General features: G+C 36.9%; 57 protein-coding genes and 1 other annotated feature (2 of these 58 running past the window's edge). Of the genes, 51 read left to right on the forward strand and 6 right to left on the reverse strand.

Annotated features, from left to right (window positions below; genetic code table 11):
• Together ftsA and ftsZ are read left to right on the forward strand one after the other, a co-directional pair.
• Positions 1–556 carry the end of a cell division protein FtsA gene (ftsA, locus tag KDN24_RS09930; RefSeq protein ID WP_409974701.1) on the forward strand. Its footprint begins 734 nt before the window's first position, so the window shows 556 of its 1,290 coding nt (coding positions 735–1,290); its start codon lies off the left edge, out of view; the stop codon is at positions 554–556.
• Between the two features lie 79 nt (positions 557–635).
• Positions 636–1,775 (forward strand): cell division protein FtsZ, encoded by a 1,140-nt coding sequence (gene ftsZ / locus KDN24_RS09935; protein WP_409974702.1) that lies wholly within the window; start codon positions 636–638, stop codon positions 1,773–1,775.
• Between the two features lie 123 nt (positions 1,776–1,898).
• Here the strand turns inward: ftsZ and hmpA are convergent, their stop codons facing one another.
• A complete protein-coding gene (hmpA, locus tag KDN24_RS09940; protein ID WP_409974703.1) occupies positions 1,899–3,128 on the reverse strand; it encodes an NO-inducible flavohemoprotein in 1,230 nt (409 codons plus the stop codon).
• A 264-nt stretch (positions 3,129–3,392) separates the two neighbouring features.
• Here hmpA and spoIIGA point away from each other — a divergent pair, with 264 nt between their 5' ends.
• From spoIIGA to pyrE, 22 genes are all read left to right on the forward strand, one after another.
• Positions 3,393–4,322 (forward strand): sigma-E processing peptidase SpoIIGA, encoded by a 930-nt coding sequence (spoIIGA, locus tag KDN24_RS09945; protein WP_409974704.1) that lies wholly within the window; start codon positions 3,393–3,395, stop codon positions 4,320–4,322.
• A gap of 19 nt (positions 4,323–4,341) precedes the next feature.
• Positions 4,342–5,061: an RNA polymerase sporulation sigma factor SigE gene (gene sigE, locus KDN24_RS09950; protein WP_409974705.1), complete on the forward strand. Its 720-nt coding sequence runs from the start codon at positions 4,342–4,344 to the stop codon at positions 5,059–5,061.
• Positions 5,062–5,216: 155 nt separating this feature from the next.
• Complete coding sequence (sigG, locus tag KDN24_RS09955) at positions 5,217–5,996, forward strand: RNA polymerase sporulation sigma factor SigG (RefSeq protein ID WP_409974706.1); 780 nt, start codon at positions 5,217–5,219, stop codon at positions 5,994–5,996.
• A 184-nt stretch (positions 5,997–6,180) separates the two neighbouring features.
• Positions 6,181–6,450, forward strand: a complete 270-nt coding sequence (locus KDN24_RS09960) for a YlmC/YmxH family sporulation protein (RefSeq protein ID WP_409974707.1) — start codon at positions 6,181–6,183, stop codon at positions 6,448–6,450.
• 97 nt (positions 6,451–6,547) lie between these two features.
• Entirely contained in the window at positions 6,548–7,375 is an 828-nt protein-coding gene (gene pgeF / locus KDN24_RS09965; protein ID WP_409974708.1) for a peptidoglycan editing factor PgeF, read from the forward strand.
• A complete protein-coding gene (locus KDN24_RS09970; RefSeq protein ID WP_409974709.1) occupies positions 7,376–8,053 on the forward strand; it encodes a YggS family pyridoxal phosphate-dependent enzyme in 678 nt (225 codons plus the stop codon).
• 15 nt (positions 8,054–8,068) lie between these two features.
• Complete coding sequence (locus KDN24_RS09975; protein WP_409974710.1) at positions 8,069–8,512, forward strand: cell division protein SepF; 444 nt, start codon at positions 8,069–8,071, stop codon at positions 8,510–8,512.
• A gap of 6 nt (positions 8,513–8,518) precedes the next feature.
• Positions 8,519–8,782 (forward strand): YggT family protein, encoded by a 264-nt coding sequence (locus KDN24_RS09980; RefSeq protein WP_409974711.1) that lies wholly within the window; start codon positions 8,519–8,521, stop codon positions 8,780–8,782.
• A 64-nt stretch (positions 8,783–8,846) separates the two neighbouring features.
• Positions 8,847–9,620: a YlmH family RNA-binding protein gene (locus KDN24_RS09985; protein ID WP_409974712.1), complete on the forward strand. Its 774-nt coding sequence runs from the start codon at positions 8,847–8,849 to the stop codon at positions 9,618–9,620.
• Positions 9,621–9,757: 137 nt separating this feature from the next.
• A complete protein-coding gene (locus KDN24_RS09990; protein ID WP_409974713.1) occupies positions 9,758–10,273 on the forward strand; it encodes a DivIVA domain-containing protein in 516 nt (171 codons plus the stop codon).
• A gap of 44 nt (positions 10,274–10,317) precedes the next feature.
• Positions 10,318–10,555: a binding site (T-box leader), on the forward strand.
• Positions 10,556–10,647: 92 nt separating this feature from the next.
• Positions 10,648–13,419, forward strand: a complete 2,772-nt coding sequence (ileS, locus tag KDN24_RS09995; RefSeq protein ID WP_409974714.1) for an isoleucine--tRNA ligase — start codon at positions 10,648–10,650, stop codon at positions 13,417–13,419.
• A gap of 150 nt (positions 13,420–13,569) precedes the next feature.
• A complete protein-coding gene (locus KDN24_RS10000) occupies positions 13,570–13,854 on the forward strand; it encodes a hypothetical protein (protein ID WP_409974715.1) in 285 nt (94 codons plus the stop codon).
• 93 nt (positions 13,855–13,947) lie between these two features.
• A complete protein-coding gene (lspA, locus tag KDN24_RS10005) occupies positions 13,948–14,442 on the forward strand; it encodes a signal peptidase II (protein ID WP_409974716.1) in 495 nt (164 codons plus the stop codon).
• On the forward strand, positions 14,414–15,325 hold the full coding sequence (locus KDN24_RS10010) for an RluA family pseudouridine synthase (protein WP_409974717.1): 912 nt from the start codon (positions 14,414–14,416) through the stop codon (positions 15,323–15,325). The genes lspA and KDN24_RS10010 overlap by 29 nt, the downstream gene beginning before the upstream one ends.
• 362 nt (positions 15,326–15,687) lie before the next feature.
• Complete coding sequence (pyrR, locus tag KDN24_RS10015; protein WP_409974718.1) at positions 15,688–16,230, forward strand: bifunctional pyr operon transcriptional regulator/uracil phosphoribosyltransferase PyrR; 543 nt, start codon at positions 15,688–15,690, stop codon at positions 16,228–16,230.
• Between the two features lie 212 nt (positions 16,231–16,442).
• On the forward strand, positions 16,443–17,726 hold the full coding sequence (locus KDN24_RS10020; RefSeq protein ID WP_409974719.1) for a solute carrier family 23 protein: 1,284 nt from the start codon (positions 16,443–16,445) through the stop codon (positions 17,724–17,726).
• A gap of 156 nt (positions 17,727–17,882) precedes the next feature.
• On the forward strand, positions 17,883–18,821 hold the full coding sequence (locus KDN24_RS10025) for an aspartate carbamoyltransferase catalytic subunit (protein WP_409974720.1): 939 nt from the start codon (positions 17,883–17,885) through the stop codon (positions 18,819–18,821).
• Positions 18,784–20,070 carry a dihydroorotase gene (pyrC, locus tag KDN24_RS10030; RefSeq protein WP_409974721.1) on the forward strand — a complete coding sequence of 429 codons (1,287 nt, stop codon included), beginning with the start codon at positions 18,784–18,786 and terminating at the stop codon, positions 20,068–20,070. The genes KDN24_RS10025 and pyrC overlap by 38 nt, the downstream gene beginning before the upstream one ends.
• Positions 20,067–20,846 carry a dihydroorotate dehydrogenase electron transfer subunit gene (locus tag KDN24_RS10035; RefSeq protein WP_409974722.1) on the forward strand — a complete coding sequence of 260 codons (780 nt, stop codon included), beginning with the start codon at positions 20,067–20,069 and terminating at the stop codon, positions 20,844–20,846. The genes pyrC and KDN24_RS10035 overlap by 4 nt, the downstream gene beginning before the upstream one ends.
• On the forward strand, positions 20,843–21,760 hold the full coding sequence (locus tag KDN24_RS10040; protein ID WP_409974723.1) for a dihydroorotate dehydrogenase: 918 nt from the start codon (positions 20,843–20,845) through the stop codon (positions 21,758–21,760). The genes KDN24_RS10035 and KDN24_RS10040 overlap by 4 nt, the downstream gene beginning before the upstream one ends.
• The gene (gene pyrF, locus KDN24_RS10045) at positions 21,757–22,470 is read left to right on the forward strand and encodes an orotidine-5'-phosphate decarboxylase (protein ID WP_409974724.1); all 714 of its coding nucleotides are present in this window, start codon (positions 21,757–21,759) and stop codon (positions 22,468–22,470) included. Before KDN24_RS10040 ends, pyrF begins: the two co-directional genes overlap by 4 nt.
• A complete protein-coding gene (gene pyrE / locus KDN24_RS10050; RefSeq protein WP_409974895.1) occupies positions 22,470–23,093 on the forward strand; it encodes an orotate phosphoribosyltransferase in 624 nt (207 codons plus the stop codon). The genes pyrF and pyrE overlap by 1 nt, the downstream gene beginning before the upstream one ends.
• Before the next feature lie 177 nt (positions 23,094–23,270).
• Here pyrE and KDN24_RS10055 read toward each other — a convergent pair whose 3' ends face one another.
• The 4 genes from KDN24_RS10055 to KDN24_RS10070 all read right to left on the reverse strand — a co-directional run bounded on the left by KDN24_RS10055 (position 23,271) and on the right by KDN24_RS10070 (position 26,419).
• The gene (locus KDN24_RS10055) at positions 23,271–23,840 is read right to left on the reverse strand and encodes a manganese catalase family protein (protein ID WP_409974725.1); all 570 of its coding nucleotides are present in this window, start codon (positions 23,838–23,840) and stop codon (positions 23,271–23,273) included.
• Positions 23,841–23,883: 43 nt separating this feature from the next.
• Positions 23,884–24,144, reverse strand: a complete 261-nt coding sequence (locus KDN24_RS10060) for a spore coat protein CotJB (RefSeq protein ID WP_409974726.1) — start codon at positions 24,142–24,144, stop codon at positions 23,884–23,886.
• Entirely contained in the window at positions 24,141–24,371 is a 231-nt protein-coding gene (locus KDN24_RS10065) for a spore coat associated protein CotJA (RefSeq protein WP_409974727.1), read from the reverse strand. Before KDN24_RS10065 ends, KDN24_RS10060 begins: the two co-directional genes overlap by 4 nt.
• A 335-nt stretch (positions 24,372–24,706) precedes the next feature.
• Positions 24,707–26,419, reverse strand: coding sequence for an Rqc2 family fibronectin-binding protein (locus tag KDN24_RS10070; RefSeq protein WP_409974728.1), 1,713 nt, complete (start codon positions 26,417–26,419; stop codon positions 24,707–24,709).
• 419 nt (positions 26,420–26,838) lie between these two features.
• On the opposite strand from KDN24_RS10070, the gene KDN24_RS10075 reads away from it, so the two are divergent.
• The 16 genes from KDN24_RS10075 to spoVM all read left to right on the forward strand — a co-directional run bounded on the left by KDN24_RS10075 (position 26,839) and on the right by spoVM (position 43,692).
• On the forward strand, positions 26,839–29,517 hold the full coding sequence (locus tag KDN24_RS10075; protein ID WP_409974896.1) for a calcium-translocating P-type ATPase, SERCA-type: 2,679 nt from the start codon (positions 26,839–26,841) through the stop codon (positions 29,515–29,517).
• A gap of 162 nt (positions 29,518–29,679) precedes the next feature.
• Positions 29,680–29,943, forward strand: coding sequence for an extracellular matrix/biofilm regulator RemA (gene remA / locus KDN24_RS10080; RefSeq protein ID WP_409974729.1), 264 nt, complete (start codon positions 29,680–29,682; stop codon positions 29,941–29,943).
• Positions 29,944–29,952: 9 nt separating this feature from the next.
• Positions 29,953–30,567, forward strand: coding sequence for a guanylate kinase (gene gmk / locus KDN24_RS10085; protein ID WP_409974730.1), 615 nt, complete (start codon positions 29,953–29,955; stop codon positions 30,565–30,567).
• A 2-nt stretch (positions 30,568–30,569) separates the two neighbouring features.
• Positions 30,570–30,791: a DNA-directed RNA polymerase subunit omega gene (gene rpoZ / locus KDN24_RS10090; protein ID WP_409974731.1), complete on the forward strand. Its 222-nt coding sequence runs from the start codon at positions 30,570–30,572 to the stop codon at positions 30,789–30,791.
• A 206-nt stretch (positions 30,792–30,997) separates the two neighbouring features.
• On the forward strand, positions 30,998–32,206 hold the full coding sequence (gene coaBC, locus KDN24_RS10095) for a bifunctional phosphopantothenoylcysteine decarboxylase/phosphopantothenate--cysteine ligase CoaBC (protein ID WP_409974732.1): 1,209 nt from the start codon (positions 30,998–31,000) through the stop codon (positions 32,204–32,206).
• Positions 32,203–34,623, forward strand: a complete 2,421-nt coding sequence (gene priA / locus KDN24_RS10100) for a primosomal protein N' (protein ID WP_409974733.1) — start codon at positions 32,203–32,205, stop codon at positions 34,621–34,623. The genes coaBC and priA overlap by 4 nt, the downstream gene beginning before the upstream one ends.
• Before the next feature lie 68 nt (positions 34,624–34,691).
• Positions 34,692–35,177, forward strand: coding sequence for a peptide deformylase (gene def, locus KDN24_RS10105; protein WP_409974734.1), 486 nt, complete (start codon positions 34,692–34,694; stop codon positions 35,175–35,177).
• Positions 35,174–36,142, forward strand: coding sequence for a methionyl-tRNA formyltransferase (gene fmt, locus KDN24_RS10110; RefSeq protein ID WP_409974735.1), 969 nt, complete (start codon positions 35,174–35,176; stop codon positions 36,140–36,142). Before def ends, fmt begins: the two co-directional genes overlap by 4 nt.
• Positions 36,120–37,472 carry a 16S rRNA (cytosine(967)-C(5))-methyltransferase RsmB gene (rsmB, locus tag KDN24_RS10115; protein ID WP_409974736.1) on the forward strand — a complete coding sequence of 451 codons (1,353 nt, stop codon included), beginning with the start codon at positions 36,120–36,122 and terminating at the stop codon, positions 37,470–37,472. The genes fmt and rsmB overlap by 23 nt, the downstream gene beginning before the upstream one ends.
• Positions 37,473–37,475: 3 nt before the next feature.
• Positions 37,476–38,528: a dual-specificity RNA methyltransferase RlmN gene (rlmN, locus tag KDN24_RS10120; RefSeq protein WP_409974737.1), complete on the forward strand. Its 1,053-nt coding sequence runs from the start codon at positions 37,476–37,478 to the stop codon at positions 38,526–38,528.
• 4 nt (positions 38,529–38,532) lie between these two features.
• The gene (locus KDN24_RS10125) at positions 38,533–39,291 is read left to right on the forward strand and encodes a Stp1/IreP family PP2C-type Ser/Thr phosphatase (protein ID WP_409974738.1); all 759 of its coding nucleotides are present in this window, start codon (positions 38,533–38,535) and stop codon (positions 39,289–39,291) included.
• Positions 39,288–41,261 carry a Stk1 family PASTA domain-containing Ser/Thr kinase gene (pknB, locus tag KDN24_RS10130; protein WP_409974739.1) on the forward strand — a complete coding sequence of 658 codons (1,974 nt, stop codon included), beginning with the start codon at positions 39,288–39,290 and terminating at the stop codon, positions 41,259–41,261. The genes KDN24_RS10125 and pknB overlap by 4 nt, the downstream gene beginning before the upstream one ends.
• Positions 41,262–41,306: 45 nt before the next feature.
• Positions 41,307–42,188, forward strand: a complete 882-nt coding sequence (rsgA, locus tag KDN24_RS10135) for a ribosome small subunit-dependent GTPase A (protein WP_409974740.1) — start codon at positions 41,307–41,309, stop codon at positions 42,186–42,188.
• 2 nt (positions 42,189–42,190) lie between these two features.
• A complete protein-coding gene (rpe, locus tag KDN24_RS10140) occupies positions 42,191–42,844 on the forward strand; it encodes a ribulose-phosphate 3-epimerase (protein WP_409974741.1) in 654 nt (217 codons plus the stop codon).
• Positions 42,845–42,871: 27 nt separating this feature from the next.
• Positions 42,872–43,519: a thiamine diphosphokinase gene (locus KDN24_RS10145; RefSeq protein WP_409974742.1), complete on the forward strand. Its 648-nt coding sequence runs from the start codon at positions 42,872–42,874 to the stop codon at positions 43,517–43,519.
• Positions 43,520–43,611: 92 nt separating this feature from the next.
• Positions 43,612–43,692 carry a stage V sporulation protein SpoVM gene (gene spoVM / locus KDN24_RS10150; protein ID WP_409974897.1) on the forward strand — a complete coding sequence of 27 codons (81 nt, stop codon included), beginning with the start codon at positions 43,612–43,614 and terminating at the stop codon, positions 43,690–43,692.
• Between the two features lie 220 nt (positions 43,693–43,912).
• On the opposite strand, the gene rpmB is transcribed toward spoVM, so the two are convergent.
• Entirely contained in the window at positions 43,913–44,101 is a 189-nt protein-coding gene (gene rpmB, locus KDN24_RS10155) for a 50S ribosomal protein L28 (RefSeq protein ID WP_066393509.1), read from the reverse strand.
• A gap of 328 nt (positions 44,102–44,429) precedes the next feature.
• On the opposite strand from rpmB, the gene KDN24_RS10160 reads away from it, so the two are divergent.
• The 11 genes from KDN24_RS10160 to ftsY all read left to right on the forward strand — a co-directional run.
• The gene (locus tag KDN24_RS10160) at positions 44,430–44,792 is read left to right on the forward strand and encodes an Asp23/Gls24 family envelope stress response protein (RefSeq protein ID WP_409974743.1); all 363 of its coding nucleotides are present in this window, start codon (positions 44,430–44,432) and stop codon (positions 44,790–44,792) included.
• Positions 44,793–44,808: 16 nt separating this feature from the next.
• Positions 44,809–46,491 (forward strand): fatty acid kinase ATP-binding subunit FakA, encoded by a 1,683-nt coding sequence (fakA, locus tag KDN24_RS10165; RefSeq protein ID WP_409974744.1) that lies wholly within the window; start codon positions 44,809–44,811, stop codon positions 46,489–46,491.
• A 124-nt stretch (positions 46,492–46,615) separates the two neighbouring features.
• Positions 46,616–48,664, forward strand: coding sequence for an ATP-dependent DNA helicase RecG (recG, locus tag KDN24_RS10170; protein ID WP_409974745.1), 2,049 nt, complete (start codon positions 46,616–46,618; stop codon positions 48,662–48,664).
• Between the two features lie 62 nt (positions 48,665–48,726).
• Positions 48,727–49,296 (forward strand): transcription factor FapR, encoded by a 570-nt coding sequence (gene fapR / locus KDN24_RS10175; protein WP_409974746.1) that lies wholly within the window; start codon positions 48,727–48,729, stop codon positions 49,294–49,296.
• A 47-nt stretch (positions 49,297–49,343) separates the two neighbouring features.
• A complete protein-coding gene (gene plsX / locus KDN24_RS10180) occupies positions 49,344–50,336 on the forward strand; it encodes a phosphate acyltransferase PlsX (RefSeq protein WP_409974747.1) in 993 nt (330 codons plus the stop codon).
• A gap of 34 nt (positions 50,337–50,370) precedes the next feature.
• Positions 50,371–51,318 (forward strand): ACP S-malonyltransferase, encoded by a 948-nt coding sequence (fabD, locus tag KDN24_RS10185; RefSeq protein WP_409974748.1) that lies wholly within the window; start codon positions 50,371–50,373, stop codon positions 51,316–51,318.
• Positions 51,315–52,058, forward strand: coding sequence for a 3-oxoacyl-[acyl-carrier-protein] reductase (gene fabG / locus KDN24_RS10190; protein ID WP_409974749.1), 744 nt, complete (start codon positions 51,315–51,317; stop codon positions 52,056–52,058). Before fabD ends, fabG begins: the two co-directional genes overlap by 4 nt.
• A gap of 88 nt (positions 52,059–52,146) precedes the next feature.
• Positions 52,147–52,380 (forward strand): acyl carrier protein, encoded by a 234-nt coding sequence (locus KDN24_RS10195; protein WP_066393525.1) that lies wholly within the window; start codon positions 52,147–52,149, stop codon positions 52,378–52,380.
• Positions 52,381–52,783: 403 nt separating this feature from the next.
• On the forward strand, positions 52,784–53,518 hold the full coding sequence (rnc, locus tag KDN24_RS10200; RefSeq protein WP_409974750.1) for a ribonuclease III: 735 nt from the start codon (positions 52,784–52,786) through the stop codon (positions 53,516–53,518).
• 45 nt (positions 53,519–53,563) lie between these two features.
• A complete protein-coding gene (gene smc, locus KDN24_RS10205) occupies positions 53,564–57,130 on the forward strand; it encodes a chromosome segregation protein SMC (protein ID WP_491348404.1) in 3,567 nt (1,188 codons plus the stop codon).
• Between the two features lie 12 nt (positions 57,131–57,142).
• On the forward strand, positions 57,143–57,671 hold the 5' portion of the coding sequence (gene ftsY, locus KDN24_RS10210) for a signal recognition particle-docking protein FtsY (protein WP_409974752.1). 464 nt of this gene lie beyond the right edge of the window; only the first 529 of its 993 coding nucleotides appear in the window; it begins with the start codon at positions 57,143–57,145; its stop codon lies beyond the right edge, outside the window.

The following is a 57,671-nucleotide window of genomic DNA, read 5'->3' on the forward strand; positions in this document are numbered from 1 at the left end:
GCGTACTTCAACAGAAGATGCAGAAAAAATCAAAATGAAATATGGCTATGCTTTTTACGATCATGCTTCAGAAGATGAAGTATTTAGTGTACCTATAATCGGAAGTGACCAGCATCAGCAATTTAATCAACTAGAAATCTCCGATATTATTGAAGCGAGAATGGAAGAGATTTTTGAACTAATCCAAAATGAGATAAAACGTTTAGGTGTTCAAGATTTACCAGGTGGCTATGTCTTAACAGGTGGAGTCGCTAATACAGATGGAGTGCTTGAATTAGCTGAAGTGGTTTTTCAAAATAGTGTCCGTATTGCAGTTCCAGATTATATCGGTGTTAGGGAGCCGCAATACACGACTGCTGTAGGATTAATAAAATTTGCTTATAAAAATGCAAAAATTCAAGGCAGAAAAATAGGAGGAGGATCTCCTATTATGCCGCAGGAAAGTAAAGAAAAACGAGCTCCAAAACAAACACAACAAAAAGTAAAGCCGGAAAAACAGCCGGAAGAAAAAATCACATCAAGAGTTAAGAAGTTCCTCGGATACTTTTTTGAATAACTTTCACTCTTTGCCTCATGAAAGAGGGAAATAAGAAAATGGTGTTCATTGGAATATCGACGAATTAGGAGGATTTGTCATGTTGGAATTTGATACGAATTTAGATTCATTAGCAACGATAAAAGTCATCGGCGTAGGTGGCGGCGGTAATAATGCTGTTAACCGCATGATTGAGCACGGTGTACAAGGTGTTGAATTTATAGCCGTTAATACAGATGCGCAAGCATTAAATCTTTCTAAGGCAGAAGTGAAAATGCAAATCGGGGGAAAGCTTACTCGTGGACTTGGTGCGGGCGCTAATCCTGAAGTTGGTAAAAAAGCAGCTGAAGAGAGTAAAGAACAACTTGAAGAAGCTTTAAAAGGTGCAGATATGGTATTTGTCACTGCTGGTATGGGTGGTGGAACTGGGACAGGAGCAGCCCCAGTGATTGCTCAAATAGCTCGTGATTTAGGGGCATTAACAGTTGGGATTGTTACTAGACCATTTACTTTTGAAGGACGTAAACGTGCAACACAGGCTGCTGGAGGAATCGCTTCAATGAAAGAAGCGGTTGATACATTAATTGTGATTCCAAATGATAGGTTATTAGAAATTGTCGATAAGAGCACCCCAATGCTTGAAGCATTCCGTGAAGCTGATAATGTTCTCCGTCAAGGGGTACAAGGTATTTCAGAATTGATTGCTGTACCAGGGCTTATTAATCTTGATTTTGCAGATGTGAAAACGATTATGTCCAATAAAGGTTCAGCACTCATGGGAATTGGAGTTGCTACTGGTGAAAACCGTGCAGCGGAAGCAGCGAAAAAGGCGATCTCCTCACCGCTGTTAGAGACATCTATCGATGGGGCTCAAGGCGTTCTTATGAATATATCAGGTGGATCTAACATTAGTCTTTACGAGGTTCAAGAAGCTGCGGATATCGTAGCAACCGCGTCAGATCAAGATGTTAACATGATTTTTGGTTCAGTAATAAATGAGAATTTAAATGATGAAATTGTCGTCACTGTCATTGCTACAGGATTTAATGAGGATGTAGCACATTTAAAATCTGTTCGTCCTACAGTAGGACAGCAAAAACCAGCTACAATGGGGAATATTAATCGAGAGCAAAAAAGAGAAGAGCCATCATATGAACCGGTTAGAACGAGTAATACGCAACAACCGGAGGAAGCGTTGGATATTCCTACGTTTTTGCGTAATCGAAATCGCAGACGCTAGTTAATGGTTGTTGGAGCGATAAATCGCATCTAAAGTTAATATGTAAATACTATGATTATCAAAAAAAGGCATGTCCATAACTGGGACATGCCTTTCGTTTTATTAATATAAAACAGTATATGATTATGCTTTATGTGGCTGCTTCAACTCCATTGCCGGTCCAAAAAATTCGAAATGAATATTTTCATTAGAAATCCCCACTTCCAATAATGCTTCATACATTGCTTGCATAAAAGGAACAGGTCCACACATATAGACGATTGATTGCTTATCGAGTATTACATCTTCTAACCATTCAGAAGTGATATAACCTTCTTTTTGGTATACTTTATTCTCTTTATCAAGCTGTGCTGGCTTTTCATAGCAATAATAGCTTGAAATGGAATGATTTTGCTCGACAATTTTCCCTACTTCCTCTTTAAAAGCATGAACGTTGCCATTTACGGCGGCATGGATAAAAATAGTTTCTTGGTTTTTATCTGCTAAATGATGAAGCATGCTTAGCATTGGTGTAATTCCAACTCCACCACTTAAAAGAACGATTGGTTTTTCAGCTTGTTCCGCTAAAATAAATTCTCCAGCTGGTGCACTGATTTCCACAATATCTCCTACATTTACATTGTTATGCAAATAATTGGATACAACTCCTGCTGGCTTATTATTTAAGCTATCCTCTCTTTTTACAGAAATTCGATAAAACTCTTCATTTGGAGAAATAGATAAGCTATATTGGCGAATATGTGTATTTGTCTCTCCTGGGATATTTTTAAGTTTTAGACTAATATACTGTCCCGATGTAAAAGCAGCAATTTTTCCCTCGTCAACAGGTACAAAATAGAAGGATGTAATAACATCACTTTCTTTTACTATTTTATCGACCTTGAATTCTCTAAAATCTTTCCAGCCTCCTTGTTGACCTTCTGCATGTTGATATAAATTATATTCAACCTGAATAAATGCTTCTGCAATAACTCCATAAGCTAGTTCCCATGCAGTCATGATTTCTTCAGTAGCTGCATTTTGTAAAACTTCTTTAATCGCTAATAGAAGATGTTTGCCAACGATTGGATAATGTTCAGGCTTAATTCCTAATGAGCGGTGTTTATGGGCGATTTGAGTAACGACAGGCACGATTACTTCCAATTGATCAATATACTTTGCTGCGGCATATACAGCGCTTGCTAGCGCTTTCTGTTGCCTTCCTTGTTTTTGATTTGCATGGTTAAAAATGTTTAATAACTCAGGATGATTAGCAAACATTAATTCGTAGAATTTTTTTGTAATGGCTTCCCCATGCTCTTCTAAAACTGGGACTGTGCTTTTAATAATATCAATTGTTTTCTGTTGTAACATGTGTCAAGACTCCTTTTAAATTATTTTCACTGTAATTATAGGGATAAAAACAACAGGAAATAGTGATTTAGATCACGGTTTTTATTATCGATAAAAAGTTTAAGCTAAATATTGACAAAATTTGAAAGAAATAGAGAAAAATTCTATAGTTTATACAACAGAAAGTGACACACTTCATCTAGTGATGTAGGCTATACTCTTTTTAACAGATTAATAGCAATAGAAATGCATATGATCTTATTTGTTCAGTAAGGAGGAAAGCGATTGGAGGTTTATTTGGACATCATTTGGGCGCTGAATTTTTTGTTTGATAGCCTCCTCCTATTTTTCACTGCCATCATCCTAAAGCGCGAAATTAAATTTTGGAGAATCATGCTTGGGGGCTTGATTGGTTCAATCATTATATTATTGACAGTAACCCCTATAAATGTTTATTCAGGTCACCCAATAACAAAATTATTATTCTCCATCTTAATGGTATTGGCGGTTTTTGGCTATAAACGATTTCGTTATTTTATAAGTGGGCTGATGACTTTTTATTTAACAACTTTTCTAATTGGTGGTGCCCTTATCGGCGTACACTATTTTATTAAGTTTGATTTCAAATTATCTTCAACCGTTTTTCTTGCAAGTGTGAAAGGTTTTGGGGATCCCATTAGTTGGCTTTTCGTTTTGCTAGGTTTTCCGATCGCTTGGCATTTTTCTAAAAGAAGCATGGATAGTATAGAAGTGACGAAAATTCAATATGAATCATTAATAAATGTCATGATTGAAATAAGTGGTATGACTCATCATTTCAAGGGGCTTGTAGATAGTGGAAATCAAGTGTATGAGCCGATAACAAAAAATCCAGTAATGTTCATTTCAATAAAGGAAAAAACAGCAGAATTTCCAATCGCACTCGTAAAAATTGCAGAAAGTCCAGAAGAAATAATATTAGGGAAAAAAAGTGTTCCATCTGAGTGGACTAGCAAATTAAAAGTCATTCCGTATAAAGTCGTTGGACAAGAACACCAGCTTATTATTGCGCTAAAACCTGATAAAATCTTCCTTGAAAAACTAGATGGACTAATAGAAGTAGAAAAAGGCTTAGTATCATTTTCGATGCAACAGTTTTCTGGCGATAATGCTTTCCAGTGTATTGTTCATCCAAAAATGCTAACAAGTACAAAAAAGGCAAATATCGCCATTTAATTAAAGAGGGAGGATATTCATGAAACGCTTGAAACTTCGCTTATCATATTATTGGTATAAACTATTAATTAAACTTGGGATTAAAACGGATGAAATATACTATATTGGTGGAAGTGAAGCGTTACCTCCTCCTTTAAGCAAAGAAGAAGAGGAAATATTGCTTGAAAAGCTCCCTAATGGTGACAAGGCAGCAAGGTCCATTTTAATTGAACGAAATTTAAGATTAGTTGTTTATATTGCCAGAAAGTTTGAGAATACAGGAATAAATATCGAAGATTTAATTAGTATTGGTACGATCGGGCTTATTAAAGCAGTAAATACCTTCAATCCCGAAAAGAAAATCAAGCTTGCTACATATGCTTCAAGATGTATTGAAAATGAAATATTGATGTATTTAAGAAGGAATAATAAAATTCGTTCTGAAGTCTCGTTTGATGAGCCATTAAACATTGACTGGGATGGAAATGAATTGCTGCTTTCAGATGTACTAGGTACGGAAGAGGATATTATTACGAGAGATCTTGAAGCAAATGTTGATCGGAAACTGCTATTAAAAGCATTACATCAGCTTTCTGAGCGGGAAAAACAAATTATGGAACTTCGCTTCGGTTTAGGAACCGGGGAAGAAAAAACGCAGAAGGATGTTGCAGATATGTTGGGAATATCACAGTCTTATATTTCTAGATTGGAAAAAAGAATTATTAAGAGGCTAAAAAAGGAATTTAATAAAATGGTATGAAAAAATATTTTTTAAAGTTAAAACATAAAATAAAGCTTGTATTTATGATGTTTTTTCCTGTTTAGCTAATCAAAGCTAGATGATGTCAGTGCATATTTTTCCTCCTCAAGGAAATACTGTTTTTGTACAGCAGCTCCTGTTAGGAGGGAAAAGAATTGACTCGAAATAAAGTGGAGATTTGCGGTGTTGATACATCAAAGCTTCCAGTGTTAAAAAATGAAGAAATGAGAAAGCTCTTTAAAGAAATGCAAAGCGGAGATATTACTGCAAGAGAAAAGCTTGTTAACGGTAATTTACGCCTTGTGTTAAGTGTGATTCAGCGTTTCAACAACAGAGGAGAATTTGTTGATGACTTATTCCAAGTCGGCTGTATTGGCCTAATGAAATCGATCGATAATTTTGATTTAAGCCAAAATGTGAAGTTTTCCACCTATGCTGTTCCGATGATTATTGGGGAAATAAGGAGATATTTACGTGACAATAACCCAATTCGAGTCTCTCGTTCATTACGTGATATTGCGTATAAAGCTTTGCAAGTTAGAGAGCGCTTAATGAGTAAAACATCAAGGGAACCAACAGCAGTAGAGATTGCAAAGGAATTAGAAGTTCCACATGAGGAAATTGTCTTTGCACTTGATGCGATTCAAGATCCAGTATCTTTATTCGAACCTATTTATAATGACGGTGGCGACCCAATTTATGTAATGGACCAATTAAGTGATGAGAGGAATAAAGATATTTTATGGATTGATGAAATAGCATTAAAAGAAGGGATGCGTAGATTAAATGAGCGTGAAAAACTTATTTTAAGAAAACGCTTCTTTCAAGGAAAGACACAAATGGAAGTAGCAGAAGAGATTGGCATTTCTCAAGCTCAAGTTTCTCGGCTTGAAAAAGCAGCCATCAAACAAATGAATAAAAATATTCAAAGTTAAAGCTGCCTAACAAGGTGGCTTTTTTATTTTATTAGCAGAATTCACTCCAGCTTACTATAATAAGTCATCATCAACTCGCTATTTCTCGTTGAACTTAGGCGGTTACGCTTTTCTTTTATAGAGTACGATAATTTAACAGGATGAGTCATATATTTAAATAGGAGATAATGTGGGGGTGGATTAGTTGATTAAAATTTCTGATTTTCAAATGAAAGATGTTGTAAATGTAGCAAATGGAAAAAAACTCGGAAATATTGGAGATATTGATATTAATGTCCAAACAGGAAAAATAAACGCGGTTATTATTGGAGGCACTGGTAAGGTGCTAGGCTTTTTCGGACGTGAAGAAGATATCATCATTCCATGGAAAAATATTCTCAAAATAGGAGAGGACGTCATTTTAGTTCGTCATCAAGAAACGGCATTGTTGAATGATGTCGATGAAGATGTGTAAATTCTGCTCTTTTAACTGTGAAGCGGCCGTTTGTTATGGTAAACTAAAGAAAAATGTTGAAAAATAGAAACGGGAAGATGAGATGGGGATTTAAACAATGGAGCCATTTGTTTTAAAAGAAAAAGAATATTTTGTCATTGATGAATGGGCAAAGAGGCATAAAGGGCTTTTGGCGGGATTCACAACTAAAAATGGTGGCTTTAGCAAAGGATCATTTTCAACGATGAATTTAGGTCTTCATGTTTCTGATTGCATCGAAGATGTTCAAAAAAATCGGCAACAAATGGCTAGTATACTCGACTTTCCTCTCCGAAAATGGGTAAGTGCAGAACAAACACATGAAATGAACATAGAAAAAGTGACTTTTGCTGAGATAGGACGTGGTTCTCTACGTTATGAAGATTCGTTCAAACGAACGGATGGTTTTTTTACTCAAGAAAAAGGAATTTTAACAACGCTATGTTATGCAGATTGTGTTCCGCTTTTTTTCTTACATGAAAAGACGGGTGTAACTGGGATTGCTCATGCTGGTTGGAAAGGAACAGTTGGAGGAATTGCTATAGAAATGGTTAGCGTATTTGAGAATGAGGGAATGGAAAAAGAAGACATTCAAGTTATTATCGGACCGTCCATTTGCAAAGATTGTTATCTTGTTGATACTCGTGTAATTACTTTTGTTGAAAAATTACTAGAAGATCATGGTAATAAGCCATATAATCAAATAGAGGATGATCAATACAAGCTTGATTTAAAACAACTGAATAAACAGCTCCTTTTAAAAGCAGGAATAATGGAAGAAAATATAAGAACAACGAATTTATGTACCAGCTGTCATGACGAGCATTTTTTCTCCCATCGAAGAGATAAAGGGAAGACAGGAAGAATGATGAGTTTTCTCGGCTGGAAGGAGGATTTGGAAGTTTAAATGAAAGTCACAGAAAATTTGAAGGATATAAATGAGCAGATTCAGAAAGCTTGTGAAAGATCAAATCGTTCTATTGACGATATAAAGATTATTGCTGTAACCAAATATGTTTCGAGTGAAAGAGCAATGGAGGCATTTGAGGCAGGTGTCACTCATTTAGGTGAAAACCGTGAGGATGGTCTTCAAGCTAAATGGGAAGTACTTAAGGACAAGCCAACTTGGCATTTCATCGGTTCATTGCAATCTAGAAAAGTGAAGAATGTGATCGATAAAGTGAATTATATTCATTCATTAGACCACTTATCACTCGCAAAAGAAATAAATAAGCGTGCAAATAATCTAGTAAATTGTTTTATTCAAGTAAATGTTTCTGGTGAAGAATCAAAACAAGGGCTACCTCCAGAGGAGGTTCAATATTTTGTTTCTGAGCTAAAGGAATTTTCAAATATTCGTATTTGCGGATTAATGACAATGGCACCGTTAACCTCGGATGAAAAAGTATTACGTTCATGTTTTCAAAAGTTAAAAAAATTACAAATAGACATCCAAAATTTGAGGCTTGATTATGCACCATGCAATGAGTTGTCGATGGGAATGTCGAATGATTATGTTATTGCGATAGAAGAGGGAGCAACAATGGTGCGAATCGGAACGGCTTTAGTAGGCGAATCGGAATAGGAGGTTGAATAAGAGATGAGTTTAAAAACTAAATTTAAAACATTTTTTTTCCTAGATGATGAATACGATTATAAGGAAGAAGAAGAATTTATTGAAGATGAGATTGAGCCGATTAAACAAACACAAAAGCAAGCGACGCAAAAAAATAATATAGTCAGCCTTCAAAGTGTACAAAAAGCATCAAAAATGGTTTTAGTTGAACCGCGTGTATATGCAGAAGCGCAAGATATTGCGGATCATTTAAAAAATAGACGTGCAGTCGTTGTTAATTTACAGAGAATTGACAGAGATCAGGCAAAGCGAATTGTAGATTTCTTAAGTGGGACCGTTTATGCAATAGGCGGAGATATTCAAAAGATAGGTACCGATATTTTCCTTTGTACACCTGATAATATTGAGGTTTCAGGAAATATATCGCAAATTATGCAAGAACATGAATTTGAAAATACGAGGTGGTAACACTTAATGGTACAATTATTCATAATTATCCAGAATGTAATTAATATTTATTCTTGGGCGTTAATTATATATATATTAATGTCTTGGTTTCCAAATGCAAGGGAAACTGGAATTGGCCAATTTTTGGCGAGAATTTGTGAGCCATATTTAGAGCCATTTCGAAAGATTATTCCCCCGCTTGGAATGATTGATATTTCACCAATTGTCGCTATTTTTGTACTTAAATTCGCTGTTATGGGTTTAGGAACATTATTCACTTGGATTGTCTAATCTATTTTGGAGAAACGGGCTTATTAATAGCCCTTTTTGATTTTTTTAAGGCGAGGTTTAATATATGTCAGTCTATCAGCATTTTCGCCCTGAGGAAAAGGAATTTATTGATCAAGTTTTGAATTGGAAAGAGGCAGTCGAGACTACATATGCCCCAAAGCTGACAGATTTCCTAGATCCAAGAGAACAGGACATCGTGAAAAAACTAATTGGAAGTAATCAAGATGTGAAATTTGAGCTTTTCGGTGGATCAAATGCTACTGAGCGAAAACGAGCAATTATTTTTCCAGACTATTACGAATGTCAAGAAACAGATTTTCAAGTTTGTCTTTTGGAGGTTGACTATCCGAAAAAGTTTATTACGATTGAACATCCGCAAGTACTAGGAAGTTTAATGTCATTAGGATTAAAACGAGGGAAGTTTGGTGACATCCTTTTACACGATAATCGGGTGCAATTTTTCGTATCAAAAGAGGTGGAAGAGTATATCGTATTGCAGCTACAATCAATTGGCAAGGCAACCGTTAATTTAAGAAAGCTGCCATTGGATCAGGCAATTCTCACCGGTGAAAAATGGCAAGAAATATCATTAACCGCTTCATCCCTTCGTTTGGATACCATTATTTCTGCTATTTATAATGTTTCAAGGCAAAAATCGCAAGTATTTATTCTACAAGGAATCGTGAAGGTCAATTGGACAATGATTGACAATGTAGCCTTTGAATGTGAAGAAAGTGATATCATCTCTGTGAGGGGTTTTGGAAGGGCCAAAATTATGGCAGTAGAAGGGAAAACAAAAAAAGACAAATGGAGAATAACGGCAGGATTGCAAAAATAATTTTTATTGCAGGAATTTACGGGATGCTGTCGAATAAATATTTTTAAATATGCACTTATGCAAAAATGAATCTATTTTCAATTAATAGATTCTAATTCTTACATAAATAAGCAAACAGACTTTGGGAGGTGGCTACGATGCCATTAACACCGCTAGACATTCATAATAAAGAATTTAGTAAAGGGTTCCGCGGTTATGACGAGGACGAAGTAAATGAGTTTCTTGATCAAGTAATTAAAGATTACGAAATAGTAATCCGTGAAAAAAAAGATTTAGAAGAAAAGTTAAACGATCAAAATGAGCGAATCGGCCATTTTACTAATATTGAGGAAACTTTAAATAAGTCAATTATCGTTGCTCAAGAGGCAGCTGAAGAAGTGAAGCGAAATGCTCAAAAGGAAGCGAAGTTGATTATTAAAGAAGCTGAGAAGAATGCTGATCGAATTGTTAATGAATCATTATCTAAAGCAAGGAAAATAGCTTTAGAAATCGAAGAATTGAAAAAGCAATCAAAAGTATTTAGAACTCGTTTCAAAATGCTTATTGAAGCACAATTAGATTTGTTAAGCAGTGATGATTGGGAGCACTTACTCGATTATGAGCTTGATGCAACTGAATTAAAGTCCGCACAGGAAGAAGATTCATTAGCTTGACGAATGCTAGCTTTTTTGCATATAATTCAAACAATAAGTATTATATCTTTACGAAGATAGGGATAGTACAATTTTCATGAAGCTTATCATTAGCGAATCGGGGAAGGTGGGAGCTCGAAATAAGCAGAAAATTGGAAAATCACCCTTGAGTTCCTTTTTGAACATCCGACTGGATAATTAGAAGAAGGCGAATCATTCACGTTACGAATGCTTGAGCGGATAGAAATGGCATTTCTATCTACAAGGGTGGTACCACGGGAGATATACCTTCTCGTCCCTTTTAGGGATGGGAGGTTTTTTTATTTTCATTATAAGTTTTAATGTTTTAGAAAATGGTAATTATGGAGCTATTGAACCATCGGGAGGAATATGAAATGGATTACAAAGATACTTTACTAATGCCAAATACGGAGTTCCCAATGCGAGGTAATTTACCGAAGCGCGAGCCTGATATTCAGGAAAAATGGGAAGAAATGAATATTTACAAAAAAGTCCAAGAGCGTACGAAAGGCCGTCCAATGTTTGTATTACACGATGGTCCTCCATATGCAAACGGTGATATTCATATGGGGCACGCATTAAATAAAATTTTAAAAGACTTTATTGTTCGCTATAAATCAATGAGTGGATTTAATGCACCTTATGTCCCTGGCTGGGACACTCACGGTCTCCCGATTGAACAGGCTTTGACGAATAAAGGTGTAGATCGGAAAGAAATGACCGTTGCTGAGTTCCGAAAGCTTTGTGAAGAATATGCTTATGAACAAATTGATAGTCAACGCACTCAGTTTAAGCGTCTAGGTGTAAGAGGGGATTGGGAAAATCCATATATTACACTGAAACCAGAGTATGAGGCACAGCAAATTAAAGTATTTGGTGAAATGGCGAAAAAAGGCTATATTTATAAAGGCAAGAAACCTGTATATTGGTCTCCTTCTTCAGAATCTGCCTTAGCTGAAGCTGAAATAGAATATAAAGATAAGCGTTCTCCATCCATTTACGTTGGATTTAACGTAATGGATGGAAAAGGTGTTCTAGAGACTCATGATCAAATTATTATTTGGACAACTACACCGTGGACAATTCCTGCTAACTTAGGAATTGCTGTTCATCCTGAGTTAACATATGTGGTTGTTAAAGCAAATGGACAAAACTATGTGGTTGCGGAAGATTTATTAGCAGCAGTTACGAAAGAGATTGGCTGGGAAGATGTCCAAGTTGTAAAAACAGTAAAAGGCAGCGAATTAGAATATATTAAAGCAAAACATCCTTTATATGATCGAGAATCACTTGTTGTCCTAGGTGAACATGTTACGATTGATGCTGGAACTGGCTGTGTTCATACTGCCCCTGGACATGGGGAAGATGACTTTTACGTTGGAAATAAATATGGCCTTGACGTTTTATGTCCAGTAGATGATCGTGGACATATGACGAATGAAGCGCCAGGATTTGAAGGTTTGTTCTATGACGCAGCTAACAAACCGATCACAGAAAAACTTGAAGAAGCAGGAGCATTGTTAAAGATTGCGTTCATCACTCATTCTTATCCACATGATTGGAGAACGAAAAAGCCAGTGATTTATAGAGCGACTGCACAATGGTTTGCTTCTATTAAAGATTTCCGTAATGAACTATTAGAAGCAGTAAAAGAAACAAAATGGATCCCAGCTTGGGGAGAGACAAGATTATTTAATATGGTACGTGATCGTGGTGACTGGTGCATTTCTCGTCAACGCGCATGGGGTGTTCCGATTCCTGTCTTCTATACGGAAAATGGAGAAGAGATTATTACAGATGAAACAATTAATCATGTTTCAAATCTATTTAGGGAATTTGGTTCAAATATTTGGTTTGAAAAAGAAGCAAAAGATTTGCTTCCTGAAGGCTTTACACATCCAGGAAGTCCAAATGGGAAATTTACGAAAGAAACTGACATTATGGATGTTTGGTTTGATTCAGGCTCATCTCATCAAGCAGTATTGCTAGAACGTGAAGATTTACAGAGACCTGCTGATCTGTATTTAGAGGGCTCTGACCAATATAGAGGCTGGTTTAATTCATCTCTTTCAACGGCTGTTGCTGTTACGGGTAAAGCGCCTTATAAAGGTGTGTTAAGTCATGGTTTTGCTTTAGACGGAGAAGGCAGAAAGATGAGTAAATCAATTGGAAATGTTGTTGTACCTGCTAAAGTAATGAATCAACTCGGTGCTGATATATTAAGACTATGGGTTGCTTCTGTTGACTACCAAGCTGATGTGCGTGTTTCTGATGCTATTTTGAAGCAAGTTGCAGAAGTATACCGAAAAATCCGTAATACTTTCCGTTTCCTGCTTGGAAATCTTGCTGATTTTAATCCTGCTGAAAATACAGTAGCATATGAAGATTTACGTGATGTTGATCAATTCATTCTTGTAAAATTAAATAAATTAATTAAGTATGTTCGTGAAGCATATGAAAATTATAATTTCTCTGATGTTTATCATGCAGTTAATAATTTCTGTACGTTAGATTTAAGTGCATTTTATTTAGATTTTGCAAAGGATGTTCTTTATATTGAAGGCGCTGATCATCCTGATCGTCGCGCTATTCAAACAGTGCTTTATGAAAGTTTGATTGTATTAACGAAACTAGTTGCACCAATATTAGCGCATACTGCTGATGAGGTATGGGTATTCATTCCTTCTGTTAAAGAAGAAAGTGTCCAATTAACAGACCTTCCTGAATATAAGGAATTACAGAATGCGAAGGAATTGGAAGAAAAATGGTCTTCCTTTATGAAACTTCGTGATGATGTATTAAAGGCTTTAGAAGAGGCACGTAACGAAAAAATGATTGGCAAATCTCTAAATGCGAAAGTGACCTTATATGTTAATGATCATGTTAAAGAGTTACTTCATTCAATTAAAGAGAATATGAAGCAAATTTTCATTGTATCCAGTTTTGAAATTGCAGGAAGCTATGAGGAAGCTCCAGAAAGCGCTCATAAATTTGAACATACAGCGATTGTCGTCTCAAAAGCAGAAGGAAAAACATGTGAACGCTGCTGGATTGTTACACCTGAAGTTGGGCAAGTAGAAGAATTTGAAACATTATGCCCACGCTGTGCAGATGTTGTAAAGGAACATTACAGCCATTTAGTATAGTATTTGTCTAACCCCCTATTTTTATAAATAGGGGGTTTTTCTATTTAAGTAAAATTGTTAATAGTTGTTCGTTTAGAAAATCATTGCCTGACTTTAATAAAATCTTGAGGAAATAATAAGCGAAACGCATCTAAGAACGGAGGAGCATAAATGGATATAAAAGCAATGGACCTTTATTCAGAACTCCGTACAACAAAAATGGAATTACAGAAAAGCTTAGAAGATGAAAGCTGTTCTCCACTTATAAAGCCGATCATAAAGGCTGAGCTTCATGATATTGAAAGTACTCTTCAAAAACTAGAAAAAGGGAATTTTGGAATATGTGAGTTATCAGGAGAGCTAATGCCAATGGACTTGCTTATGAATGTGCCAACACTAAAATCTTTAAAGGATTGTAATGAATTAGATCGTTATTATCGGAAAGGAATTTATTAGCATCATATTAATATTAGTTTAGATAAACTGTGTTTTTTATACAGTTTATGCTAAAATGCAAAGGTAATGAAATAATAGTTGGAGGTTACCTTTGTGTTTTATTACATAATTGCTTTATTTATTATAGCACTAGATCAATTTACGAAATGGCTCATCGTGAAAAACCTTGAATTAGGAGATAGCATTAAAGTCATTGAAGATTTCCTTTATATAACCTCGCATCGAAATAGAGGAGCAGCATGGGGAATTTTGGAAGGACAAATGTGGTTTTTCTATGTCATAACAGTCATTGTCATTATCGGAATCATTTATTACATGCAAAAAGCAGCGAAAGGAAATCGGCTTCTAGGTGTATCATTAGCATTGATGCTCGGCGGCGCGATTGGCAATTTTATTGACCGTATATTTCGAAAAGAAGTAGTCGACTTTATTAATACATATATTTTTGGCTATGATTTTCCTGTATTCAATGTTGCAGACTCTTCCTTAGTTATTGGGGTAGCTTTATTAATGCTTCAAATGCTGCATGAAGAAAGAAAAATGAAGAAGGAGAAAACTCATGGAGAAAATGGAGCACATAATTCCTGAAGAGCAAGCAGGAGAAAGGATCGATAAAGTTTTATCAACATTGAATAAGGAATGGTCACGAACACAAGTTCAACTTTGGATTAAAGATGGATATGTTTCCGTAAATGGACAAAATGTGAAAACGAATTATAAATGTAATAAAGATGATGTGATTATTGTTCAAATTCCTGAGTTGGAGGAGCTAAATGTCATTCCTGAAGAAATGGATTTAGATATTTATTATGAGGACAAGGACGTTTTAGTTGTAAACAAACCGAAAGGAATGGTCGTTCACCCAGCTCCAGGTCATACGTCAGGAACGCTTGTAAATGGATTAATGGCACATTGTAAAGATCTTTCTGGAATCAATGGTGTAATGAGGCCCGGGATTGTTCATCGAATTGATAAAGATACATCAGGCTTATTAATGGTTGCCAAAAATGATTTAGCTCATGAAAGTCTTGTAAATCAATTAGTTGAAAAATCAGTAACGAGGAAGTATCGTGCCATCGTCCATGGCGTTATTCCGCATGATTATGGGACGATTGATGCACCAATAGCTAGAGATCAAAAGGACCGACAAAGTATGGCAGTAGTGGATAATGGTAAACGAGCTGTCACTCATTTTCATGTGATTGAACGATTTGCAGAATTCACTTTCATTGAATGTCAATTGGAAACAGGTAGAACTCACCAAATTCGTGTGCATATGAAATATATTGGATATCCACTTGCAGGCGATCCGAAGTACGGCCCACGTAAAACACTTCATATTGATGGGCAAGCTTTACATGCTGGGGTATTAGGTTTTATGCACCCGCGAACAGGTGAGTACTTGGAATTTGAGGCTCCACTGCCTGCTTATTTTGAACAATTAATTCATGAACTAAAAAATAGCCATTGACAACTGTTTATTCGTACTATAAAATGACGATAGTTGAATAAGCCCTTTAATACAGTCCCGTGAGGCTGAGAAGGAATCGGTTATAATTAAGGGAAAGAGCATTCCCCTTAATTTTGTTAAAATATCGTTATTCCTCTCACCAAATCGGTGAGAGGTTTTTTATTTAAAGATAAGAAAGTACAAAATTTATCACAGCAACAGTACTTGATACTATGGTATTTTACATTAAAGTTTATCCTAATTTTTTGCATTGAGTTGATTGGAGCGGAAATCAACGGACACGTTAATAAGAACATAATAAATATTTTGCAGTGGCTGAATAACTGGTCAAGGCGCTTACGCTTTTCTTAGAGGTGATAAATATGTCGCAAAAAGCAATTGTCCTAGATGAACAGGCAATTAGAAGAGCATTAACGAGAATCGCTCATGAAATCATCGAAAAAAACAAAGGAATTGAAGACTGTATTCTCGTTGGAATTCGAACAAGAGGAATCTATATTGCTAATCGTCTTGCAGAACGAATTGAACAAATTGAAGGCACAAAGGTTTCAGTCGGAGAATTGGATATCACGTTATACCGGGATGATTTAACCGTGAAAACAGAAAATCAAGAACCACTTGTTAAAGGTTCGGACATTCAAAAGGATATTAATAATCAGAAAGTCATTTTAGTAGATGATGTGCTTTATACGGGGAGGACCGTTAGAGCTGCTCTAGACGCATTAATTGATATTGGCAGACCTGCAGCCATTCAGCTTGCTGTACTCGTTGATAGGGGCCATCGTGAGTTGCCAATAAGAGCAGACTTCGTCGGGAAAAACATTCCTACCTCAAGTTCAGAAAGAATTGTTGTCGAACTTAAAGAAGTAGACGAAATGGATAGAGTTTGTATTTATGAAAACTAAATAACCCTTTTAAATGCAGTCCAGAGAGGCTGATAAAGGGAAGCAGCAATGGCTATATGTATTTTGCTGTACTCTTTTACCCTCTTTTGTGCATTTTAGCAAATGAGGGTTTTTTTATAAGAATTACTGAAGACTAGAGGATACAAGTTAGCAATCATCCATATTTTTACTCAATAGGTTATAGAAAAATCCTTACATAGGGAGAGGAAAAAATGAACAAGCCAATATTAGATATTAAAGATGTTCCATCACCACTACAATGGTTAACATTAAGTATCCAGCATTTATTCGCTATGTTTGGTGCAACAGTATTAGTACCTTATTTAGTTGATCTAGATCCAGCTATCGCTCTTATTTCAAGCGGCTTTGGTACACTTGCTTTTCTTATCATTACGAAATGGAAAGTTCCTGCGTATTTAGGTTCATCATTTGCTTATATTATTCCATTGCAAATGGCAGGAGAAGCTGGTGGAATTGGTGCCATGATGATCGGTAGCTTTATGGTCGGACTCTTATATGGAGTAGTGGCTCTCATTATAAAAAAAGGCGGCTATCGCTGGTTAATGAACCTCCTTCCTCCAATTGTTGTTGGACCAGTCATAATGGTAATCGGATTAGCGATTTCTGGAACAGCAGTAGGGATGGCCATGAATAATCCCATAACAGAAGAGTATAGTGTGCTACATTTTTCAGTCGCACTTGTGACTTTAGCTGTGACAATTATTTTGTCCGTCTATTTCAAAGGGATGATTAGTATGATTCCGATTTTAGGGGGAATTATTTGCGGCTATATTTACGCATACTTCGTTGGTGTTGTTGATTTGACTCCTGTGAAAGAAGCTGCTTGGGTTGCAATCCCTGATTTTGTCTTTCCTTTCGTCGATTATGATTTTAAAATTACCGCTGACCTTTTGCTTTTAATGCTACCAGTTGCTATTGTGACGATGTCTGAACACATTGGCCATCAACTAGTATTAGGTAAAGTCGTAAGTAAAGATTATATTAAAGACCCAGGTTTACATCGTTCTCTTCTTGGTGATGGAATGGCAACAATGATTTCCGCTATTATGGGTGGACCACCGAAAACGACTTACGGTGAAAACATTGGTGTACTCGCCATAACAAAAATTTACAGTGTGTACGTACTTGGAGGAGCAGCTGTTATTGCGATTATCTTCGGATTTATTGGCAAAATTTCAGCCCTAATTAGCTCAATCCCAACTCCTGTTATGGGTGGGGTTTCTATCTTACTTTTCGGTATCATTGCTTCATCTGGTTTGAGAATGCTTGTTGATAGTCAAATTGATTTTGGTGAAAAACGTAATTTAGTGATTGCTTCAGTAATTCTAGTTATTGGAATTGGTGGCGCTCATATTGATTTGGGTAGTTTTCAAATTCAAGGTATGGCACTAGCTGCGATATTTGGAGTAATTTTAAATCTAGTTTTACCTGGTCGACCAAAAATCGAAAAAAATATGTTTGAAACTGATAACTAACATCTTTTAAGAAAGTCCAGAGAGGCTAGCAAGGGTGTTGAATGCAGACTGCCGATATATTTTTGGCATATGTTTCAACTCTTCGACACCCTGACAATTGTCAGGGTGTTTTTTTAGAAAAATTAGTTATTCTTTTCCAAAATAGGAGGGTTCAACTTGAAACATTTACTAACCACAACAGAGTTATCAATTACTGATATTTATCAAATCTTAGCTGATGCACAGTATTTTCAAAAAGGTGGCAAATGGTTGCCACGAGAAAAAATCTTTACCGCGAATTTATTTTTTGAAAATAGCACGAGGACGAAATGTAGTTTTGAGGTTGCAGAGCGGAGATTAGGTTTTGAAACGATTCCATTTGAGGTTAGTACATCAAGTGTGGCAAAAGGAGAAACACTTTACGATACCGTAAAAACATTAGAGGCAATCGGTGTAAATTCAATTGTCATCCGACATGGCCAAGACCGCTATTTTGATGAATTAATAGGGAAGGTAAATGTTGCAGTAATCAATGCAGGTGATGGATGTGGTCATCATCCAACACAATCACTGCTTGATTTATTAACCATTCAGCAAGAGTTTGGTCGATTCGAAGGATTAAAAATAGCGATTGTTGGAGATATAAGACATAGCCGTGTAGCAAGGTCAAATGCAGACGCACTTGTAAGGCTTGGGGCCAATGTAGTTTTTTCTGGACCATTTGAGTGGTTTGATAATGAGATAGTTGAGCATGGCACATATGAAAAGATCGACACAGCCATTGAAACTTCAGATGTAGTCATGCTGCTTAGAATACAGCATGAGCGTCATAATGAAAAAGAAAAAAAATCTGCCGAAGATTATCATCATGCATATGGCCTAACTGTAGAACGAGAAAGCAGAATGAAGCAAGGGAGTATTATCATGCATCCAGCACCTGTAAATCGGGATGTAGAAATAGCTGATAGTTTAGTAGAATGTGAACGGTCGCGAATTTTCAAACAAATGGAAAACGGTGTATATGTTAGAATGGCTGTTTTAAAACGAGCCATTGAACAAGCGGAAGGGAGCGATAATCATGTCCATAATCATCAAAAATGGCCGGTTGCTTATTAATGATAATGAACAAATACAAGTGGATATTTATATTGAATCAGGAAAGATATTAGAGATAGCTCATCATATTGATAGGAAGTCTGAAAGAACCATTGATGCAAATGGGCGCTTAATTGCTCCAGGTTTTATTGATTTACACGTTCATTTACGCGAGCCAGGCGGGGAAAAAAAAGAAACGATTGCGACAGGTACGAAGGCCGCTGCAAGAGGTGGATATACTACAGTGGCAGCAATGCCAAACACGAGACCAGTTCCAGATACGAAGGAACAATTAGAGTGGTTAAATAAGCGAATTGAGGAAACGGCTGTTGTCAAAGTTCTCCCATATGCCTCAATCACTGTCCGCGAGGTTGGAAGTGAGCTAACAGATTTTCAAGCTCTAAAAGCTGCTGGGGCATTCGCATTTACTGATGATGGGGTTGGAGTTCAATCAGCATCTATGATGTTAGCTGCGATGAAAAAAGCTGCAGAAATTAAGATGCCGATTGTTGCTCATTGTGAAGAAGATACATTAATTAATAAAGGTGCTGTTCATGAAGGTGTATTTTCAAATAAACATGGTTTAAATGGGATTCCTTCAGTTTGTGAGTCTGTTCATATAGCAAGGGATGTGCTTTTAGCGGAAGCAGCCAATTGTCATTATCATGTATGTCATATAAGTACAAAGGAGTCTGTCAGAGTCGTAAGAGATGCAAAGCGTGCAGGTATTAAGGTAACAGCAGAAGTAACTCCGCATCATCTCCTATTATGTGAAGAAGATATACCCGGTTTAGATACGAATTACAAAATGAATCCCCCTTTAAGAGGAAAGGCTGATCAAGAAGCTCTAATTGCAGGCATTCTTGATGGAACAATTGATTTTATTGCGACAGATCATGCCCCACATACGGAAGAGGAAAAAGCTTGGGGAATGGAGCTCGCCCCATTTGGAATTGTGGGTTTAGAAACAGCTTTCCCACTTCTTTACACTCATTTTGTTCAAAAAGGAATCCTCTCCTTAAAACAGCTTATCGATTTATTTACGATAAGGCCGTCTGAAGCTTTCAATCTTACTTCAGGTAAAATCGAAGTAGGAGCGGACGCGGATTTAGTATTAATAGATTTAGAACAAACTGAAAAAATTAATATTGAAACATTTTTTTCAAAGGGGAAAAATACTCCATTCGCAAATTGGGAATGCAAAGGCTGGCCAATAATGACAATTGTGAATGGTCATATCGTTTGGGATAAAAGGAATGAACGGGCATGATAAAAAAGGAACAATGTAAGATAGTCTCACAACACGAAATTGCACAACATATTTTTGAGCTCACCCTTCAAGGTGAGCTCGTTCATGAAATGGGAGAACCAGGCCAATTTGTCCATTTAAAGGTTTCAGACAGCTCTAGTCCTTTACTTAGAAGACCGATTAGTATAGCGAATATTGAGCAGACTAAAAGTCAATTTACGTGTATTTATCGGACAGAAGGTAAAGGAACGACATTACTATCACAGAAGCAAAGTGGTGATGTTGTTGATGTATTAGGCCCGCTTGGTCATGGTTTTCCTGTGAATGAAGCCAAACGAGGGGAAACAGCCTTACTTGTTGGTGGTGGAATTGGGGTACCCCCATTATATGAACTATCGAAACAGCTTGTTGAACAAGGAATTAAAGTTATTCATGTTCTTGGATTTCAATCAAAAAGGGCTGTGTTTTACGAACAGGCCTTTACAAGTCTTGGAGATACTTATATTGCAACAGTAGACGGCACATATGGCTATAAAGGGTTTGTTACGAATGTGATAGAGAAGAAAAACTTATCCTTTGATATTTTATATTCATGCGGACCGACTCCAATGCTTAGAGCACTTGAAATGGAGTATAAACATAAGAAAGTATATCTATCATTAGAGGAACGTATGGCTTGCGGAATTGGTGCATGTTTCGCATGTGTATGTGAAACAGTGGATGATTCAACAGGTTACACATATAAAAAGATTTGTAGTGATGGACCAGTTTTTAAAGCAGGGGAGGTTAAGCTATGAAATCCTTGCAAACAAACTTGCCAGGTCTACAATTGAAAAATCCAATCATGCCAGCTTCTGGTTGCTTCGGTTTTGGGAGAGAATTTAGTCAACTGTATGATTTAAGCTTACTTGGAGCAATTATGATAAAAGCGACTACCCTAGAGCCTCGTTTCGGAAATCCAACACCACGAGTTGCAGAAACGAATGCTGGTATGCTTAATGCTATCGGGCTGCAAAATCCTGGTTTAGAAAAAGTGATAAATGAAGAACTGCTGTGGCTTGAGCAATTTGACGTTCCTATCATCGCGAATGTCGCTGGTTCAATGGAAGAAGATTATATAGAAGTCGCAAAAGAAATTTCCAAAGTACGTAATGTTCATGCTCTTGAATTAAATATTTCTTGTCCAAATGTCAAGACCGGGGGAATTGCCTTCGGCACAATTCCAGAAGTTGCAAAAAATTTAACGAAGAAAGTAAAAGAAGTATCTGAAGTGCCTGTTTATGTGAAGTTATCACCGAATGTTACAAATATTGTAGAAATGGCAAAAGCGGTTGAAGCTGGTGGAGCTGATGGACTAACGATGATTAATACGCTTCTAGGAATGAGCATTGATCTTAAAACAGGAAACCCCATTTTAGCGAACAAAACCGGCGGTCTGTCAGGGCCTGCCATTAAGCCAGTTGCCATTCGAATGATTTATGAAGTTAGCCAACATGTTCAGCTTCCGATCATTGGGATGGGGGGCATTCAATCAGCTGAAGATGTCCTCGAATTTTACTACGCAGGAGCAAGTGCGGTTGCGGTAGGTACAGCAAATTTTGTCGATCCATTTGTTTGTCCGACAATTATTGATGAATTGCCTGAGTTAATGAATTCCCTTGGATTTGATCATATATCTGAATGTATAGGAAGGAGCTGGAAGGGCCTTTGAGAACAACACCGATCATTGCGTTAGATTTTGCAAACAAAAAGGAAGTAATCCAGTTTTTAACTAAATTTGACGATGAAAAACTTTTCCTGAAAATTGGGATGGAACTTTTTTATCAGGAAGGGCCAGAAATGGTTTATAACCTTAAAGAAAAAGGTCATGATATCTTCCTTGATTTAAAGCTATATGACATTCCGAATACGGTGAAAAGTGCGATGAAGGGTCTCGCACGTCTTGGATGTGATCTTGTCACTGTTCATGCTGCGGGAGGCAAAGAAATGATGGAAGCTGCATTGGATGGTCTCACAGCGGGTACGGAATCGGGAAGAAAACGTGCAGCTTGTGTAGCTGTTACTCAGTTGACAAGCACTTCAGAAGAACAAATGAAATCAGAACAACTCATTCAAGTATCACTTGAAGAATCAGTCTTGCACTATGCTTCTTTAGCAAAAAGCGCTCATTTAGATGGTGTTGTTTGCTCAACTCATGAGGCAAGGTCGATTCGCCGATTACTTGGAGCTGATTTTTTAACAGTTTCACCTGGAATTCGGCTAAACACAGATGAAGCCCAAGACCAAAAGCGAGTGGCGACACCACAATTTGCAAAATCGGAAGGGGTTTCGGCTATTGTTGTCGGTCGCCCAATTACGCGATCAACAACTCCGTTTGAAGCATATTTACAGTTTAAGGAAGCATGGGGGATAAATAGATGATGAAATCAAAAATTGCAGAAAGCTTATTAGAAATTAAGGCGGTTGCTTTAAAGCCAAATGATCCTTTTACATGGTCATCTGGTATGCGTTCACCTATTTATTGTGATAATCGCTTAACATTGTCATATCCAACTGTAAGAAAGGAAATTGCAAGAGGCTTGCAAGAGCTGATTGGAGAAAATTTCCCTGAAGTAGAGTTAATAGCAGGGACAGCGACAGCGGGAATTCCTCATGCAGCGTGGGTAAGTGAGTTAATGAATTTGCCAATGTGTTATGTTCGATCAAAGCCTAAAGGTCATGGCCAAGGAAACCAAATTGAAGGAAAAACAGAACGCGGTCAAAAAGTTGTGGTCGTTGAAGATTTGATTTCTACAGGCGGCAGTGTCATAACAGCAGTAGATGCATTACGTCAAGCGGGCTGTGAAGTATTAGGTGTTGTTTCTATTTTTACGTATCAGCTAGAAAAAGGAATAAAATTGCTTGATGAAGCAAAAATTACAGCCTATTCACTAACTGACTTTGAAACGCTAACAACAATTGCTAATGAAAAGGGATATATTCAGGAAGAAGATTTAGCTAAGCTTTCAGAGTGGAGGCAAAATCCTGAACAGTGGAAGCAATAGTCATAATTTATTTTGTTATGGGGGGCTTACCGTCTGTCCCTCGGAAAGCGAAGCATCTGAAACGGAAATAAACGGACAGGCTAATAAGAACATAAAAAAAGTGAGAGTCCCTAAAGTTATACTTTTGGGACACACTCTCTCTTATTTATAAAATTGAAACCTTGCTTTTCAAAGGGTTTAGAATATTCTCTTTTTACCTTGCTCATCTTTTAGAATTTCTACTGCTTCTCTAAATCGCTGGGAATGAACTATTTCTCTTTGCCTTAAAAATCTTAACCCATCATTTAAATCAGGATCATCGCTCATATTAATAATCCATTGGTAGGTTGCTCTCGCTTTTTCTTCCGCAGCAATGTCTTCATATAAATCAGCAATTGGGTCTCCTTTTGCCTGGATATATGTAGCGGTCCAAGGTGAGCCAGCTGCATTTTCATAATAAAGGGCATTGTCATGGTTTGCATAGTGAGGAGCTAAACCAGCAGCAATCATTTGATCAGGTGTAGCATCTTTTGTAAGTTTGTAAACCATCGTTGCAATCATCTCTAAATGCGCAAATTCTTCCGTCCCAATATCTGTTAGTAACCCGATGATTTTGTTAGGGATTGTATAACGTTGATTCAAGTATCTTAAAGCTGCTGAAAGCTCTCCATCAGCACCTCCGTACTGTTCTATAAGATATTTTGCAAGAGTCGGATTGCAAGTACTCACTCGAACGGGATATTGCAGTTTCTTTTCATACACCCACATTTCGTCTCACCCCTTATTCATTCTTTCAAAATGCTTATCACTTTTAAACTTGCCATGGCCACGGTAGATCATCCCAATTCCAAGGGGTGCCTGAATAGCTATGACCGAAATGCATAAGTGGTCCATATTTACTTTCATATGCTTTTTTTAATTTTTTTCGTTCACTTGCATAATAATTAAATTGCTTTATGGCCTCTTCGTCATCGTTATGGGTGTCAAGGTATAACGTTAGTTCAACTAAGACAAAGTCAACAGCTTGTAACTGTTCTAATAATTGGTAGTATTCCGCTGGAAGCTGCTTCATGAGCCATGTACTCCTTTTGCTTTTTCAAAAGGACTGTAATAGGGGTCATAGAAGGCTTTCCATAATGTACCGGCCCTTAACGCTTCCATCGGTGTAAATTGCGGGAGATTATGCGGCTGAAACCCCATATATAAATTGGGAGGTGTTGAATAGGTTTTAACTGTTATTGGCTTACAAGGATCAAAGGGACTAATATACGGATAATATGTTTTTGTGGTTGTAAACATGCAATCCCTCCTTTTAATATACCTCTTATAAATATATGAATCATTTTCTTGTTTCATGTTATTTTTTGAAAGGGGACTTAAGTGTTTTAAACATTTGTGGGAAATTTGAAAAGAAAAAGTAGTTTCATGATTTTTGAGTGACAGGTTAATTGGAAATACAAGTATAAAAATGGGCGAGAACCTCAGCTATTCACGCATAGAGCGAGGGGCTGTCCGAAAACAAAGAGCCTGGCACCTCCAACACTTTATATAGATAAAAAGCAGTTAAAGCTACTCTATATATTGTGTTGTGAGGAGAGAGCCAGGCACTTATCGGACAGCCCCACTAAATTTATCTATTTCTTGCTTAGTGCAATAACAACTTCTTCATCTGGTGTCACATATACAGTTTGTTGATGATCATAAATGACAAATCCAGGTTTGGATCCGTTAGGTTTTTTAACATGTCGTACTTCGGTAAAATCGACTGGGACAGAGCTGGAACTACGTGCTTTGCTGAAATAAGCAGCTAATATTGCCGCTTCGATAATCGTTTGTTCAGAAGGTGCTTTACTGCGTATGACAACATGTGACCCCGGAATATCTTTTGTGTGAAGCCATATTTCATCTCTTGCAGCAAATTTATTTGTTAAATAATCATTTTGTTTATTATTTTTTCCGACTAAAATTTCAGTCGCATCTGAGGAAATGTAAAGGTCTAAAATAGTCTTCATATTTTGTGGTTTTTTACTTTGTTTTTTCTGGCGTGTTTTTAAATATCCACCCTCAATTAGCTCTTCTCTAATCTCTTCAACATCTTTTGGTGAAGCTGATTCGATCTGCTGAATTAATAATTCGAAATAGGCGAGCTCTTCTCTCGCTATGGCAATTTGCTCTTTTACAATATGAACGGCATTTTTCGCTTTTTGATACTTCGTAAAATATTTCTGTGCATTTTCAGAGGGCGTTTTTTGCGGTTCTAAAGGAATTATGAGAGTAGAACCATTTTCATCATAGTAATTGGTCACCTCAATCTCTTTCATTCCTTTTTGAATCACATATATATTTGCTGTAAGCAATTCTCCGTAAAGCTGGAGAATATTGGCATTTTCTGCTTCTTTCAATGTTGACTCAAGCTTCTCAATTTTCTTTTCATTTTTTTCCTTTTCATTACTAATGAATCTTTCTAAATCGTTACCCTGCTGCTTAACTCGATCTCTCTCAGCTTTACCGAAATAAAAGCGGTCAAGCATTTCGCTTAATGAAGCAAATTCTTTTATTTCTCCATGTAAGTGATCTAATGGGAAAAGATAGAATTGATCTTTCTGGTTGTTTGAAATAATTGAAGGCTTTATTTTTTGCTCCTTCAATAATTCGATAACAGCTAAAAAAGCTTTTGGTAATGTTGTTCGGTTGGCAAGCCCAGCTTGAAAGGTGATTTCCTTCGCAAGCAAGGGTGATATGCCGGCAAAATGTGTAACAAGCTGTTTATCAAGCTTTCCATTGTTAAAATCAATCATTCTTAAAAGATCATCTTCATCAGCCTCAAGAGGATTCAATTTATCTTGTTGAGGAGGAAGAACATATTCCTGCCCTGGTAAAATAGCACGAAAACTGTTTACAGCATAGGAAACGTGTTTAATACTGTCTAAAATAATATTTCTTGTTTTATCAACTAAAGTAATATTACTGTGTCTTCCCATTATTTCAATAATTAATTGTTTGTATGACGTATCTCCAATTTCATTTCTTCCTTTAACTTCAAAAATAATAATACGGTCTAAATTAATTTGGCGAATGTCTTCAAGAAAAAAACCTTCAAGATGTTTGCGTAATAACATACAAAACATCGGGGGCTCAGGAGGATTATCATATTCCTCACTTGTTAATTGTACTCTAGCATAGCTTGGGTGGGCTGATAAAAGCAACTTATGATTTTTTCCGTTTGCTCTTACTACTAAAATAATTTCATTTTTATAAGGTTGATGAATTTTACTAATTCTTCCGCCTTTTAATTCGTTGGCAAGCTCATTTGTCATTGCCCTCGTAAATAATCCATCAAATGACATTAGAAACATCCTTTTCTATTTAAAATAACTTCCATATGCAAGCCGCTTCCGTTTGACGCACAGGATGTGCAAATGAAGGTGTTGCCACAGGACGTGGCGTTTTTAACCTTCGTTCCTCTTATTGTCTAGCTTCAGCGGCTAGGGGCTCGAGGTCACAAGTCAATTCTCCTAGAAAGGTAAAGTACAACCTTTCCATGAGAATCGTCTTGTGCTTGTCGCCCCTGAACAAGCCGCTTCCGCTTGACGCACAGGATGTGCAAATGAAGGTGTTGCCACAGGATGTGGCGTTTTTAACCTTCGTTCCTAATATAATAGCATTTTTTTGGACGAGGCTGAATAAGCTTTCTTTAGATGAATGGAATAGTTTCGCTATGTACATAAAAAATAGCTTATATAATAGGAGGAAGTGTGATGACCCGATGAGATTTCATGAAATGAACGAAACAGAAGTTAAGCAGGCTCTTGGTATTGATAGTGAGTTAGGCTTGACGAACGATGAGGTAGAAAAACGAAGAAACCAATATGGTTTAAATGAACTTGTTGAAGGTGAGAAACAATCGGCATTGCTCCTATTTTTTAGTCAATTTAAAGATTTTATGGTACTTGTCCTTTTGGCAGCAACTCTTATTTCAGGCTTACTCGGTGAATACATTGATGCGATTGCGATCATAGCAATTGTGCTTATAAATGGCTTGCTCGGATATTTCCAAGAAAGAAAGGCAGAAAGATCGTTACACGCCCTAAAGGAGCTTTCTGCCCCTCAAGTGCATGTATTAAGAAATGGAGAATGGATAAAGATTCCTTCAAAGGAAGTTGTCGTTGGAGATATTATTAAGTTTTCAACTGGAGACCGTATTGGTGCAGATGTAAGAATAATTGAATCAAACAGCCTTGAAGTTGAAGAATCAGCATTAACGGGTGAATCATTACCTGTTTCAAAATCAACTGGGCCGATAAAATCAGCGAATGTTTCAATCGGTGATATGGAAAATATGGCTTTTATGAGTACATTAGTTACAAGAGGAAGCGGTGTCGGTATTGTCATTGGGACTGGAATGAAGACGGCAATGGGTAAGATTGCAGATTTATTGCAAACGGCTGAATCCATGACAACTCCGCTGCAGAGACGTCTTGAACAATTAGGTAAGATATTAATAACGGTCGCTCTAATCTTGACCGTTTTAGTCGTAATAGCTGGTGTAATACGAGGCCATGATATTTATACGATGTTTCTCGCAGGTGTTTCATTAGCAGTTGCAGCGATCCCTGAAGGATTGCCAGCAATTGTTACAGTTGCATTATCACTTGGAGTTCAGAGAATGATAAAGCAAAAAGCGATTGTTAGAAAACTTCCTGCTGTCGAAACATTAGGATGTGCCTCCGTAATTTGTTCAGACAAAACCGGAACGTTAACACAAAACGAAATGACTGTTACGCATCTATGGAGTGGTGGACGGGAGTGGCTTGTCGATGGGGTTGGATATGAACCAAAAGGTAACTTTTATAACAATCACAACATCATTGAACCGAAAAAAGATAAAGCCCTACAGCAACTTCTTATATTTGGGATGCTTTGCAATCATGCTGAAATTAAGCAGAAGAATAACGAATATTTTATTGATGGTGATCCAACAGAAGGGGCATTACTCGTTGCAGGAATGAAAGCCGGCTTTAGTCGAAATAGTTTATTAAATAGCTATCATATTGTGAAGGAATTTCCATTTGATTCAACTAGAAAAATGATGAGCATCATTGTTAAGGATCAAAATGGCAGACAATTTGTCATTACAAAAGGGGCACCAGATGTATTAGTTAGAATCAGTAAGACGGTATTCTGGGATAGTAAACGCAATTTTATGTCAAATGAAATAGCACATAAAATCCAGACATCGATTGAAGGACTTGCTTCTAAAGCTTTAAGAACAATAGCCATTGGATTTAAAGAAATCCCAGCAAAAACAATCATTTTACATGAAGATGAAGCGGAGAAGGATTTAATTTTTATCGGACTTCAAGGTATGATCGATCCGCCTCGCCCAGAAGTAAAAGAGGCGGTTAAGGAATGTAAGGAAGCAGGTATAAAAACAATTATGATAACTGGTGATCACGTGATCACTGCAAAAGCAATAGCGAAGCAGCTGGGGATTATGACGAAGTCTTCGAAGGTAGTAGATGGTCAAGCGCTTTCTAAAATGGATATAGATGAGCTTAAAGACATCGTAGAGGATGTTTCTGTTTTTGCACGTGTTTCCCCAGAACATAAATTAAAAATCGTGAAAGCCTTACAAAGCAAAGGACATATCGTTGCAATGACAGGTGATGGGGTTAATGATGCTCCAGCAATTAAAGCAGCTGATATCGGTGTGGCTATGGGGATAACAGGTACTGATGTAGCGAAAGAAGCTTCAGCACTCGTTCTACTTGATGATAATTTCGCAACGATAAAAGCAGCGATTAAAGAAGGAAGAAATATTTACGAGAATATTAGAAAATTTATTCGATATTTATTAGCTTCGAATGTGGGGGAAATTCTTGTTATGCTATTTGCGATGCTATTGGGCTACCCGCTCCCATTAGTCCCAATCCAAATTTTATGGGTAAACTTAGTTACGGATGGACTTCCTGCAATGGCTTTAGGACTTGATGAGCCTGAGGATGATGTGATGAAGCGAAAGCCAAGAAATCCGAAGGAAGGTGTATTCTCAAGAGGCCTTGGCTGGAAAGTTGTATCGCGTGGTTTTCTAATTGGTGTTGTTACATTATTGGCCTTTATTTTTGCCTATCAAGCACATCCAGATGAGCTTGAATATGCCCAAACCGTTGCATTTTCAACTTTAGTTCTTGCTCAGCTCATCCATGTGTTTGATTGCCGGAGTGAAAAATCGGTGTTTGCTCGAAATCCGTTTGGCAATAAATATTTAGTATGGGCTGTCATATCATCATTGCTATTACTCTTTGTCGTTATATACTACCCACCTTTACAGCCGATCTTCCATACAGTTTCGATCGACATGCATGACTGGTTTACGATTGTTGGACTTGCTGCAATCCCAACTTTTTTACTTGCTGGCTCATTTTTAGCAAGAAAAAGAAAATAAAGTATGATATAATCCTAAAGGTAATAGATAAATTTTCTATTACCCTTTTTTATTATTGCTTTTTTTCTATAAAATGTTATTTTTTATGAAAGATAAAGATCGACCCTGTTTAGAAACATGTATATAGGGTCAAAATATATATTTGATGGTTGGAGGACCTAGATGTCGATCAAATTAATTAATATAGGTTTTGGCAATATTGTTTCTGCTAATCGAATTATCTCTATTGTCAGCCCTGAATCAGCACCCATAAAGAGAATTATCCAGGATGCACGCGATCGCGGTTCATTAATTGATGCTACATATGGCCGCAGGACGAGAGCCGTTATTGTCATGGATAGTGATCATGTAATCTTATCTGCGGTGCAACCGGAAACAGTTGCCCATCGCCTAGATGACCGCGATGAAAATCTCGATGAAGGGTAGGAGACTTTGATGAAAGAAAAAGGTATACTAATTGTTTTGTCCGGCCCTTCTGGTGTAGGCAAAGGGACTGTTCGGAAAGAAATTTTTTCACAGCCTGATACTGCCTTTGAATATTCAATTTCAATGACTACTAGAAAGCCAAGAGAAGGCGAAGTAGATGGCATCGATTATTTTTTTAAATCCCGTGAAGAGTTCGAATCTTTAATTGAGCAAGGAAAACTTCTGGAATACGCTGAATTTGTAGGAAACTACTATGGCACACCTGTTGACTATGTAAAGGAGACGTTAGAAAAAGGAAAGGATGTCTTTTTAGAAATTGAAGTTCAAGGTGCGCGCCAAGTTCGCGAGAAATTTCCTGATGGTTTATTTATTTTCCTTGTACCACCAAGCCTGTCTGAACTAAAAAACAGAATTGTTACGAGGGGTACCGAAACGGAAGATATTATAAATAATCGGATGTCTGTTGCAAAAGAAGAAATTGAAATGATGCATTTATACGATTATGTTGTAGAAAATGATGAGATTGCCCATGCTTGTGAAAAAATTAACGCGATCGTTATCGCAGAACATTTACGAAGAGAACGTATTGAACCACGATATCGAAAAATGCTGGAGGTAGATTAATAATGCTTTATCCTTCTATTGATTCATTAATGACAAAGATTGATTCAAAATATTCACTAGTTTCTGTCGCTGCCAAGCGGGCAAGAAAGTTACAAGTAAATGAAAAGCTTATACTTGATAAATATGTCTCGTTTAAAAATGTTGGTAAAGCGCTTGAAGAAATTAATGCAGATGTTCTTCATTACCGTGTTCCGACAAAGCAAGGCGAAGAGATTAACGAATAAATGTTCAAAATAACAACCTTTTTAGGGGTTGTTATTTTTATTTTTAATGAAAAATATGATTTATTCTTGCATAATAAAAGATAATATGGAGAAAAAACCTTTAGCGGGTTGTCCAAGTATATGAATGAATTGGACAAGCTTCAAAACAAGATTGGAACAAACACGCTAAGGCTTTTTTAGATTAGTTTGCATGGGGGTCTTTAACGATGCTAAACGGAAAAAAAATTCTATTATGTGTAACTGGTGGCATTGCCGTATATAAAGCTGCTGCCTTAACGAGTAAGCTTACTCAGGCGGGTGCAGAAGTAAAAGTAATTTTGAGTGAGTCTGCAATGGAGTTTGTAAATCCGCTAACATTCCAAGCATTATCAAGAAATGATGTTTTTACAAATACTTTTGATGAGAAAGATTCGAAAGTGATTGCACATATTCATTTAGCTGATTGGGCTGATTTAATTTTGATTGCGCCTGCCACTGCTAATATAATCGGGAAACTAGCACATGGAATTGCCGACAATATGATTTCAACGACATTACTAGCAGCAACTGCTCCTGTATGGATTGCCCCAGCGATGAATGTTCATATGTTTAACCATCCAGCAGTAGTAAACAACATTCAAATATTAAACCGTTTTGGTTACCGTTTTATCGAGCCATCTGAGGGTCATTTGGCCTGCGGCTATGTTGGTAAAGGGAGATTAGAAGAGCCTGAGAAAATTATTGAGAACATTCGTCGCTATTTTCACCAAGATCATCCTAAGCTTTTGGGAAAAAAAATTGTCGTTACCGCGGGCCCTACGAGAGAGAAAATCGATGCTGTAAGATATATTTCAAATCATTCTTCTGGGAAAATGGGCTATGCCATTGCAGAAGAATCTGTTAAAGCAGGTGCAGAGGTCATTCTTATATCAGGCCCAGTGTCAATCCAACCACCAGCTGGAGTAAATCTTATTCAAGTGGAAAGTGCTCAACAAATGTATGAGGCAGTAATGGAAGAATATATGAATGCAGATATTATCATTAAGACTGCTGCAGTTGCAGATTATCGCCCGAAGATCAGTTATGATCATAAAATTAAAAAACAGCCAGGTGAACAAATATTAGAATTAGAACGTACGCATGATATTTTATTAGAACTTGGTAAACAAAAAGATAAGCAAATCTTAATTGGCTTTGCTGCTGAAACGGACAATGTAGCAGAATATGCAAAAGCAAAGTTAATGAAAAAAAATGTCGATATGATTGTTGCAAATAATGTGAAGGCTGAAGGCGCTGGTTTTGAAACCGATACGAATATTGTGACATTGTTTAAGCGTGATGGAACTTCAATTGATCTGCCTATAATGTCTAAGCATGAAGTAGCTGAGAAAATACTTGAGGAAGCTTGTCAATTATTAAGGGATGAAAATGAATGAATGTAGCAAGTGTTATTGTCGATGTGCCAACAAAACAAACGGACAAGACTTTTGATTATTTAATTCCAGACCATTTAGTAGATGTAATAAAACGTGGTATGAGAGTAGTTGTTCCGTTCGGTCCAAGAAAAATTCAAGGATTTGTTACCGATCTAAAAGCAGAATCATCCTTTAGGAAATTAAGAGAATTAATTGAACCAATGGATTTAACACCCGTGCTAAATGAAGAGCTTCTGTCATTAGGAGATTGGCTAACAGAAACTACGTTATGCTACAAAATATCTGCATTTCAAGCGATGTTGCCTGCAGCTTTAAAAGCAAAATATGAGAAAAAGCTCCGATTAACTGAAAAGGTAAAGAATAGAGGAGATTTGCCAGCCGATATTCAAACCATTTTTCAAGCTCAGCAGCCCGTTCTTTGGGAAGATGCATTAAAGTATGGTTCTTTATATTTACTTCAAAAAGAAGCAGCAAATGGTAATATTGAGATCATTTACGAAGTAAAGGAACGAGTAAAAAAGAAAAAGCTAAAATATATTTATTCAAATCTAAGCAGTGAGCAATTAGCAGTGGAGATTGAAAAATTGTCAGGACAGGCAATTAGACAGAAGCAAGTATTTGATTACTTTCTTGAAAATGAAGGTACTGTTATTGAACAGCGTGAACTACTTGCGACTTTAGGGGTTTCTTCAGCTGTAATAAAAGGATTGATAAAAAAAGATTTTCTACTAGAAAAGGAAATGGAAATTTACCGAGACCCATTTGAGGAAAGAAAGTTTGAAAATAGTAAGCCGTTTCCGCTAACAATCGATCAGAAAAACGCAATTTCGCCTATCATAACGTCAATAGAAAAAAAGCAGCACGATGTTTTTTTACTATACGGTGTTACAGGTAGCGGAAAAACAGAAGTCTATCTACAATCGATACAAAAGGTTCTGGAGGATGGTAAAGAAGCGATCGTTCTTGTACCGGAAATATCACTAACACCACAAATGGTAAAACGATTTAAAGGACGATTCGGTGCTCAAGTTGCTGTTCTTCATAGTGGACTTTCGGCAGGAGAGAAATATGATGAGTGGAGGAAAATTTTACGAAAAGAAGTAAAGGTTGTCGTCGGAGCAAGATCCGCTATTTTTGCACCATTTGAAAATATAGGCATCGTCATTATTGATGAAGAGCATGAGACAAGCTATAAGCAAGAGGACAATCCGCGCTATCATGCGAGAGAAGTTGCAATTGAAAGAGCCCGAACGTATCAGTGTCCAGTTATATTAGGAAGTGCAACTCCTTCTCTTGAATCCTTTGCACGAGCACAAAAAGGAGTTTACAAGCTTCTTAATATGCCTAATCGAATGAATAAACAGCCTCTTCCGACAGTTGAAATTATTGATATGAGAGAAGAATTACGGGATGGAAATCGTTCAATGTTTTCTCGAATATTACTAGAAAAAATAAAAGACCGATTAGTGAAAAACGAGCAGATTGTTCTTTTTCTCAATAAAAGAGGTCACTCTTCATTCGTTATGTGCAGAGGTTGTGGCTATGTAGTGAATTGTCCTAATTGTGATATTTCATTAACATATCATCGCTACAGTGAGCAAATGAAATGCCATTATTGTGGTTATGAAGCGAATGTACCACATCATTGTCCTGAATGTGATAGTGAACATATTCGCTATTTTGGTACTGGTACGCAGAAGGTTGAAGAGGAATTAGCAAAGGTTCTCCCCGAGGCAAGGGTTATTCGAATGGATGTAGATACAACAAGTAGGAAGGGTTCTCACGAAAGATTACTAGAACAATTTCAAGATGGTCATGCCGATATTTTACTCGGAACACAAATGATTGCGAAAGGATTAGACTTCCCGAACATAACGCTAGTCGGTGTTTTATCTGCAGATACAATGCTTAATTTACCTGATTTTCGGTCCTCGGAAAAAACGTTTCAATTATTAACACAGGTGAGTGGGCGGGCAGGTAGACATAAACTTGCTGGAGAAGTAGTAATCCAAACATACACACCAGAGCATTATAGTGTAGAACTAGCAGGTGAGCAAGATTTTGATCGGTTTTACGAAAGGGAGATGCTAATGAGGAAAATGCATAAATACCCACCTTTTTATTATCTTTCCCTTATTACAGTTAGCCATGAGGAATTAATGAAGGTTGTTTCAATTACCGAAAAAATCACCACCTACCTTCGCTCGAGGCTGTCGAAAGAAGCGATTTGCTTGGGGCCAGTCGCATCCCCGATTCCTCGGATAAAAAATCGATATCGCTATCAATGTTTGATAAAATACAAGCGGGAGCCAGAACTTAGCAATTCCTTGAAAAATGTATTGGATCAATACCAGCAAGATATTTCTCAAAGCGGCTTGCAAATTTCTGTTGATGTAAATCCTTATATTTTAATGTAGAAATCTTGTTATGAATATAGTAAAAATGGTTGAAAATGATGAATACGTACAATATTGGAGGAACTACTTTGCCAGTAAGAAAAATAATAACTTACCCAGCTGAAATATTAGAAGTTACGTGTGAAAAAGTGGCCGTTTTTGATAAAAAATTAACGAAGCTATTACACGATATGTATGACACGATGATTGAATATGATGGAGTTGGTCTTGCTGCACCACAAATCGGTTTAGCTCATCAAATCGCTATTGTTGACATTGATGATGAGAATGGAACAATCGAAATGATTAATCCAGTTGTACTTGAAACGAGTGGTGAACAAAATGGACCAGAAGGCTGCTTAAGCTTTCCAGGTATTTATGGAGAAGTAAATAGACCTAACTATGTGAAGATTAAAGCACAAGACCGTAAAGGGAAATTTTATACATTTGAAGCAGAAGGCTTTTTAGCACGGGCGATCTTACATGAAATAGATCATTTACATGGCATATTATTTACTTCTAAGGTGACGAGATATTTGGATGAAGAAGAGTTGGAAGGGTTGGATGAAGAATGACAAAAATAGTTTTTATGGGAACACCAGATTTTTCTGTTCCAGTATTACAGCAAATTGTAAATGATGGATATAACGTCATTGCGGTCGTTACACAGCCTGATCGACCCGTCGGTAGAAAAAGAATATTAACACCACCTCCTGTTAAGGTAGAGGCAGAAAGGCTTGGAATTCCTGTATATCAACCAGAGAAAATAAGAGTAAAAGAAGAATTAGATCCAATTCTTGCATTAGATCCTGATTTAATTATTACGGCAGCATTTGGGCAAATTTTGCCTAATGAATTATTAACAGCACCGAAATACGGTTGTATTAATGTACATGCATCTCTCCTTCCAGAATTAAGAGGTGGTGCACCTATCCACTATTCCATTATCCAAGGCAAAGAAAAGACAGGCATTACGATCATGTATATGGCTGAAAAGCTTGATGCGGGCGATATATTAACACAGGTTGAAGTTTCGATTGACGAAGCGGATAATGTTGGGACCCTTCATGATAAGTTAAGTATGGCTGGAGCAAAACTTTTATCAGAAACACTCCCTAAATTATTAAAAGGCGAACTTACACCAATAAAACAAAATGATGAAAAAGCAACCTTTGCTTCTAACATTAAAAGAGAACAAGAGAGAATTGATTGGAGCAATACGGGTGAAGAAATATATAATCATATTCGTGGTTTAAACCCGTGGCCAGTTGCCTATACAACAGTTGCAGGTTCAGTATGGAAGATTTGGTGGGGGGAAAAAATAAAAATAGCTGCAAAAGCTTCCCCAGGAACAATTGTTAAAATTGAAGATGACGGGATTGTTGTTGCTTCTGGAAATGATATGGCTATTAAAATTACGGAGCTTCAACCATCAGGCAAGAAAAAAATGTCAGCATTACAATATATACGCGGTGCTAGTTCTCAAATTGCTGTCGGTGATCAACTAGGAGAAAATAATGAAAACAACAAAGAAAAATAACGTTCGCAAAACGGCACTTGATCTATTGGAGGCAGTTGAAAAGAACCAGTCCTATAGCAACCTCCTCTTAAATGATGCGATAAAAAAAAATGAGCTTGACCCTAAAGATATTGGGCTATTGACAGAATTAACATATGGAACATTGCAGCGGAGAATGAGTCTCGATTTCTTTTTAGAACCATTTCTTAAAGGTAAGAAAAAAATAGACAGCTGGGTTTACCAATTACTTCGCTTAACTCTTTATCAAATGGTTTATTTAGATAAAATTCCTGATCGCGCAGCCATTTACGAAGCAGTTGAAATCGCAAAATTTCGTGGACATAAAGGAATTTCGGGTATGGTAAATGGTGTTTTACGAAATATCCAAAGACAAGGGCTGCCCTCACTAGAGAACATTTCAGATCCAATTGAAAGGTTAGCAATTGAGACGAGCCATCCGGGATGGCTTGTAAAAAGATGGGTGGCTCAGCTCGGATTTGAAGAAACAAAAAAGATGTGTGAGTTAAATTTAACAGCGCCGTTACAGACAGCTAGGGTAAATGTGACAAAAGCCTCAAGAGAAGAGTGCATTGAAAAGCTAATTGGTGAGGGATTCCAAGTTGAAGCTAGTTCGATTATTCCCGAAAGCATCACATGCTATCGTGGCAATTTAGCAAATTCGAATGTATTTAAGGAAGGATTTATTACCATCCAAGATGAAAGCTCGATGCTTGCTGCATATGCTTTAGGTGTTTCTAAAGATGAGTTAATATTAGACGCCTGTGCTGCTCCTGGCGGAAAATCAACTCATATCGCGGAAAAATTAGAGAATACTGGAAAAGTTATCTCGCTTGATTTACACGAACATAAAGTAAAACTTATTAAGAGCAATGCTGCTAGACTTGGATTAACAAATATTGAAACGACTGTATTAGATAGCAGATTGGTACAAGGGCAGTTTGAATCTGAAACATTTGATCGAATATTATTAGATGCCCCTTGTTCTGGACTAGGTGTTATGAGAAGAAAGCCAGATATGAAATATACGAAAAAAGAGACTGACATATTTCAACTTGCCAATATCCAGAAAAACTTGCTAAAAGCTATTTCCCCTTTGTTGAAAAAAGGTGGTATTCTAGTTTATAGTACATGTACAGTTGATTTGGAAGAAAATCAACATGTAATGAAAGAATTTTTACTAGAAAATAAAGACTTCGAAGGTGATTTAAGCATAAAGGAGCGAATGCCTGAAGTGATTTGCCCGTTAATAAGTAATTTTGATTTGCAAATCTTGCCTCAGCATTTCGGTTCAGACGGCTTTTACATTGCTTGTCTGAGAAAGAAGGTGTAATAAATGGAGCAAAAACCGTCCATTTATTCTTTACAGTTAAATGAGTTAAAAGATTGGCTAAGTAATATGAACGAGAAGCCATTTCGTGCCGAACAGATTTTTGATTGGTTGTACACGAAGAGGGTTTCATCTTTTGAGGAAATGACGAATTTATCTAAAGCGTTGAGAGAATCGTTAGCAAGTTCCTTTACATTAACGACTTTGAATACAATTATTCATCAGCAATCATCAGATGGAACGATAAAGTTCTTGTTCGAACTTCATGACGGTTATTCGATTGAAACCGTCCTCATGAGACATGAATACGGGAATTCTGTTTGTGTAACAACTCAAGTAGGCTGCAGAATTGGCTGTACATTCTGCGCGTCTACACTAGGTGGTCTTAAACGAAATTTGGAAGCCGGCGAAATTGTCGCCCAAGTTGTGAAGGTACAGCAAGCGCTTGATGAAACAGATGAACGGGTAAGCTCAATTGTTATAATGGGAATTGGGGAACCGTTTGATAACTACGATCAAATGCTTTCATTTTTAAAAATTGTTAATCATGACCGTGGTTTAAATATTGGTGCGCGTCATATTACGGTTTCAACGAGTGGAATCATCCCGAAAATTTATCAATTTGCTGATGAAAATTTGCAAATTAATTTTGCGCTTTCTCTTCATGCGCCAAATACAGAACTTCGCAGTCGTCTTATGCCGATCAATCGCGCATATAAATTGCCTGATTTGATGGATTCCATTCGCTATTACGTGAATAAAACGGGCAGAAGGGTTAGCTTTGAGTATGGATTATTTGGTGGCGTGAATGATCAAGTAGAACATGCTGAGGAATTGGCAAAATTAATTAAAGGCATTAAATGCCATGTTAACTTAATACCAGTTAATTACGTTCCTGAAAGAGACTATGAAAGAACACCGAGAGAGAAAATTTTTCAGTTTGAAAAAACATTAAAAAATCATGGAATTAATGTAACGATTCGCAGAGAGCAAGGGCATGACATCGATGCAGCATGTGGACAACTTCGTGCAAAGGAGCGAAAAGAGGAGACGAGGTGACAAAATGAAAGCTGTTTATAGAACAGACCGTGGAAAAATTCGTCAGCATAATGAAGATAATGGGGGAATTTTCATTAATCAAAGTGGTCAACGCCTTGCCATCGTAGCAGATGGCATGGGGGGCCATCGTGCTGGTGATGTTGCAAGTGAAATGGCATTATCCAATTTGCAGAAACGTTGGGAAGCCACAACGAATTTGCAAACAGCTGATGAAGCAGAAGAATGGCTAAAATCAAATGTTGAACAAACAAATTCAATTTTATTTGAGCATTCAAAAACAGTTTCAGAATGTGAAGGGATGGGTACGACTATCGTTGGAGCCATCTGCACTGAGCGTTTTGTTAGTATTTTGAATGTCGGTGATAGTCGTTGCTATATTTTAAATGAAAACGGATTTCAACAATTAACCGATGATCATTCACTTGTTAATGAGTTAGTACGATCAGGGCAAATTTCAAAGGAGGATGCTGAGCATCATCCAATGAAGAACGTAGTATTAAGAGCACTAGGTACTGAAGAAACCGTAAATGTAGATGTGAAAACAATTATTTTTGAAGAAGATGATAAATTGCTTTTATGCTCAGACGGACTTTCAAATAAAGTAAGTGAAACGGAAATGAAAGATATTCTTACTAACGCTCATAGTTTAAGTGATAAAGCAACTGAATTTATCGAAATGGCTAATAATCGTGGCGGTGAGGATAATATTACTCTTATCATTTTAGAGTATTTGGGCAGTCATGAAAATGGTGATGAATTATGATGATAGGAAAACGAATAAGTGGGCGCTACAAAATTCTCGAAACAATCGGCGGAGGTGGTATGGCTAATGTTTACCTCGCGCATGATATGATTCTTGATCGTGATGTTGCACTTAAAATGCTCCGTCTTGATTTTGCTAACGATGAAGAATTCATTCGCCGTTTTCATCGGGAAGCCCAATCTGCAACAAGTTTAGCGCATCCGAATATTGTTAGTATATACGATGTTGGGGAAGAAGATTCCATATATTATATCGTCATGGAATATGTTGATGGTCAAACATTAAAACAATACATACAGCAAAACAGTCCGCTTCAAGTCGAAGAAGTGATAGAAATTATGAAGCAGCTAACTTCAGCGATTTCACATGCACACCAAAACCATATTATTCATCGTGATATTAAGCCTCATAATATTTTGATTGATCACCAAGGAAATGTGAAGATTACTGATTTTGGTATTGCTATGGCATTAAGTGCAACAAGTATTACTCAAACAAATTCAGTCATTGGCTCTGTTCATTATCTATCTCCTGAGCAAGCAAGAGGTGGTATGGCTAATCGGAAGTCAGATATTTATTCATTAGGAATTGTCATGTTTGAGCTATTAACGGGAAGATTGCCGTTTTCGGGTGAGTCAGCTGTTTCGATTGCTCTTAAGCATTTACAGTCTGAAACGCCTTCATTGAGAAGATGGAATCCATCGATTCCCCAAAGTGTTGAGAATATTGTTTTGAAGGCGACTGCAAAAGATTCTTTCGATCGGTATAATAGTACAGAAGAAATGGAAGAAGATTTAAGCACGGCCCTTGATCCAAGTCGTTTAAATGAAGAAAAATTCTTGATTCCAATCGATAATGATGCGACAAAAGCAATTCCAATCATTACGAATGAGCATACGTATCAAAATTTAGAAGAAACAGTTGTGCACAGTAAAGAAGGAAAAGAAACAAAAGAAACAAATAAAAAAGCTGACAAAGAGAAAAAGCAAGAAAAGAAAAAGCGGAAAAAGTGGCCAATCGTTTTAGTTTCAGTTTTTGTCGGTTTAATTATTTTAATTATCTTAACGTTAACAGTATTGCCAGGTTTATTGTCGCCAAAAGAAGTTCCTGTCCCTGATGTAACAGGGAAGGAAATCGAAGCGGCAATTAAAGAACTAGAAGGTGCTGGTTTCGTTGTGAGTGATACGAAGCAAATTCCTGATGACGATCTCGACAAAGGCCTCGTTATTAGAACGGATCCGAAGGCTGAAAAACTCGTTAAAGAGGGGACCGAAATAACGATTTACGAAAGTCTTGGCAAGGAAGAGTTCGAAATTGGTAATTATGTTGGTAGTTCTTATGACGAAGTCTATCGATTATTAGATAAAGAACATTTTAAATCAATAGAAAGCAATGAAGTAAATGATGAAACTCAGCCAAAAGGGATGATTCTTGATCAAAATATTTCTGAAGGGCAATCAGTCGTTCCTGAGGAAACTGATTTAATTTTAACAGTTAGCAAAGGCCCTGAGCTTATTACGTTAAAGGATCTAAAAGATTATAATCAGAAAAATTTACAAGTTTATCAAGATTCGACAGGATTCATCATTGAGATTGTTAAAGAGGAATATCATGAACAAATTCCTGAAGGTCTAGTTATCTCTCAAGATCCAGCTCCTAATACTGAATTAACAAAAGGCAGTAAAGTGAAAGTCGTTCTCTCAAAAGGGAAGAAAGAAATCCCTCCAAAAACAGTATATAAAGATGTGCTTATTCCATATGAACCAACGGAAGAAGGACAAGAACAGGAAATACAAATATATATTGACGATATGATCCACAATATGACAGAGCCTTATGATACATTTACAATAACTGAGAATTATAAAATGCGTTTAGAATTATTGGTTCCTTATGGTCATAAAGCAGGCTATCGAATTATGAGAGATAATAGTGTGATCTTGCAAGAAGTCGTCCAATATGAAGAATAACAAGCAGCGTTTATTGTTACTTTATTATTAGTAAGGAGTGTTGCTATGCCTGAGGGCAAAATTATTAAAGCATTGAGTGGCTTTTATTATGTTTTAAGTGGAGATGAAATTGTGCAATGTAGAGGGCGTGGGGTGTTTCGAAAAAATAAAGTAACGCCCCTCGTTGGTGATGAAGTGGTCTTTCAAGCCGAAAATGACAAAGAGGGCTATATTCTCGAAGTAAAAAAGCGGACAAATGAACTAGTTCGTCCACCAATTGCTAATGTTGATCAGGCTATTCTTGTTTTTTCTGCGGTTGAGCCTGATTTTAGCCCTGCTTTGCTTGACCGTTTCCTCGTTCTGGTCGAATTTAATGAGATAAAACCCATCATTTGTATTACAAAAATGGATTTGACAAATGAATCACAAAATAAAGACATTCGCTCATATGCTTCTGAATATGAAAAAGCGGGGTATGATGTCTTGTTAACTTCTTCTGAGACTGCAGATGGAATTAAAGAATTATACCCTTATTTATCAGGAGAAATTTCCGTTTTTGCAGGCCAGTCTGGTGTTGGAAAATCTTCATTGCTTAATGCGCTAAATCCTAATTTGGAATTGAAAACAAATGATATATCTTCACATTTAGGCAGGGGAAAGCATACGACAAGACATGTGGAATTGATTGAAGTTGGAAATGGGCTAGTCGCTGACACGCCGGGATTTAGTTCTCTCGAATTTACAAATATTGAAATGGAAGATCTAAATTATTGTTTTCCAGAGATAAAAAGATTAAGTGAAGATTGTAAATTCCGAGGTTGTCTTCATATCGCTGAGCCTAAATGTGCAGTTAAAACAGCAGTTGAAATGGGAGAAGTTCCCCCATATCGCTATGAGCACTATAAAACTTTTTTGCAGGAAATTAAAGATAGAAAGCCGAGGTATTAGTCATGGTAAAAATTGCGCCATCGATATTATCTGCTGATTTTTCGAAATTAGGGGAGGAAATTAAGGATGTTGAACGAGGAGGAGCGGATTATATTCATGTCGATGTAATGGATGGACATTTTGTCCCAAATATTACAATTGGTCCTCTGATTGTCGAAGCAATCCGGCCTGTAACGAAGCTTCCTCTCGATGTTCATTTAATGATCGAAAATCCAGATCAATATATTGAGGCATTTGCGAAAGCAGGGGCAGATTATATTACTGTACATGTCGAAGCATGCCGACATCTGCATCGAACAATCCATCTCATTAAATCATTTGGTGTTAAAGCAGGTGTTGTATTAAACCCCGCGACACCAGTAAATACAATTAAACATATTATAGAAGATGTTGATTTAGTCTTGCTAATGACTGTCAATCCTGGTTTTGGAGGACAAAAGTTTATTCATTCTGTCCTTCCAAAAATAACTGAAGTAAAAGAATTAGCAATTGATAGAGGACTCAATATTGAGATTGAAGTAGATGGTGGGGTAAATGTAGAAACAGCAAAACTCTGCATTGAAGCGGGTGCGAATGTACTTGTTGCTGGGTCCGCGGTCTATAATGCGAAAGACCGTGCAAACGCCATTTCTGCTATTAAAACTGCTGTGAAATAGCAGGATTAAGCTGTTTAAGGTGATTGAATGAACATTAATATTTTAGGAGGCGGACCAATTCAGTTGCTGCCTCTTTTAACTAAATATGAGACAGAACAAGATAGATGGATCGGTGTAGATAAAGGCGTTATAACTTTGTTTTCGCTCGGTATAAAACCGATAAGTGCTTTTGGTGACTTTGACTCTGTTACAGTTAGCGAACTGGCAAACATTAAAGAAATCGTAGGAGAACTACATCAATATAGGCCAGAAAAAGATGAAACAGATATGGAGCTAGCAGTTTCGTGGGCGAAAGAACAACGTCCTAATAAAATTCGCATATTTGGAGCGACTGGCGGCAGATTAGATCATTTTTTTGCTAACATCCAGCTCCTTATTAAACCGATCTTGGATGGAAATCACGTTCCAATCGAAATCATTGATCAAAAAAATATTGTTTTCTTAAAGGCGCCTGGGAGCTATCCAATAAAAAAAAGTTTGGAAAAAAAGTATATTTCTTTTATCCCAATTTCAGCTGAAATTCATGATCTTTCTCTTGAAGGCTTTAAGTATCCGTTAAAAAATCGTCATATTCTGTTAGGTTCAACACTATGTATTAGCAATGAACTTATTAATGATTATGGTAATTTTTCATTTTCTACAGGCATATTAATGGTTGTAAGAAGTAATGATTAATCTTGAAATTAATAAGTACTTATCTTTTTATTTTGAATATGATGGTAATGATATTAGATGGATGTGGAAGATTGTGAGGAGGGACATGAGAAATGAGATTTTATACAATAAAACTGCCAAGGTTTTTAGGTAGCATTGTCCGCGCCATGTTAGGAACCTTTAAGAAAAATTAACAAGTCAAAAAGAAAAAGCGCCTCAATGTAGGTGCTTTATTTTTTGCTGTAAATACATAGTTGCTAAAATACCAATGAAGTTTATTAACGTGCTAAAGTAAAATGTTCTTGCGCTGAGGAAGCGAAGCGTCTGGAACGGAAATCAACGGATTAGTAAATAAGAACAAAAAAAGAGAGTGCACCTAAAAGTTAGACTTTTGGGACACTCTCTTATGCGTTATTATACGCGTTCTACCTTACCAGATTTTAGCGCTCTTGCAGAAACCCAAACACGTTTTGGCTTACCGTCTACAAGAATACGAACTTTTTGAAGGTTAGCACCCCAAGTACGCTTGTTCGCGTTCATTGCGTGGGAACGTGCATTACCTGTAGTTGTTTTTTTACCAGTGACAACACATTTGCGTGGCATATTTATTTCCCTCCTTAAAACAAAAGCTGATGCTAATTTTAAGCTTTCATCTGCTCTGTTAGATGACGATTTTAATTTAATGAGAAAAACAGCTATTTCGTTTTTCTGCCATTAAAGATACTTTAATAATTTATCATACAACTTTCTTTAATGCAATAGCTGTGTTTCAATAAAGTCAAGAAAAATTCCTTGACATAGCATAGTGGATTATAAGCTATAATATAGAATAGAACTATTACTTTAAATATTTGAATCCATATAGTAAAATGTTCACTAGCAGATAGTCTATTTTTACGTTTTCTTATTTTGCTAAAAGGGGGAACGAATAATGTCCATCGAATTAAAAACGAAATATGGGCAAATTGATATTTCAAATGATGTAATTGCAACAATTGCCGGTGGAGCGGCTGTTGACTGTTATGGAATAGTTGGCATGGCCTCAAAAAATCAAATTAAAGATGGCTTAACAGAAATATTGCGTAAAGAGAATTTTACTCGCGGGGTAATTGTGCGCCAGGAAGAAGATGTAGTACATATTGATATGTATATTATTGTGAGTTACGGAACGAAAATTTCCGAGATTGCTCATAACGTCCAATCGAAAGTAAAATACACTCTTAATCAAACAGTTGGACTGTCGGTTGACTCGGTAAATATTTACGTTCAAGGTGTTCGTGTAACGAACCCGTAGTGAGGAGGAAAGTTTTGTGTCTATAAAAGTTTTAGACGGAAAGCGTTTTGCAGAAATGGTTATTCAAGGAGCCAACCATTTATCTGCTAATGCCAAATTAGTAGATGCGCTAAACGTATTCCCTGTTCCTGATGGAGATACGGGAACAAATATGAATTTGTCTATGACTTCCGGTGCAAAGGAAGTAAAAAATAATGCCCAAGCACATATCGGGAAGGTCGGTTCGGCACTTTCGAAAGGTTTGCTCATGGGAGCACGCGGTAATTCAGGAGTGATTTTATCACAGTTATTTCGCGGTTTCTCAAAGGCAATTGAGCAGAAGGCTGAAATTAATGGTCAGGAATTTGCTCAAGCATTAAACAATGGTGTTGAAACTGCTTATAAAGCAGTAATGAAGCCTGTTGAGGGAACGATTTTAACAGTAGCGAAGGATGCAGCAAAAAAAGCAGTGCAAATAGCTAAAAAAGAAAATAGTATCGTAACCATTATGGAAGCGGTTGTAAAAGAAGCAAAAGCCTCTTTGGAGCGTACACCAGATTTACTACCTGTATTAAAGGAAGTTGGGGTAGTTGATAGTGGTGGTCAAGGTCTTGTTTTTGTTTATGAAGGGTTTCTTGCTGAATTGAAGGGTGAGCAGCTTCCTGACGCACCTACAGTATTTCCAAATATGGATGATCTCGTTAATGCTGAACATCATAAAAATGTTCAAAGCTTTATGAACACTGAGGATATTGTATTTGGCTATTGCACGGAATTTATGGTGAAGCTAGAAAGTGAAAAACTCGCAAAAAAACCATTTTCGGAAGAAAAGTTTCGTCAAGATTTAAGTGAACTTGGTGATTCATTACTAGTCATTTCTGATGAAGAAGTTGTAAAAGTACATATTCATTCTGAACAGCCTGGGGATTGTTTAACTTACGGTCAGCAATATGGCAGCTTAATCAATATGAAAATCGAAAATATGAGAGAGCAGCATTCTAATATTATTGATGAAGTGAAAACACCTCTTGTTTCTGAGAAAGAGCAAAAGTCAAAAGAAATAAAAGAATATGGGATCGTGACGGTTTCAATGGGGCGTGGAATTGCAGATTTATTCCGCAGTATTGGGGCGCATGCAGTTATTGAAGGCGGCCAAACAATGAATCCAAGTACTGAAGATCTCGTTAAGGCTATTCAAGAAGTAAATGCTAAAAAGGTTTTTATTCTACCAAATAATAAGAATATCATAATGGCTGCGCAGCAGGCAGCTGAAGTATCTGAGCAAGAAGTAGTTGTGATCCCTTCTAAAACTGTTCCGCAAGGGATGTCTGCTTTGCTTTCCTTTAATCCATCTGCTGATTTAGCGCAAAATAAGGCTAGCATGGATGAAGCACTACAACATGTGAAAACAGGGCAAATAACATTTGCTGTTCGCGATACGAGCATCGATGGTCTTGAGATTGAAAAAGACGATTTCATGGGTATTGCGGAAGGGAAAATCATTGTAAAAAATAAAGATAAAGTGCAAGCAGCTAAAGATTTACTAGCTGACATGCTTGATGATGATACCGAAATTCTCACTATCTTAAAGGGTGAAGATGCTACGGATGAAGAGGTAGCAGCAATTGAAGCCTATATGAGTGAAAAATATGAAGATGTAGAAATTGAAGTGCATGATGGCAAGCAGCCTTTATATGCGTTCATTTTTTCAATCGAATAAATTAGAAAAAGACGAACGAAAAGAAGGGGCTTCAATCCCTTCTTTTTTGACTATTACGGAAATATATGGAGTCTTATGAATTAAAACGAAAGGAGGTATAGCGGTTTTTACCGTTTAATAAATTGTGAATACTCAACTAACAAAGCCTGTATCTACTATTAAAGGAATCGGCGAAGAAACGGCAGAAGCTTTAGCTGACATGAATATTTTAACTGTTAAAGATATGCTTGAATATTTTCCATATCGTTATGAAGATTATCGCCTTCGAGATTTAGCTGAAGTTAAGCATGATGAGAGAGTAACGGTTGAAGGGAAGATACATAGTGAGCCTGTTCTTATGTATTTTGGAAGAAAACGTTCAAGACTGACCATTCGAATACTCGTTGAGAGATATTTGATCCAAGCTGTTTTATTTAACCAGCCATATATAAAGAATAAATTAGTCATAAATGAAACTGTTACAGTTTCTGGAAAATGGGATCAGCATCGTCAAACGATTACTGTAAATGAAATTCATGTTGGCATTCAGAAGAGCAACAAAGATTTCGAACCCGTTTATGCCGTTAAGGGGAAAATGACAGTTAAAGGGATAAGACGATTTATCAAACTTGCCTTCACACAATATGGTCAATGTATTGAAGAAAATTTACCTGTAAAATATGTAAATTCATATAAGCTTATGGATCGGAAGCATGCTTTAAAAACTTTGCACTTTCCAACGAACGAGCATGAGCTTAAACAAGCAAGGAGAAGGTTTGTTTTTGAAGAGTTTTTTTATTTTCAATTAAAAATGCAAGCGTTAAGAAAAGTGGAAAGAGAGAATTCAAAAGGAGTTACACAAAAGTATGACCTCGAAAAAATAAAGGCTTTTATTCATTCCCTCCCATTTTCGTTAACGAATGCTCAAAAACGAGTTATTAATGAAATTCTCTCAGATATGAAATCTCCTTATAGAATGAATCGACTCTTACAAGGTGATGTAGGGTCTGGTAAAACTGCAGTAGCAGCGATTGCTCTTTTTGCAAGTGTGAGCGCCGGTTATCAAGGGGCGTTAATGGTACCGACAGAGATTTTGGCAGAGCAGCATGCGCAATCTTTGACAATGATGCTGCAGTCATTCGATGTTCGCTGTGAGCTGTTAACAAGTTCAATTAAAGGAAAACGGCGGCGAGAGTTGTTAATGCAATTGAAAACTGGAGATATTGACATCTTAATTGGCACACATGCATTAATCCAAGAGGAAGTAGAATTCAATCAACTTGGGCTTGTTATTACAGATGAGCAGCATCGTTTTGGTGTTGGGCAAAGAAGGATTTTACGTGAAAAAGGTGAAAATCCGGATGTGTTATTCATGACAGCTACCCCAATCCCTCGAACATTAGCTATTACTGTGTTTGGTGAAATGGATGTTTCTATTATTGATGAAATGCCAGCAGGCAGGAAAACAATTGAGACTTATTGGGCGAAAGAAAACATGTTGGACCGCGTTCTAGGTTTTGTAGAAAAGGAATTAGCTAAAGGTCATCAGGCATATGTCATTTGTCCACTTATCGAAGAGTCAGATAAACTGGATGTACAAAATGCAATTGATGTACATAGCTCATTAATCCATTATTTTCAAGGTAGGTACGAAGTTGGGTTAATGCATGGTAGATTAACAGCAGAAGAAAAAGAGACTGTGATGAAAGCATTTAGTGTAAATGATCTGCAAATACTTGTTTCAACAACTGTTGTTGAGGTTGGTGTAAATGTTCCAAATGCAACAATAATGGTCATATATGATGCAGAGCGATTTGGGCTTGCCCAATTGCATCAATTAAGAGGAAGAGTAGGAAGAGGAAGTGAACAATCATACTGTATTCTTCTTGCCGATCCTAAATCAGAAGTGGGAAAAGAACGTATGAAGATCATGACAGACACGAATGATGGTTTTGTACTAAGTGAAAAGGATCTTGAATTAAGAGGGCCAGGTGACTTTTTTGGAAAAAAACAGAGCGGTCTCCCAGAGTTTAAGATAGCTGACATGGTTCATGATTATCGTGCATTAGAAACAGCGAGAATAGATGCAGCGGAGCTTGTGCAAACAAAGGAATTTTGGACTGCAGATGAGTATGTCCATTTAAGAAATTATTTAAAAGAATCAGGTGTTCTTAAAGGAGAAAAGCTTGATTAATATCATTATTGATTATATACTACTATTAGTACCTAGTCTTAATATCTCGGACGGTGTGATAAATGAGAAGAAATAAGAAAGATAGACAGCAATTATTAGCGGCGACAATTAAGGAAAACCCTTTTATTACAGATGAAGATCTTGCTGAAAAATTTTCCGTCAGTGTCCAAACAATTCGCCTGGATCGACTTGAATTAGCAATCCCAGAGTTGAGAGAACGGATTAAACATGTCGCTGAAAAGAATTTTGATGAAGAAGTACGAGCATTACCAATCGATGAGATTATTGGTGAAATTATTGATATTGAATTAGATAAAACGGCCATTTCCATATTAGATATTAAAGCGGAGCATGTATTTAAAAGAAATCAAATTGCCAGAGGACATCATTTATTTGCACAGGCAAATTCGCTCGCAGTTGCTTTAATGAATGATGAGCTTGCATTAACTGCTAAAGCTAATATCCAGTTTACACGTTCTGTAAAAGAAAATGAAAGAGTAATAGCGAAAGCTAAAGTTGTTAAAATTGATGCGGAAAAAGGAAGAACCATCGTTGAAGTAACAAGCTTTGTGAATAATGAATTAGTTTTTAAAGGCGAATTTATCATGTATCGCTCTGGAGGCAAACATTAGACTAATATTATTTTATCAAAATAAGATCATAAAGGATGTAGCTCTGCATGAAAATAGTTATTGATGCAATGGGAGGAGACAATGCTCCGAAGGAAATTGTCCTTGGAGCTATGAAAGCTGTCGAAAGTTATCGTGATATACATATTACCCTTGTTGGGGACGAATTGAAAATAAATGAGTATTTATCGAAACGTGACCAAATTGATGTTCTACATACTGAAGAGGTAATATTACCAACAGATGAGCCTGTAAGAGCGGTGAGACGAAAAAAGACAGCGTCAATGGTAATGGCTGCACAATTAGTTGCGGATGGACAAGCAGATGCTTGTATATCCGCAGGCAATACGGGTGCACTAATGGCTGCTGGATTATTCGTTGTAGGGCGAATTGAAGGCATAGAACGCCCTGCCTTAGCACCGACATTGCCAACGATTGGTGGAGAAGGCTTTCTCCTGTTAGATGTTGGTGCCAATGCTGATGCGAAGCCTGAGCATTTACTGCAATACGCCCTTATGGGAGCGATATATGCTGAGAAAGTTCGTGGGGTGTCTAATCCTCGTGTTGGTCTCCTTAACATCGGAACAGAAGAAAAAAAGGGAAATGAACTAACGAAAAATACCTTCCAACTTTTGCAGGGGGCAGACATTCATTTTATTGGGAATGTTGAAGCGCGAGATTTACTAGACGGTGTAGCTGATGTTGTTGTTACGGATGGATTTACAGGGAATATGGTGTTAAAAACGATTGAAGGTACAGCAATGACCGTTTTTAAGATGCTTAAAGACTCTTTGATGAGCAGCTTTAAAAGCAAGTTGGCAGCAGCTGTATTGAAGCCGGATTTAATGCAATTAAAAGCAAAAATGGATTATTCCGAGTATGGTGGTGCAGGATTATTTGGTCTTAAAGCACCAGTAATTAAGGCACACGGCTCTTCTGATGCAAATGCGATATTTAGTGCTATAAAGCAAACGAGAGAAATGGTTGAATACAATGTATCTAATACGATTAAAGAAGCGGTAGAAAAAGAATCTCAAAAATAGTTATCAAGGACAATCATATAAAGGGGAAGAATAGATGGGAAAAATAGCTTTTATATTTCCAGGGCAAGGATCGCAAACAGTCGGTATGGGTTTAGCACTTGCTGAAGCTGAACAATCGGTAATGGCCTTTTTTCAAAAAGCGGATAAAAAATTAAATCTTCCGCTTTCAGAGTTAATTTTTAATGGGCCTCAAGAAGAGTTAACATTAACTACAAATGCCCAACCTGCTTTATTAACAACATGCATTGCTATACTAGAGTATTTTAAACAATCTGGAGTAAAGCCTGATTATGTTGCGGGACATAGCCTCGGTGAATATACAGCACTTGTTGCTGCTGGAGTCATTTCTTTTGAAGATGGTGTTTACGCTGTCCGAAAAAGAGGTGAATATATGGAGGAGGCCGTGCCGAACGGTGAAGGAACGATGGCAGCAGTACTTGGTCTTGATCGAGATAAGCTTCGCGAAATTACGGAAGAGATTACGACTGAAGGGACAATTGTTCAATTAGCAAATTTAAATTGTCCTGGTCAGATTGTTATTTCGGGTTCAAGAAAAGGTGTGGAGCTAGCTTCACTTAAAGCAAAAGAATCAGGTGCTAAACGGGTGATGCCGCTAGTGGTAAGTGGACCATTCCATTCCGAACTAATGAAGCCTGCAGCAGAGAAATTCACATCAGTGCTAAACGATTTTCATATGAATGATGCAGCAGTCCCAGTAATTGCGAATGTGACAGCAAGAGAAATGACATCAATTGATGAAATGAAAGAGCGTTTAATTGAGCAGCTATACTCTCCTGTCCTATGGGAGGATTCTGTCCAAAGAATGCTCCAGTTAGGTGTAGACACTTTTATCGAAATTGGACCAGGAAAGGTTCTTTCTGGTTTAGTGAAAAAGATAAATAAAACAGTTCGTACATTTAATGTTTCTGACAAAGACACTTGTATGAATGTAATCGAGTTGTTAAAGGAGGAAAATCAATGAAGCTAGAAGGAAAAGTTGCGATCGTGACAGGAGCTTCCCGTGGAATTGGAAGGGAAATTGCACTTGAATTAGCGAGGCAAGGTGCTGACGTTGTCGTTAATTACTCGGGAAGCGAAGAGAGAGCAAACAATGTTGTAGCAGAAATTAAAGCTTTAGGTAGAAATGCTTTCGTATATCAATGTAATGTTGCGGACAGTGAAGCAGTTGCTAATATGGTGAAAGAAACGATTGAAACATTCGGCAAAATTGATATTTTAGTTAATAATGCTGGGATTACAAGAGATAATCTTATTATGAGGATGAAGGAAGATGAATGGGATGATGTCATTAACATCAACTTAAAAGGTGTTTTCCTTTGTACAAAAGCTGTGACAAGACAAATGATGAAACAAAGAAGTGGAAGGATTATTAATATTTCTTCGATTGTGGGTGTTAGCGGAAATCCAGGACAAGCCAATTACGTTGCAGCAAAGTCTGGTGTAATCGGACTTACAAAAACAACAGCCAAGGAGCTATCCTCACGCGGAATTACTGTTAATGCAATCGCGCCAGGATTTATTACAACTGATATGACAAATCAGCTGAATGATGATGTAAAGGAACAAATGCTACAGCAAATTCCCTTAGCTCGATTTGGTGATCCAGCTGATATTGCAAATGTTGTTGTGTTTCTTTCGTCAGAAGATAGTCGATATATGACAGGTCAAACACTTCATGTCGATGGTGGAATGTTCATGTAGTCCTAAATTTTTCGTAATAAAATGTTGTGAAGAAGATTTATTATTTAAGATAATTCCTTTATAATAACTTGAGGGGAGGTGAATAAGCATGGCAGAAGTATTAGAACGTGTAACGAAAATTATCGTTGATCGTCTAGGTGTTGAAGAATCTGAAGTCAAATTAGAAGCTTCTTTTAAAGATGATCTTGGCGCCGATTCCCTTGATGTTGTAGAATTAGTTATGGAATTGGAAGACGAGTTTGATATGGAAATCTCTGATGATGACGCTGAAAAAATCTCTACAGTTGGTGACGCTGTTAATTACATAAAAGCGAAACAATAATCTCTGAGATAAAACTAAAATGAATTTCTTTCGGTGAGGGTTAAACACCCTCACTGTATATTTGTAAAACAAAGTATTTTTTGTCCGTTATTACTTGGCCAGTTTAAAGTGTAAACATTATCAGCTTATCATTCAGGTAGTGACGGACAGTAAATACGATTTTCGATAAAAATTTAAAATGTTCATGTTAATGAAGCTCCGTTATGAACGGGGCTTTATTAGCTAGTCGGAAGTTTAAGTTTAAAATATCTGCTGCTAAATCGTATAAGAAAAGCTAAGGCATTTGCCGAAAAACTTGGCAAATGCCAAGTTTTTCTAATTCTTTTTGCGTTTTCTCACTACGTTTCGTAAACTTATATTTGAAAGTGTAAAGAGGTTTAAAATTAAATAAAGGTGATTCAAAATGAAAAATAATGGAAAAGAAAATAGGAATTTTCGTACAATTAATCAACAGTTTAAAGATTTCCAACGTAAGATTGGGATTGAATTTGCAGATGAAAGATTGCTAAAACAAGCTTTTACTCACTCTTCATTTGTGAACGAACATCGGAGAAAACCGAATGAAGATAATGAAAGACTTGAGTTTTTAGGAGATGCAGTCCTTGAGTTAACGGTTTCCAAATATCTATTTATAAAATATCCACTTATGAGTGAGGGAGAATTGACAAAACTGAGAGCTGCAATAGTATGTGAACCATCCTTAGTTACTTTTGCCAATGAGTTATCCTTCGGAGACCTTGTATTATTAGGAAAAGGAGAAGAGATGACTGGTGGAAGAGAAAGACCAGCCTTGCTTGCTGATGTTTTTGAAGCTTTTATAGGGGCTCTTTATTTAGATAAGGGATTGGATTCGGTTATTGATTTTCTAAGACAATCTGTTTTCCCAAAAATTAATGCAGGTTTATTTTCTCATTTAATGGATTATAAGAGCCAGTTGCAGGAATTAGTCCAGCGCGATGGGGTTGGCTTAATTGAGTATCAAATATTACAAGAAAAAGGTCCAGCCCACAATCGAGAATTTGTTTCCAAAGTATCGATGAATGGAAAAGAATTAGGAATTGGTGTTGGTCGTTCGAAAAAAGAAGCAGAACAGCATGCGGCCCAAATGGCCTTAGAAGTATTAATGCGTCAAAAATAGAACACTGATCGCTTAATTATGGTGCAAGAATAGGGGGAGCCACAGTTGTTTTTAAAACGATTAGATGTCATAGGATTTAAATCGTTTGCTGAGAGAATAATGGTTGATTTTGTACCGGGTGTGACAGCTGTAGTTGGCCCAAATGGAAGTGGAAAGAGTAATATTACCGATGCCATCAGGTGGGTATTAGGAGAACAATCAGCAAAGTCTTTACGCGGGGCAAAAATGGAAGATATTATTTTTTCCGGAAGTGATTCACGCAAGCCGTTGAATTTCGCGGAAGTTACACTAACATTAGATAATGAGGATCAATGTTTGCCTATTGATTATAATGAGGTTAGTGTAACCCGAAGAGTATATAGATCAGGAGAAAGTGAGTTTTTAATTAATAAGCAAGCTTGCAGGCTAAAAGATATTATTGATTTATTTATGGATTCTGGACTAGGTAGAGAGGCTTTTTCTATTATTAGTCAAGGAAGAGTTGAAGAAATTCTTAATAGTAAAGCAGAAGAACGGAGAACGATTTTTGAGGAAGCAGCAGGTGTACTGAAATATAAACTAAGGAAAAAAAAGGCTGAAGGAAAGCTGACTGAAACTCAAGATAATTTAAATCGTGTCAATGACATTGTTTATGAACTAGATAGCCAAGTTGAGCCCCTAAAAATTCAAGCCTCAATTGCAAAAGATTATCTTCAGCAAAAGGAAGAGCTTGAAAAAATTGAAGTTGCTTTAACTGCATATGAAATTGAGGAGCTACATGCGAAATGGGAGCAGCTTTCCAAAGATTTAGAGTTACATAAAGAGAAAGAAATTGAACACTCAGCTAGCCTTCATGGAAAAGAAGCAGAAATCGAGGAGTTACGTGATCATGCAGCAGCGATTGACGAATCAATTAATGAACTGCAAACGGTGCTTCTCAGTGTAAGTGAGGAACTGGAGAAATTAGAAGGCAGAAAAGAAGTACTAAAGGAAAGAAAGAAAAATGCCGCTCAAAATGAAGCTCAGCTTAAAATCAGTATCAATGAGCATACTGAACGTGATTTTGAATTAACGATTCAAAAGGAAAAACAACTAGAAATTTTAAAGGAGTTAGAAAGCTCTGTACTTAAACTTCAAGCAGAATTAAAGGAAAAGCAAGATTTACTTATTCAATTTAGCGAAAATACTGAACAAAAAATTGAATCTCTTAAAAGTGATTATATCGAAGTTCTTAATAAACAAGCAGCTGCCAAAAATGAGCTTCAAAACATCGAACAGCAAGTAAATCAAATAGAAATAAGGAGCATAAGGCTCGAACAAGATAATAAAAATAGTCTGGTCGATCGACATGTTCTTATGGAGAAGAAACAAAATGTTGAGTCTCTCCTTTTAAGTGTACAGAAAGATCTTGACAATCAAGTAAAGCTATTTCGTGACGAACAAAAAAAGCTAGAGTCATTAAAAAATAATTACCAGAAGCAAGAAACAACACTTTACCAAGCCTATCAATATTTGCAAAAGGCGAAATCTAGACAAGAGATGCTTGAGGAAATGGAAGAAGACTTTTCTGGATTTTTTCAAGGGGTAAAGGAAGTTTTAAAAGCTCGAGGAACGAAACTCCAAGGTATTGAAGGGGCAGTTGCAGAATTAATTCATGTTCCAAAGGAGTTCGAAATCGCGATTGAAACAGCTCTAGGTGGAGCCATGCAGCATATTATTGTTGCGTCTGAACAAGATGGTAGAAATGCTATTCAATATTTAAAAAAAAATTCATTTGGCAGGGCAACTTTTCTTCCGCTAAATGTTATGAAAGGGAAAAGTTTAAACGAAAGTCAGATTCGAGCGATAAAAGACCATCCTTCTTTCGTTGGAGAAGCTGTTGAAGTCATTCAATTTGCTCCTAAATATAAAGAAATGATATGTCATTTACTTGGCAATGTTATCATTGCGAGCGATTTAAAAGGAGCAAATGAAATCGCAAAAACATTGCAATATCGTGTGAGACTTGTAACCGTTACAGGAGATGTTGTCAATCCAGGTGGTTCGATGACAGGTGGTTCCTTCAAACAAAAAACAACCTCCATCTTAAGTAGAAAAGGTGAACTTGAAGAATTAAAAACAAATATTATTGAGATGGAATCAAAAACAACGAGTCTTGAAATACAAGTTAAACGTTTAAAAACGAATATTCAAGAGCTTGAAGAAAAGTTGGATGAGCTTAGAGTAACTGGAGAAGAACTTCGATTGCGTGAACAAAAAGTAATTGGCGATTTACGTGAGGTTGAATTTGAGGAAAAAAGCGCCAATGAAAGGCTTTCTCTCTACGATTTAGATAAAGCTCAATTTTCTGAGGATAAAGAAAAGCTGTTCGCAAGAAAAGCACAGCTACATTCATCCCTCGCAAATTATCAATCTGAAATCATGTCGCTTGACAGGGAAATCACATTATTGACAGAACGAAGACACACACAGCAAACGTCCAAAGAAATACTTACTGCGGAAATGAACGAGCTTAAAGTTAATTATGCTGCAAGAAAAGAGCAGTTTAACCATGCCAAGGATAAGTATGAGATGATTTTGGCTAATATAGAAGTGAATAAAGAAAAACTATCGGTGATGACAGAAGACCTCGAGCTTTTATCTTCAGACATGTCGAATAGTTCATCAGGTGAACAACAGCTTGAGGAAGCAGCAAGAAATAAACTTCATGATAAAAATAATACAATTGCCCTTATTTCTTCTAGAAGAGAAGAGCGAATGAAACTGCAAACAGCACTGGAGGATCTGGAGCTGGAAACAAAGGAGTTAAAGAGGCTGCATAAAGGAATGGTTGAAGGGTTAAAAGATGAAGAAGTAAAATTAAATCGACTAGATGTTGAGCTTGAAAATCGGCTAAACCATCTTCGAGAAGAATATTTACTTTCATTTGAAGCAGCGAAAGAACAATATCCTCTACTGATCCAAGCAGAGGAAGCAAGAAAAAAAGTGAAACTCATTAAACTTGCCATTGAAGAACTAGGAACAGTCAACCTTGGTGCGATCGAGGAATATGAACGTGTATCAGAGCGGTATGAATTTCTCCTTGAGCAGAAAAATGATCTACAAGAAGCAAAGGACACCTTATTTCAAGTGATTGATGAAATGGATATTGAAATGAAAAAGCGGTTTGAACAAACGTTTGAAGGAATTCGCTTTCACTTTGAATCAGTGTTCCAAGCATTATTTGGTGGTGGAAGAGCTGATTTAAAATTAACCGATCCGACAGATTTATTGAATACAGGTGTGGAAATTGTCGCACAGCCTCCAGGGAAAAAACTGCAAAATTTAGGGTTATTATCAGGAGGTGAGCGTGCACTTACTGCAATCGCACTTTTATTCTCAATCTTAAAGGTTCGACCTGTACCATTTTGTATTCTTGATGAAGTAGAGGCTGCACTTGATGAAGCAAACGTTTTTCGTTTCAGCCAATATTTAAAAGGTTATAGCAATGAGACACAATTTATAGTCATCACGCATCGAAAAGGAACGATGGAGGAAGCAGATGTTCTATATGGGGTAACCATGCAGGAATCGGGTGTATCTAAATTAGTGTCAGTTCGATTGGAAGAAACAAAGGAATTAGTTACAAAATAAGGAAGTGAAATGATGAGCTTTTTTAAAAAATTAAAAGAAAAAATTACGAAGCAAACTGAAAGTGTAACGGATAAATTTAAAGACGGTTTAGCCAAAACACGAGATAATTTTTCTGGAAAAGTAAATGAGCTTGTTGCTAGATATCGAAAAGTCGATGAGGACTTTTTCGAGGAGCTTGAGGAAATATTAATTCAGGCAGATGTTGGTTTTGACACGGTCATGAAGCTTGTTGAAGAATTGAAAATGGAAGTAAAACGCAAGAATATTCAAGATCCACAGGAAGTTCAAAGTGTTATTTCTGAAAAGTTAGTTGACATTTATGAAGCAGGTGGGAATAGTTCCTCTGAGTTGAATATTCAGTCTGATGCATTGACGGTTATTCTCTTCGTTGGTGTAAATGGAGTTGGTAAAACGACGACTATTGGAAAGCTTGCTCATAAATTTAAAAGCGAAGGAAAAAGTGTTCTGATGGCCGCAGGAGATACGTTCCGTGCTGGAGCGATTGAACAGCTTGAGGTTTGGGGAGAAAGAGTTGGTGTCG

The sequence above is a fragment of the Cytobacillus sp. Bva_UNVM-123 genome, from assembly GCF_046351715.2.
GTDB lineage: Bacteria > Bacillota > Bacilli > Bacillales > Cytobacillaceae > Cytobacillus.

Bases quoted from the DNA above. Each gene is read 5' to 3' on its own strand.
- KDN24_RS10065 (WP_409974727.1), bottom strand. From the start codon at position 24,371: ATGTTTACAACCACAAAAACATATTATCCGTATATTAGTCCCTTTGAT.
- sigE (WP_409974705.1), top strand. From the start codon at position 4,342: ATGAAACGCTTGAAACTTCGCTTATCATATTATTGGTATAAACTATTA.
- rsgA (WP_409974740.1), top strand. From the start codon at position 41,307: ATGCCTGAGGGCAAAATTATTAAAGCATTGAGTGGCTTTTATTATGTT.
- KDN24_RS10010 (WP_409974717.1), top strand. From the start codon at position 14,414: ATGGAGAAAATGGAGCACATAATTCCTGAAGAGCAAGCAGGAGAAAGG.
- priA (WP_409974733.1), top strand. From the start codon at position 32,203: ATGAATGTAGCAAGTGTTATTGTCGATGTGCCAACAAAACAAACGGAC.
- KDN24_RS10055 (WP_409974725.1), bottom strand. From the start codon at position 23,840: ATGTGGGTGTATGAAAAGAAACTGCAATATCCCGTTCGAGTGAGTACT.
- fabD (WP_409974748.1), top strand. From the start codon at position 50,371: ATGGGAAAAATAGCTTTTATATTTCCAGGGCAAGGATCGCAAACAGTC.
- gmk (WP_409974730.1), top strand. From the start codon at position 29,953: ATGAAAGAAAAAGGTATACTAATTGTTTTGTCCGGCCCTTCTGGTGTA.
- KDN24_RS09975 (WP_409974710.1), top strand. From the start codon at position 8,069: ATGAGTTTAAAAACTAAATTTAAAACATTTTTTTTCCTAGATGATGAA.
- KDN24_RS10000 (WP_409974715.1), top strand. From the start codon at position 13,570: ATGGATATAAAAGCAATGGACCTTTATTCAGAACTCCGTACAACAAAA.
- KDN24_RS10160 (WP_409974743.1), top strand. From the start codon at position 44,430: ATGTCCATCGAATTAAAAACGAAATATGGGCAAATTGATATTTCAAAT.
- pgeF (WP_409974708.1), top strand. From the start codon at position 6,548: ATGGAGCCATTTGTTTTAAAAGAAAAAGAATATTTTGTCATTGATGAA.
- pknB (WP_409974739.1), top strand. From the start codon at position 39,288: ATGATGATAGGAAAACGAATAAGTGGGCGCTACAAAATTCTCGAAACA.
- KDN24_RS10195 (WP_066393525.1), top strand. From the start codon at position 52,147: ATGGCAGAAGTATTAGAACGTGTAACGAAAATTATCGTTGATCGTCTA.
- pyrC (WP_409974721.1), top strand. From the start codon at position 18,784: ATGTCCATAATCATCAAAAATGGCCGGTTGCTTATTAATGATAATGAA.
- rnc (WP_409974750.1), top strand. From the start codon at position 52,784: ATGAAAAATAATGGAAAAGAAAATAGGAATTTTCGTACAATTAATCAA.
- remA (WP_409974729.1), top strand. From the start codon at position 29,680: ATGTCGATCAAATTAATTAATATAGGTTTTGGCAATATTGTTTCTGCT.
- fapR (WP_409974746.1), top strand. From the start codon at position 48,727: ATGAGAAGAAATAAGAAAGATAGACAGCAATTATTAGCGGCGACAATT.
- spoVM (WP_409974897.1), top strand. From the start codon at position 43,612: ATGAGATTTTATACAATAAAACTGCCAAGGTTTTTAGGTAGCATTGTC.
- ileS (WP_409974714.1), top strand. From the start codon at position 10,648: ATGGATTACAAAGATACTTTACTAATGCCAAATACGGAGTTCCCAATG.
- pyrE (WP_409974895.1), top strand. From the start codon at position 22,470: ATGAAATCAAAAATTGCAGAAAGCTTATTAGAAATTAAGGCGGTTGCT.
- hmpA (WP_409974703.1), bottom strand. From the start codon at position 3,128: ATGTTACAACAGAAAACAATTGATATTATTAAAAGCACAGTCCCAGTT.
- fabG (WP_409974749.1), top strand. From the start codon at position 51,315: ATGAAGCTAGAAGGAAAAGTTGCGATCGTGACAGGAGCTTCCCGTGGA.
- ftsZ (WP_409974702.1), top strand. From the start codon at position 636: ATGTTGGAATTTGATACGAATTTAGATTCATTAGCAACGATAAAAGTC.
- plsX (WP_409974747.1), top strand. From the start codon at position 49,344: ATGAAAATAGTTATTGATGCAATGGGAGGAGACAATGCTCCGAAGGAA.
- fmt (WP_409974735.1), top strand. From the start codon at position 35,174: ATGACAAAAATAGTTTTTATGGGAACACCAGATTTTTCTGTTCCAGTA.
- KDN24_RS09990 (WP_409974713.1), top strand. From the start codon at position 9,758: ATGCCATTAACACCGCTAGACATTCATAATAAAGAATTTAGTAAAGGG.
- rpoZ (WP_409974731.1), top strand. From the start codon at position 30,570: ATGCTTTATCCTTCTATTGATTCATTAATGACAAAGATTGATTCAAAA.
- KDN24_RS10125 (WP_409974738.1), top strand. From the start codon at position 38,533: ATGAAAGCTGTTTATAGAACAGACCGTGGAAAAATTCGTCAGCATAAT.
- KDN24_RS09980 (WP_409974711.1), top strand. From the start codon at position 8,519: ATGGTACAATTATTCATAATTATCCAGAATGTAATTAATATTTATTCT.
- rpe (WP_409974741.1), top strand. From the start codon at position 42,191: ATGGTAAAAATTGCGCCATCGATATTATCTGCTGATTTTTCGAAATTA.
- rsmB (WP_409974736.1), top strand. From the start codon at position 36,120: ATGAAAACAACAAAGAAAAATAACGTTCGCAAAACGGCACTTGATCTA.
- KDN24_RS09985 (WP_409974712.1), top strand. From the start codon at position 8,847: ATGTCAGTCTATCAGCATTTTCGCCCTGAGGAAAAGGAATTTATTGAT.
- KDN24_RS10035 (WP_409974722.1), top strand. From the start codon at position 20,067: ATGATAAAAAAGGAACAATGTAAGATAGTCTCACAACACGAAATTGCA.
- rpmB (WP_066393509.1), bottom strand. From the start codon at position 44,101: ATGCCACGCAAATGTGTTGTCACTGGTAAAAAAACAACTACAGGTAAT.
- rlmN (WP_409974737.1), top strand. From the start codon at position 37,476: ATGGAGCAAAAACCGTCCATTTATTCTTTACAGTTAAATGAGTTAAAA.
- coaBC (WP_409974732.1), top strand. From the start codon at position 30,998: ATGCTAAACGGAAAAAAAATTCTATTATGTGTAACTGGTGGCATTGCC.
- KDN24_RS10145 (WP_409974742.1), top strand. From the start codon at position 42,872: ATGAACATTAATATTTTAGGAGGCGGACCAATTCAGTTGCTGCCTCTT.
- KDN24_RS10075 (WP_409974896.1), top strand. From the start codon at position 26,839: ATGAGATTTCATGAAATGAACGAAACAGAAGTTAAGCAGGCTCTTGGT.
- KDN24_RS10060 (WP_409974726.1), bottom strand. From the start codon at position 24,144: ATGAAGCAGCTTCCAGCGGAATACTACCAATTATTAGAACAGTTACAA.
- KDN24_RS10070 (WP_409974728.1), bottom strand. From the start codon at position 26,419: ATGTCATTTGATGGATTATTTACGAGGGCAATGACAAATGAGCTTGCC.
- KDN24_RS10040 (WP_409974723.1), top strand. From the start codon at position 20,843: ATGAAATCCTTGCAAACAAACTTGCCAGGTCTACAATTGAAAAATCCA.
- KDN24_RS09970 (WP_409974709.1), top strand. From the start codon at position 7,376: ATGAAAGTCACAGAAAATTTGAAGGATATAAATGAGCAGATTCAGAAA.
- KDN24_RS10020 (WP_409974719.1), top strand. From the start codon at position 16,443: ATGAACAAGCCAATATTAGATATTAAAGATGTTCCATCACCACTACAA.
- pyrR (WP_409974718.1), top strand. From the start codon at position 15,688: ATGTCGCAAAAAGCAATTGTCCTAGATGAACAGGCAATTAGAAGAGCA.